At 69.9% G+C, this 43,499-nt stretch carries 37 protein-coding genes; 19 read left to right on the top strand and 18 right to left on the bottom strand.

The genetic code is table 11. From position 1 onward, the window contains the following. Window positions 1-241 precede the first annotated feature (241 nt). The 5 genes from AB0M02_RS34025 to AB0M02_RS34005 all read right to left on the bottom strand — a co-directional run bounded on the left by AB0M02_RS34025 (window position 242) and on the right by AB0M02_RS34005 (window position 4,963). Window positions 242-619 (bottom strand): YccF domain-containing protein, encoded by a 378-nt coding sequence (locus AB0M02_RS34025; protein ID WP_364234496.1) that lies wholly within the window; start codon window positions 617-619, stop codon window positions 242-244. Between the two features lie 87 nt (window positions 620-706). Beyond that, window positions 707-2,077, bottom strand: coding sequence for a glycoside hydrolase family 43 protein (locus AB0M02_RS34020; protein WP_364234494.1), 1,371 nt, complete (start codon window positions 2,075-2,077; stop codon window positions 707-709). After that, entirely contained in the window at window positions 2,074-2,925 is an 852-nt protein-coding gene (locus tag AB0M02_RS34015) for a family 43 glycosylhydrolase (protein ID WP_364234491.1), read from the bottom strand. Before AB0M02_RS34015 ends, AB0M02_RS34020 begins: the two co-directional genes overlap by 4 nt. Window positions 2,926-2,956: 31 nt before the next feature. Further along, window positions 2,957-3,949 (bottom strand): arabinan endo-1,5-alpha-L-arabinosidase, encoded by a 993-nt coding sequence (locus tag AB0M02_RS34010; protein ID WP_364234488.1) that lies wholly within the window; start codon window positions 3,947-3,949, stop codon window positions 2,957-2,959. A gap of 318 nt (window positions 3,950-4,267) precedes the next feature. Next, entirely contained in the window at window positions 4,268-4,963 is a 696-nt protein-coding gene (locus AB0M02_RS34005; protein WP_364234485.1) for a carbonic anhydrase, read from the bottom strand. A gap of 93 nt (window positions 4,964-5,056) precedes the next feature. Between AB0M02_RS34005 and AB0M02_RS34000 the strand changes: the two genes are divergently transcribed. From AB0M02_RS34000 to AB0M02_RS33985, 4 genes are read left to right on the top strand one after another with little or no spacing between them, the layout of a single operon-like run. Beyond that, complete coding sequence (locus tag AB0M02_RS34000) at window positions 5,057-6,154, top strand: Gfo/Idh/MocA family oxidoreductase (protein ID WP_364234482.1); 1,098 nt, start codon at window positions 5,057-5,059, stop codon at window positions 6,152-6,154. Next, window positions 6,151-7,044 (top strand): PmoA family protein, encoded by an 894-nt coding sequence (locus tag AB0M02_RS33995; protein WP_364234480.1) that lies wholly within the window; start codon window positions 6,151-6,153, stop codon window positions 7,042-7,044. Before AB0M02_RS34000 ends, AB0M02_RS33995 begins: the two co-directional genes overlap by 4 nt. Beyond that, entirely contained in the window at window positions 7,041-7,721 is a 681-nt protein-coding gene (locus AB0M02_RS33990; protein WP_364234478.1) for a cupin domain-containing protein, read from the top strand. The genes AB0M02_RS33995 and AB0M02_RS33990 overlap by 4 nt, the downstream gene beginning before the upstream one ends. Before the next feature lie 16 nt (window positions 7,722-7,737). Continuing rightward, complete coding sequence (locus AB0M02_RS33985) at window positions 7,738-9,018, top strand: EAL domain-containing protein (protein ID WP_364234476.1); 1,281 nt, start codon at window positions 7,738-7,740, stop codon at window positions 9,016-9,018. Between the two features lie 18 nt (window positions 9,019-9,036). On the opposite strand, the gene purU is transcribed toward AB0M02_RS33985, so the two are convergent. Beyond that, window positions 9,037-9,942 carry a formyltetrahydrofolate deformylase gene (gene purU / locus AB0M02_RS33980; protein WP_364234475.1) on the bottom strand — a complete coding sequence of 302 codons (906 nt, stop codon included), beginning with the start codon at window positions 9,940-9,942 and terminating at the stop codon, window positions 9,037-9,039. A gap of 140 nt (window positions 9,943-10,082) precedes the next feature. Further along, window positions 10,083-10,454, bottom strand: coding sequence for an HPF/RaiA family ribosome-associated protein (locus AB0M02_RS33975; RefSeq protein ID WP_364234473.1), 372 nt, complete (start codon window positions 10,452-10,454; stop codon window positions 10,083-10,085). Between the two features lie 142 nt (window positions 10,455-10,596). On the opposite strand from AB0M02_RS33975, the gene AB0M02_RS33970 reads away from it, so the two are divergent. Continuing rightward, window positions 10,597-11,574 (top strand): AraC family transcriptional regulator, encoded by a 978-nt coding sequence (locus AB0M02_RS33970; protein WP_364234470.1) that lies wholly within the window; start codon window positions 10,597-10,599, stop codon window positions 11,572-11,574. Here the strand turns inward: AB0M02_RS33970 and AB0M02_RS33965 are convergent. Next, on the bottom strand, window positions 11,571-12,980 hold the full coding sequence (locus AB0M02_RS33965) for an RICIN domain-containing protein (protein WP_364234467.1): 1,410 nt from the start codon (window positions 12,978-12,980) through the stop codon (window positions 11,571-11,573). The genes AB0M02_RS33970 and AB0M02_RS33965 overlap by 4 nt on opposite strands. Window positions 12,981-13,048: 68 nt before the next feature. Further along, window positions 13,049-14,818, bottom strand: coding sequence for a carbohydrate-binding module family 20 domain-containing protein (locus AB0M02_RS33960; protein WP_364234466.1), 1,770 nt, complete (start codon window positions 14,816-14,818; stop codon window positions 13,049-13,051). Window positions 14,819-14,970: 152 nt separating this feature from the next. Here AB0M02_RS33960 and AB0M02_RS33955 point away from each other — a divergent pair, with 152 nt between their 5' ends. Further along, window positions 14,971-15,453, top strand: a complete 483-nt coding sequence (locus tag AB0M02_RS33955) for a flavin reductase family protein (RefSeq protein ID WP_364234464.1) — start codon at window positions 14,971-14,973, stop codon at window positions 15,451-15,453. 64 nt (window positions 15,454-15,517) lie between these two features. Here AB0M02_RS33955 and AB0M02_RS33950 read toward each other — a convergent pair whose 3' ends face one another. From AB0M02_RS33950 to AB0M02_RS33910, 9 genes are all read right to left on the bottom strand, one after another. Next, a complete protein-coding gene (locus AB0M02_RS33950) occupies window positions 15,518-15,862 on the bottom strand; it encodes a TfoX/Sxy family protein (RefSeq protein ID WP_364234462.1) in 345 nt (114 codons plus the stop codon). 180 nt (window positions 15,863-16,042) lie between these two features. Then, window positions 16,043-16,624, bottom strand: a complete 582-nt coding sequence (locus tag AB0M02_RS33945) for a DUF5317 family protein (RefSeq protein WP_364234460.1) — start codon at window positions 16,622-16,624, stop codon at window positions 16,043-16,045. A gap of 38 nt (window positions 16,625-16,662) precedes the next feature. After that, complete coding sequence (gene iolB, locus AB0M02_RS33940; RefSeq protein WP_364234458.1) at window positions 16,663-17,487, bottom strand: 5-deoxy-glucuronate isomerase; 825 nt, start codon at window positions 17,485-17,487, stop codon at window positions 16,663-16,665. 14 nt (window positions 17,488-17,501) lie between these two features. Then, complete coding sequence (locus AB0M02_RS33935) at window positions 17,502-18,632, bottom strand: glycoside hydrolase family 88 protein (protein WP_364234456.1); 1,131 nt, start codon at window positions 18,630-18,632, stop codon at window positions 17,502-17,504. Continuing rightward, complete coding sequence (locus AB0M02_RS33930) at window positions 18,629-19,279, bottom strand: DUF624 domain-containing protein (RefSeq protein ID WP_364234453.1); 651 nt, start codon at window positions 19,277-19,279, stop codon at window positions 18,629-18,631. The genes AB0M02_RS33935 and AB0M02_RS33930 overlap by 4 nt, the downstream gene beginning before the upstream one ends. A 4-nt stretch (window positions 19,280-19,283) precedes the next feature. After that, a complete protein-coding gene (locus AB0M02_RS33925) occupies window positions 19,284-20,171 on the bottom strand; it encodes a carbohydrate ABC transporter permease (protein WP_364234452.1) in 888 nt (295 codons plus the stop codon). Beyond that, a complete protein-coding gene (locus tag AB0M02_RS33920; RefSeq protein WP_364234449.1) occupies window positions 20,168-21,076 on the bottom strand; it encodes a sugar ABC transporter permease in 909 nt (302 codons plus the stop codon). The genes AB0M02_RS33925 and AB0M02_RS33920 overlap by 4 nt, the downstream gene beginning before the upstream one ends. Then, the gene (locus tag AB0M02_RS33915) at window positions 21,073-22,374 is read right to left on the bottom strand and encodes an extracellular solute-binding protein (protein ID WP_364234446.1); all 1,302 of its coding nucleotides are present in this window, start codon (window positions 22,372-22,374) and stop codon (window positions 21,073-21,075) included. The genes AB0M02_RS33920 and AB0M02_RS33915 overlap by 4 nt, the downstream gene beginning before the upstream one ends. Before the next feature lie 3 nt (window positions 22,375-22,377). Continuing rightward, the gene (locus AB0M02_RS33910) at window positions 22,378-24,240 is read right to left on the bottom strand and encodes a DUF2264 domain-containing protein (protein WP_364234444.1); all 1,863 of its coding nucleotides are present in this window, start codon (window positions 24,238-24,240) and stop codon (window positions 22,378-22,380) included. Window positions 24,241-24,410: 170 nt separating this feature from the next. Between AB0M02_RS33910 and AB0M02_RS33905 the strand changes: the two genes are divergently transcribed. The 13 genes from AB0M02_RS33905 (at window position 24,411) to AB0M02_RS33845 (ending at window position 43,490) form a co-directional block, all read left to right on the top strand. Next, window positions 24,411-26,171: a heparinase II/III family protein gene (locus AB0M02_RS33905; RefSeq protein WP_364234442.1), complete on the top strand. Its 1,761-nt coding sequence runs from the start codon at window positions 24,411-24,413 to the stop codon at window positions 26,169-26,171. Further along, window positions 26,168-27,256 carry a substrate-binding domain-containing protein gene (locus tag AB0M02_RS33900; RefSeq protein WP_364234440.1) on the top strand — a complete coding sequence of 363 codons (1,089 nt, stop codon included), beginning with the start codon at window positions 26,168-26,170 and terminating at the stop codon, window positions 27,254-27,256. The genes AB0M02_RS33905 and AB0M02_RS33900 overlap by 4 nt, the downstream gene beginning before the upstream one ends. Window positions 27,257-27,449: 193 nt before the next feature. Beyond that, window positions 27,450-28,808 carry a cellulase family glycosylhydrolase gene (locus AB0M02_RS33895; protein ID WP_364234439.1) on the top strand — a complete coding sequence of 453 codons (1,359 nt, stop codon included), beginning with the start codon at window positions 27,450-27,452 and terminating at the stop codon, window positions 28,806-28,808. Window positions 28,809-28,956: 148 nt separating this feature from the next. Further along, window positions 28,957-31,107: a molybdopterin oxidoreductase family protein gene (locus AB0M02_RS33890; RefSeq protein ID WP_364234436.1), complete on the top strand. Its 2,151-nt coding sequence runs from the start codon at window positions 28,957-28,959 to the stop codon at window positions 31,105-31,107. A gap of 137 nt (window positions 31,108-31,244) precedes the next feature. Next, window positions 31,245-34,184 (top strand): M36 family metallopeptidase, encoded by a 2,940-nt coding sequence (locus AB0M02_RS33885; protein ID WP_364234435.1) that lies wholly within the window; start codon window positions 31,245-31,247, stop codon window positions 34,182-34,184. A gap of 146 nt (window positions 34,185-34,330) precedes the next feature. Continuing rightward, complete coding sequence (locus AB0M02_RS33880; protein WP_364234433.1) at window positions 34,331-36,259, top strand: bifunctional diguanylate cyclase/phosphodiesterase; 1,929 nt, start codon at window positions 34,331-34,333, stop codon at window positions 36,257-36,259. Between the two features lie 70 nt (window positions 36,260-36,329). Beyond that, a complete protein-coding gene (locus tag AB0M02_RS33875; RefSeq protein WP_364234432.1) occupies window positions 36,330-37,313 on the top strand; it encodes an ABC transporter substrate-binding protein in 984 nt (327 codons plus the stop codon). Then, the gene (locus AB0M02_RS33870) at window positions 37,310-38,098 is read left to right on the top strand and encodes a methyltransferase domain-containing protein (RefSeq protein WP_364234430.1); all 789 of its coding nucleotides are present in this window, start codon (window positions 37,310-37,312) and stop codon (window positions 38,096-38,098) included. Before AB0M02_RS33875 ends, AB0M02_RS33870 begins: the two co-directional genes overlap by 4 nt. Beyond that, window positions 38,095-38,853 (top strand): ABC transporter permease, encoded by a 759-nt coding sequence (locus AB0M02_RS33865; protein ID WP_364234428.1) that lies wholly within the window; start codon window positions 38,095-38,097, stop codon window positions 38,851-38,853. Before AB0M02_RS33870 ends, AB0M02_RS33865 begins: the two co-directional genes overlap by 4 nt. Beyond that, window positions 38,850-39,584, top strand: coding sequence for an ABC transporter ATP-binding protein (locus tag AB0M02_RS33860; RefSeq protein ID WP_364234504.1), 735 nt, complete (start codon window positions 38,850-38,852; stop codon window positions 39,582-39,584). The genes AB0M02_RS33865 and AB0M02_RS33860 overlap by 4 nt, the downstream gene beginning before the upstream one ends. Window positions 39,585-39,603: 19 nt before the next feature. Further along, window positions 39,604-40,617: an aldo/keto reductase gene (locus tag AB0M02_RS33855; protein ID WP_364234426.1), complete on the top strand. Its 1,014-nt coding sequence runs from the start codon at window positions 39,604-39,606 to the stop codon at window positions 40,615-40,617. A 183-nt stretch (window positions 40,618-40,800) separates the two neighbouring features. Beyond that, window positions 40,801-42,597 carry a family 16 glycoside hydrolase gene (locus tag AB0M02_RS33850; protein ID WP_364234423.1) on the top strand — a complete coding sequence of 599 codons (1,797 nt, stop codon included), beginning with the start codon at window positions 40,801-40,803 and terminating at the stop codon, window positions 42,595-42,597. Window positions 42,598-42,671: 74 nt separating this feature from the next. Then, complete coding sequence (locus AB0M02_RS33845; protein WP_364234420.1) at window positions 42,672-43,490, top strand: MerR family transcriptional regulator; 819 nt, start codon at window positions 42,672-42,674, stop codon at window positions 43,488-43,490. Window positions 43,491-43,499: the final 9 nt, after the last annotated feature.

Below are 43,499 nucleotides of genomic sequence, written 5' to 3'. Positions count from 1 at the left end.
TGCATAGCCCAGTCGACTTCGAACAGCTCCACACCCCGTCTGATCACGACCGTTGACCCCACACCATGGGTGTCCGGACTGCGGGGGGAAGGTCACCCAAACTCCACACGCGCGGGTTGTTGTTGCGTGTGGAGTTGGCGCCCTCTGCGCACGCGAACTCCACACGCGTCGTCGGTGCTGCCGTTGCGTGTGGAGTTCGGGTCTCGTGGGCGGCTGAACTCCACACGTGGGTTTGGAGGGGTCAGGGGAGGTCGACTATTTCGCGGCCGAGGGGCCAGAGGGCGGCGGGGACCAGTTTGAAGTTGGCGATGCCGAAGGGGATGCCGATGATGGTCACGCACTGGGCGATGCCGGCCAGGATGTGGGCCAGGGCGATCCACCAGCCGGCGAAGAGGAGCCAGAGGATGTTGGCGATGCCGGAGGGCACGTTGGCGCCGGGGCGGTCGACGATGGTGCGGCCGAACGGCCACGCGGCGTAGACGGCCAGGCGCAGGGAGGCCACGCCGAACGGGATCGTCACGATCAGCAGGAAGCAGATCAGGGCGGCCAGGCCGTAACCGAGGGCCAGGACGAAGCCGCTGCCGAAGATGAACCACAGGATGTTCAGGATCAGTCGCACATGTTCAGGATGACTTACTCGTGCCAGTGCGGGGTGCGGCGACGGGTCAGGGCGGCGTGGGGGACGGCGCGGCCCTGACCCGTCTGTTCAGTGGACGACTCGGAAGGTGGCGTCCTGCTTGTCGGTGGTGGAGGAGCTCGTGGTGATGGGGTCGACGCGCAGGACGTAACCGGAGTGCCGCAGGTAGCGGTCGGGGAAGTTGTGCGAGCGGAACGAGGTCCACGACGAGTCGGCGAACCCGGCGACCCTCGTGAAGGTGGCGTCGGCGGCGAACGTGCTGGTGCCGTCGTTGTTGGCGAGGACGATCGCGTAGTTGGAGTGCCGCAGGTAGCGGTTCGGGTAGTTGACCGAGCGGAACGAGACGCCGGACGAGTTGGCCAGGCCGGGGACCAGGGTCCACTGCTGATCCTGGTAGGGGTCGAACGGATACGTGTCGATCCGCCCCACGCTGTTCGAGTGCCGGATGTAGCGGTCCGGGAAGTTGTACGACTTGATCCGGTTCCAGGTGGGTGTGCCCCAGCGCGTGGTCAGCGCGGACATCTCAGCCGTGGTGATCGGCGTGATGCCGAGATGCTTCGAGTTCAGCGGCTGGGTGTAGAGGCGGTCGTTCAGCAGTGACCACGATCCACCGGCCACGTTCGTGGTCTGCCAGCAGAAGAACCGGCCGTTCGGGCTCCAGGTGTCGCCCCACATGTACCAGACGTCGGACGTGTTCGACTTGACGATCTGTGGTGCCTCGACGCCCCGGCCCGGACTTATTGATCCTGTATATACGTTGAAACTGCTCGGGTTGAATGTACTTGACCGTGCACCCAGTAAAGTGCTGTTCGTATTGTTCTTGTAGTACATGTAGTTGACCCCGCCGACCGTGACGAAGTTGCCGTCGATCGCGTCGTATCCCGGGTCGAAGAACGTCTGCGGAGCGGACGCCGTCACGAAGTCCGACGTCCAGTTGACCATCAGCACGTTGTGCCCGCCGACGACCGCGGAGTAGACGACGGCGTACTGGCCGCGCGCCGGATCCCACACCGCCTCCGGCGCCCACGCGTGTGTCGCGAGCGAGTGCACCTTGAGCAGGCGGTAACCGGTGAACGAGCGCAGGTCGGTGGAGTCCCAGACGTGCAGGTACTGGCTCTGGTACGCCCAGTCCGTGCCGTTGAGATCGGTTGCCAGTACCACGAACCCGCCCGTCTGCTTGCGCAGGATGAACGGGTCGCGCAGGCCGCCGCTGCCCAGCGTCGGCGTCGCCACCGGGTTGTTCTGGTTGAGCGGCGTCCAGTTGAGGCCGTCCGCGCTGACCGCCAGGTGCACGCGATAGCTGGCGCCCGACATCGTCGGCGACTCCTTGAAGTACGCCATCGCGTAACCGCCGTACGTGGCGGCCCGCGCGTCACCCGCACCCAGGAGCGCCCCGGCTGTGCCCGCGCCGACGGCTCCGAGCAGCGTCCGGCGCCTCATCGAGCGGTCGCCGTTCCGTGACGGCAGCCGGAGCAGCCGACCGCGCTGAGCCCGGTCCACGTGTTCAGGTCGGAGCTCGTCGCCGTCCACACCCCGCCGTTGGTGTACTTGTCGACGTAGATGCGCCAGCGCCCGTCGTCCAGCCTGACCAGCGACGGTCCCTCGTACCCCGAGCTCCAGAGCGTCCCCCGGTTGATCCAGCCCTCGTAGAGGTTGGCCGTGGTCGTCCAGTGCTCGATGTACTTGGTCGTCTCGTTCTTCGTGAACGCGTGCCAGGTGCTGCCGGACTTCACGACGTACGTGTCGATGTGGTTCGTGCCCAGCCCCCACATCTGCGACGGCCCGCTCCACGAGGTCAGCGCCGTGTTCTGCGCGGTGTAGACGTACGGGCGGAAGCACCACGCGCAGGCCGTCGACGCGACGCTGGTGATGATCCGGACGACGCCGTTCTCCACGTAGAACTCCGGCGCCCACGTGTAGTTGGCGCCCGAGATGCCGGCCGGCACGCTCGTGACGTTCGACCACGACGTCAGGTTGGTGCTGGTCGCGATGTTGAAGTACGTGGAGTTCGTGGTCCACGACTGGACCGTGTACGCGATGTAGTACCGGTTGTTGTACTTGAGGATGCTCGGATCCCGCAGGACTCCGGTCGGTTCCCGGAAGTTGGTGTCGCTGAGGACGCTGTAACTGGTGCCGCCGTTGGTGGACTGATAGATCCACAGTTCCTGGTCGGCGGCGCCGTCACCCTTGAAGGTCGAGTAGATCAGTGTGGTCGCGGCCCGCGCCGGCTGCGGGGCCACGAGGGCACCCAGCAGCACGGCGAGCAGCGCGATGAGAGAACGTTTCATCGCATCTCCGGTGAGCGTTAACAAGGACGGGTCAGTACACGAACGGCCAGCCGGCGGAGTCGTACCCGATCAGGTTGATGCCGAGGTAGGACGCCCCGCTGTTGGCGTAGTAGTGGTAGACGAGCACGTCGGCGTCGGTGTCGGTGAACACCGCCTGGTGCCCGGGTCCGTGGATGTTGCCGTGCGAGGCGAGCACCTGCGTGCCGCCACCGGAGGTCAGCGCGGTCCCGTTGCGGTCGGTGAACGGCCCGTTCGGGCTGGTCGAGCGGCCGACCATGATCCGGTACGTGCTGGATGCGCCCCGGCAGCAGTAGTCGAACGAGACCCACAGGTAGTAGTAGTTGCCGTGCCGGACCAGGGTGGGCGCCTCGATCGGGCCGCCGCCGCGACCGGCGACGCTGCGGATCGACGTGCCCTGGCGCAGGCCGGTGCTCGGGTTCAGCTGGATCTGCTTGAGCCCGCTCCAGAACGAGCCGAACTGCAGCCACCAGTTGCCGCTCGCGTCGACGAACAGGTTCGGGTCGATCGCGTTGTAGTCGTTCGAGCTGCTGGTGGAGATGACCAGGCCCTGGTTGGTCCACGAACCGGACGCGCCGGTGGTGCTGGTGGCCAGGAAGATCGCCGACCGGTTGGAGCCGAACGTGGAGGCCGAGTAGTACAGGTAGTAGCGCCCGTTGCGGTAGGTCAGGTCGGGCGCCCAGAGGTTGGCGCTGCCACCGGTGTACGTGGTCGTCCACGGTGCGCCGCCGGGGAAAGCGGCACCCGCGTTGCGGAACGCGGTGCGGTCGGTGGACGTCTTGAGCTGGATGTTGTTGCCGGTGACCGCGGCGAGGTAGGTGCCGGACGGCGTCTTGACGATCGTCGGGTCGTGCGCGCCGGTGTCGCCGGTGACCACGCCCGGGTTCGGGTAGGCGGCCGGGGGAACGGTCGGCGTCGCGGCGACGGCGGGCCGCATGGTGCCGGACCCGGCCTCGATCGCGGTCATTCCGGCCACGACGGCGAGGATCAGGACGACCAAGGTCAAAAGCGTTTGATGTACGACTTTCCGACTGCTCGTGGGCATGATGGTCCCCTTCGCGCCACTGGGGGGAGTGGCTTGACGTGGGATGGCGGCTCACGTCTCCCGGCGGTGGCGCGGTGCTCGCGAGCCGATGGCGGGGGCGGGTGCGCGAATGCCCCTCATCGCGCTCCCGTAGTGTGTTTCGTCTATGTTAACGATCACAACAACGCTGTCAAGAAAAAGGCCGGCGTTCCTGAGAACGCCGACCTCAAAACATTGCGTGTGGAGTTGCGGTCAGCGGGTGGGCCGAACTCCACACGCCGAACTTCACACGAGGGGTGGTCAGACGTGGATCAGCTGGACCAGACCGGTGTCCAGGTCGTAGCGGGCGCCGGCGACCAGGGTCTCGCCGTGCTCGACCTTCTCGCGGATGATGTCGCTCTGCTCCAGCAGCGCGGCGGCCTGAGCGCGGATGTTGGCGCGGACCGCGAGTTCGACGGCGTCCGGTGAGTTCACGAACGGGGTGACGATCGGGCGCAGGGCCTCGACGATGTCGGCGATGTGGCCGGGCGCGGTCCCGCCGGTGCGGATCACGTCGAGGGTCGCGGCGACCGCGCCGCAGCGCTCGTGGCCGAGGACCAGCACGAGCGGCGGGGCGAACTCCTCCAGGGCGTACTCGATGCTGCCCAGGTGCAGGTCGTCGACGATGTTCCCGGCGACCCGGTCGTCGAAGACGTCGCCGATGCCCTGGTCGAACACGATCTCGGGCGCGACCCGCGAGTCGGCGCAGCCCAGGACGATGACGAACGGGTGCTGGCCGGCGGCGACCTCGCGTACCCTCTCCGGGGTCTGGTGTGGATGACGTGCGTGACCGGCGGCAAAGCGCTTGTTGCCCGCCAGCAGGGCCTTGACCGCGGCATATGGTGTATCGGGTGTCGGGGCCGGTGCGGCCGAGGCCGAGCCGGCGAGAGCGAGTGAACCGGCCACAGCGCCGCCCGCGGTGAGCAGGGCGCGGCGGCGGAGGGATGACTCCAGCATCAGGGTCTCCAATGCGCGAAGGGACGCCGAAATCCTTCTCCTGTCCGGCCGGGCGGCCTAGAGATTTATCACGATCATGACAATGCTCACCTGATGACCGAACCTCGATACCGCGCCGCCGTCGTCGGGACCGGCGCCATCGCGGCGGCACACGCCCAGGCGATCCGGGACCACCGTGACCGCGTCACCCTGACCGCGGTCGCCGATGTCGACACCGAACGTGCCCGCACCTTCGCGGACGCCTGGAACGCGCCGGCCGTGTCGTCCAGCCTGGACGCGGTGCTGCGCTACCGCGTGGATCTGGTGCACCTGTGCACGCCGCCGTCGACGCACGCGCCGCTCGCCCTGCAGTGCCTGCGCGCCGGCGTGAACGTGCTGGTGGAGAAGCCACCGACGCTGTCGCTCGCGGAGCTCGACACGCTCGCCGAGGCGTCGCGGGAGACCGGGGCGTACGTGGCCACGGTCTTCCAGCACCGGTTCGGCGCGGGTGCGGTCCGGCTGCGGCGGATGGCGGCCGCCGGCGACCTCGGCCGGCCGCTGCTGGCGACCTGCGAGACACAGTGGTACCGCGACGGCGCCTACTTCGAGGTGCCGTGGCGGGGCCGGTGGGAGACCGAGGGCGGCGGGCCGACCATGGGACACGGCATCCACCAGTTCGACCTGCTGCTCTCCGTCCTCGGGCCGTGGGAGCAGCTCACCGCGGTGGCCGCCCGCCGCGCCCGCGACGTCGACACCGAGGACGTGTCGATGGCCCTGGTCACGTTCGCCGGCGGCACCCTGGCCTCGGTGGTCAACTCGGTGGTCTCGCCCCGGCAGACGTCCCGGCTGCGGTTCGACCACGAGTACGCGACCGTCGAACTGGACCACCTCTACGGATATCGCGACAGCGACTGGACCGTCACGCCCGCACCGGGGCACGACGACCTGGCCGCCCGCTGGACGGCCGGCCAGTCCGAGACCGAGAGCGGCCACGCCGGGCAGCTCGCCGCGGTGCTGGACGCGCTCGACGCCGGTGACCCGCCACCGGTCACCATCGAGGAGACGAGACGAACCATGGAATTCGTGGCCGCCCTGTACGCGTCGGCGTTCACCGGAGCACCGGTGCGCAGCGGCGAGATCGGCCCGGACAGCCCGTTCGCCGCCCGCATGGACGGGACCGGGGCGCCGTGGAACGCGGTGCGTGCCCGATGAGCCTCACCGTCGATCACCGGCTGGACCGCGAGGTCACCGTCTCCGTGGGGGAGGCCGCGCTTTTCACGTACGTCTACCGGCCGGACACCCCGCAGCTGGAGTCCCCGAAGCCGTACCTGCATCCGGTCCGCACCCGCGCGGGCGAGCTGGTCTCGCTGTTCCGCCCGCACGATCACGTCTGGCACAAGGGCATCGCGTGGTCGCTGCCGTACGTCGGCGAGCACAACTTCTGGGGCGGTCCCACCTATGTGCACGGCCGGTTCTACGTCCAGCTGGAGAACAACGGCAGCGCCGTCCACCGCCGGATGACCGAGCTGTCCGCCGGCAACGGCACCGCGCGGCTGGGCCACGAGCTGGACTGGACCTCCCAGCAGGGCGCGCCGGTGATCAGCGAGGAACGGTCGCTGACCGCGTCGCTGGCCGGCGAGGACGCCTGGGTGCTGGTCTTCGGGACACGGATGACCAACGTCTCCGGCGGCACGCTGACCTTCGCCTCGCCCACCACGAGAGGCCGGGAGAACGCCGGGTACGGCGGGTTGTTCTGGCGCGGGCCGCGCTCGTTCACCGGCGGCACAGTCGTGTCGCCGGACGGCACCGGCGCCGACGAGCTGCGCGGCAAGCGGGCCGAGTGGTTCGCCTTCCGCGGAAGGCACGACGGTACGGACACCGCCTCGACGGTCGTGATGGTCGACGACGCCGGGAACCCGCACCACCCGCCGCAGTGGTTCACCCGCAGCGAGGAGTTCGCGTGCCTCAACCCGGCACCGTTCTTCAGCGAGGAACTCGACCTCCCCGACGGTCACCGCCTCGCGTTCCGCTATGCGGTCGTCATCGCTGACGGTGAGTGCGATCCCCGTACCCTCGCTGATGTCGGAAAGGCCGCGCTGTGACCACCCACCCCTTCCCCGGCGGCACCTCGGTGACGCGCCTGACGGTCTATCCGGACCGCTGCGCCGCGGACGGCCTGGCCGGCGGAACCCCGCACATGCACCTGGCCTCGACCGAGGCCTACGTCGTGACCGGCGGCAGCGGGGAACTGCACACGCTGGACGGTTCCGGTCACCGGAGCACGCCGCTGGAGGTGGGCTCGGCCGTCTGGTTCACACCCGGCACGATCCACCGCGCGGTCAACAACGGCGATCTTCGGGTCGTCGTGGTGATGTCCAACGCCGGATTGCCCGAGGCCGGGGACGCGGTCATGACGTTCCCACCCGAGGTGATCGCCGACCCGGACCGGTACGCGAAGGCCGCCGCCCTGCCCGTCCCGCAGCGCCGCGAGCTCGCCGTCGACGGCTTCCTGCGGCTGAAGGCTGATCAGAAAGCGCTCGCGGAGTTCTACGACGGCGCGGTCGCGCTGGTCCGGCCGTCGGTCGCCGGCTGGCGGGAGCTGTGGCGCAGCACCGTGGCCGCGGAGACCGAGCGCACCGGCGCGGTGCTCGGCGCGCTGGCCTCGGGCGACGGCTCCCACCTGCGAGAGGCCGCGCTGCATTCGGCTCCGCAGAGTGACACCGACCGGCTGGGCATGTGCGGACGGTTGCGCACTCACGACGTCCGATTGATTCAATAGCGCCGGTTCGCTGCCGATGAGGGATGCCGTGCAGGACATCCACGACGTGCTCGACCGGCGTGCGGTCACCCCCGTCTTCCAGCCGCTGATCGACCTGGCCACCGGCGGTGTCCTCGGATACGAGGCGCTGAGCCGGGGCCCGGCCGGCACACCCTGGGAGTCGCCGGCAGCGCTGTTCGCGGCGGCCCGGGCGGCCGGGCGCGAGGCGGAACTCGACTGGATCTGCCGGGCGGTCGCCTATCGTGCGGCGCTCGCCGGCGGGTTCGGCCGGGACCTGACGCTGTTCGTCAACATGGAGCCGACCGCGTGGCGGGCACCCTGCCCGGCGGACCTGGTGCCGGTTGTCGACCAGGCCCGCAGCCGCCTGCGGGTGGTCACCGAGATGACCGAGCGGGCCATCGCCGAGGACCCGGCCGCGCTGCTCGAGGCCGCCGAGAACTGCCGGGAGGCCGGCTGGGGTGTGGCCCTCGACGACGTCGGCGCGGACCCGATGTCGCTGGCGCTCATGCCGTTCGTGCAGCCGGACGTGGTGAAGCTGGACATGGGACTGCTGCACGCGCCGGACGATCCGGGCACCGCTCGGGTGGTGGCGGCGGTGTACGCGTACGCGGAGTCGACCGGCGCGGTCGTACTGGCCGAGGGCATCGAGACGCCGCGGCATCTGGCGGTCGGGCGGACCATGGGCGCGACCGTCGGCCAGGGCTGGCATTTCGGGCGCCCCGGGCCGTTACCCGCCACGTTGCCGGCCGGCGCGGGGCTGTCGACTGCCGCCCCGTCGTGGCCGCTGCTTCCGCCGCCGTTGCACAGTGAACGGACCCCGTTCGAGATCGTCAGCGCGGTGCGCCCGGTCACCCGTACCACGAAGGCCGAGCTCATGCCGCTCAGCCGGCACCTGGAGGCGCTCGCCGGCAGCGACGTGGAACCGCCCGTGCTGCTGGCCTGCTTCCAGGAGGCACGGCACTTCACCGCGCGCACGGCGGCCCGCTTCCAGCGGGTCGCCACCCACAGCCCGATGGTCGCGGCGCTGGGCGTGGGCCTCACGGAAGAGCCGGCCCCCGGCGTACGCGGAGCGTGCCTCGGCGACGACCGGCTGCGCGGCGAGTGGAACGTCATCGTGGTCGGCCCGCACCGGGCGGCCGCGCTGGTGGCCCGCGACCTCGGCGACACCGGCCCGGACGGGGAGCGGACCTTCGAGTTCGCGCTGACCCACGACCGCGCCCTCGCGGTGGAGGCGGCCCGGTCACTCCTGCACCACGTCGCCCCGGTCCGGGTTCCCGCTCTGCTCGCAGCTCTCTGAAGGGTCGCCCGGACGCGCCTATTGGAAGACGATCGTGTGGTTGCCGTGGCGGATGACCCTGTCCTCGGCGTGCCAGAGGACCGCCCGGGACAGCACCGCCCGCTCCACGTCGGCGCCCCGGCGCTGCAGCTCGGTGACGGTGTGCGCGTGGTTCACCCGGACCACGTCCTGCTCGATGATCGGGCCCTCGTCCAGGTCCTCGGTGACGTAGTGCGCCGTCGCACCCACGAGCTTCACCCCGCGCTGCTTGGCCTTCGCATACGGCCCCGCGCCGATGAACGCCGGCAGGAAGCTGTGGTGGATGTTGATGATCGGCACGCCGACGCGCTCGATGAACTCACCGGAGAGGATCTGCATGTAGCGGGCCAGCACGATGAAGTCGACGTTCCCGGCCAGCAGCGTCAGATGCTGCGCCTCGGCCGCCGACTTGTCCGGGCCGGAGGACGGGACGTGGAAGAACGGGATCCCGAACGAGCGGACCTCGGCAGCGGTGTCCGCGTGGTTGGAGATCACCATGGCCACGTTGATCGGCAGTTCGCCTCGGCGGTGCCGCCAGAGCAGATCCAGCAGGCAATGGTCGGCTTTCGAAGCGAAAATCGCAACCCGCTTGGGTACGGAGAGAGCACGCAAGTTGTATTCCAGGTCGAACCCCTCGGACAGCTGAACCCGCAGGTCGTGCTCGATCTGCGGAAGGGCCGCCTCGAGACCGGCCTTGCTGAAGACCGTCCGCTGGAAGAACGCGCCGCCGTGCGGGTTGTCCGAGTGCTGGTCGAGCGACACGATGTTCGCCTCGTGCTTGCCGAGCACCGCGCTGATCGCCGCGACGAGTCCCGTCCGGTCCCGTCCGTGCACGATCAGGACGGCCTGGTCCGCGGTGGGGTCGGCCGGCGTGAGCGGTGCGGGGGCGTTCTGGGTCAGGGTCACGGTCGGTGCTTCCTTCCTGATGGTTTCGCCGGAGTGATCGTCCGTGGCGAGCGTGCACGATAGCCGACCGGGGGCCGCCGTTCCCATCAGGTTGAACAGAGTGCTGCCCCGGCGCGGTCGCCGGGGCAGCGTGCCCGGTCTCAGGGCTGTTCGGGCTGCGGTACCTCGCGCAGATGCCGGTTGTGCCGCGGTTCCTGCCGGGTCTTGGCGTCGTTCAGCCGCCGGCGCAGGTCGTCGCGGCAGTCCATGACCGCGGCGTGCAGGTCCTCCTCGGAGGACGTGGTGACGACCTTCTCGCGGCCGCTGATCCAGCACTCCAGGGTCACCTTCTGACCGCGGCCGGCGCGGTCCTTCACCGAGATCTCCAGCTCGGTGGTGTCGGCGTGGAAGGCGGCGAGCCGGGCGTCCAGGGTGGCGCACTGCTCGGCGATCCAGGCTCGGTCGCCCTGCGAGAATCCGGCGCCCACCCGCAGGCAGTCCTCGACGGTGGCGGGATTCGCGACAGCACTCATGAGACCTCCTCGATCCGCGAACGGGGACAACACCCGTCTTACCCGTACAGATGATCTCTGAACCGATCAGTTGACCTCGGAAGACGGAACCGGTGCGTTTGCGGTCCAGCCCCCTGTCACGCCGGTATAGCGTTCCTGCGAGATGAATCCGACGCCCGCTTCCGTGCCGATGCAGCGGGGCGAGGTGGAGACCGCCGACCTCGCCGTCGCGCACGACCTCGTCTGCCGCCGGTACGCGGAGCACACCGTCCGCCTCCGCGATCCCGCGGCCGATTTCCTGTTCCGGGTCCGTTCCGCCGCCACCACCGACATCGTGGTCGACGAGATCGTCTACCGAGCCTCGGTCGAGGTGACCTCCCAGCCGTTCCCGGACTTCGCGGTGATCGCCTTCCGCACCGGCCGCTACGCCGCCCAGCGCGACGGCGAGTGGCAGCGCTGCGGGCCCGGTGACGCCGTACTGCTCCCGGTCGACGCGCCGTTCGAGGTCACCTGGGACCGCATCGAGCTGTTGCTGACCCGGATCCCGCAGCCCGCGGTTCTGCGGATGGCCGCCCAGCTCGGTGTCGAGCCGGGCGACTTCCGTTTCCACGGGATGCGACCGGTCTCCGCGGAGCGCAGCCGGCACTGGCAGACGACACTCGCCTACCTGAGCCGGTCGTTCGCCGGCCCGCACCCGGCGGTCACCGCGCCGCTGGTGCACCAGAGCACGCTGGACCTGCTGGCAGCGGCCGCCCTCACGGTCTTCCCGAACACCACGATGACGGCCGGCCACCTGACCGGCCCGGGTCGCGCCGAGCCGAGAGCCGTCCGGCGAGCGGTGGCGTTCATCGACGGTCACGCCGGCGAGCCGGTCGCCCTCGAGGACATCGCGGCGGCCGCCGGGCTGGGTGTCCGGGGGCTGCAGGCCGCGTTCGCCCGGCACCTGGACACCACACCCACCGGCTACCTGCGACGGGTCCGGCTGGAACGCGCGCGCCGCGACCTGCAGGACGGCGACCGCGCCCTCGGCGACACGGTCGAGGCGATCGCCCGGCGCTGGGGCTTCCCCAACCCCGGGCGCTTCGCAGCCGAGTACCGCCGGACGTACGGCGAGTCACCCGGCCACACGCTGAGGGCCTAGAGGCCCAGCTTTCCGGTACCGGCCCCGGCGGTGACGACCGACTTGACGGTGGACGCCGCGTCCAGCGCGTAGGCGTACGGTATGGCCTTGACTGTGCCGTTTGTCTGCGGTGTCCCGGAGTTGACGAAGTGGTTGTTGCGCTGCACGAGATTGCCGTTGGGTGACGTGCCCTGCGCCAGCGTGGTCGGCCGCGAGACGTTCTCGAAGTAGTTGCCCTCGACGAGCACACCGGCCTCGGTGGTCGACGCGACGCCGTAACTGCTGACCCCGTCGTAGTAGTTGTTGTAGACGTGGACCGGGTTGCCGAAACGCACCCGCGGATGGCGCTGGTTGGTGCCGTCGAACCAGTTGTGGTGATACGTGACCCGCAACTTACCTCGATCGCCGGTGTTGGAGTCGTCCGAGCCGAGCAGCATCGTCTTGTCGTGACTGCGGGTGATGTTCCAGGAAACCGTCACGAAATCGGATCCGAGCCGAATGTCGACCAGCCCGTCGACAGCGCTGGAGAACGTGTTGTGGTCGATCCAGATGTGGTGCGAGCCGTCCTGAACGTTGATCGCGTCATCACTGGACCCGGAGAAGTTCAGGTTCTGAATGATCACGTTGCTGACCCCGGAGAGCGTCAACCCACCGCCCTTGATGCCGGAGCCAGATCCGACGCCCTGAATCGTCTTGTTCGAGGTGACCCTGTGCATGCCGTTCAGCGAGATCGTCCCGGAGACCTTGATGATCCGTGAACCGCTCGCCTGCAGTGCGCTGTCCAGCGCCGCCGCCGTCGTCACAGTCGTGGTCGACCCACCGGTACCACCGCTCACGCCACCGTCCTGTGCAGCCCAGCCGACGAGCCCGGTAGCAGGAGCCGGCGTGCTGCCACCCACAGCTGTGAACACCCACTGCTTGTTCGTGTTGGCGGTACATGTCTCCTGGATGATCGCCGCACCACTCGCCGTGGACGCGCCCTGATCCGACATGCACAGACCGCTGTTGACGTTGACGACTTGAAATGACTCGGATCCACTCAACACGAGCTTCCACTGTTGATTGGCTTGACTGGATACACATGTGTATTGCTGCAGTTGAGTGCCCGATGTAGTTGACCAGCCGGGAACGTCGACGCACTTGCCGCTGCTGACGTTCTGCAGCAGGTAGTTGGAGCCGGACGCGACCAGCTTGAACTGCTGCCAGGTCGCGTTCGCGGTGCAGCCCCACTGCTGGAGCAGGGCGCCGTTGTCCTTGGACGCACCGGGCACGTCGATGCACATGCCGCTCTTGATGACCTTGAGCTGGTACGTCACGCCGGCCGTGGGGAGCGTCGCGGCGTTCGAGGGGAGCATGGACCAACCGATCAGCGCGGTCGGTACGGCCAGCAGCGCGGCCGCACCGACCATCCACCGTTTCCTGGGCATCGAGGGGATCCTTTCTGATGGGGATGCCCTCGTAGATGCCGCGGGACCGGCGTGACAACAGAAAGTCGTCAGTTGCGCCAGGTATCGCTCAGGGTGACCCGACCGCTCGACGGAACCGTCGCGGTGCGGTTGGCACCGGGCTCCCAGGTCACCGAGCCGTCGGTGTTCTTGCGGATGTACTTGTACTCGAACGCTGTGCCCGCCGGCAGGTTCACCGTGCCGGTCCACACCGGGTAGGTGGCCGAGGAGAGGGCGACCGCACTCGCCGGCGCCCAGTTGCCCAGGGCCGCCTGGTTGCCGGTGACGAAGATGTTCTGCCCGAAGCTCGTGGTGGCGTTGACACCGAAGGTCGCGCCCGACGTCGCCGGGGCCGTGGTGGTGGGCGACGTCGTCGGCGTGACACCGCCGCTGGCGCCGACGTACAGCGCGATCGCGTCACCGGCCGGGACCGTGGCCGTGAACTGGCCGGACGAGTTGACCGTGTACGTCGTGCCGCTGCAGCCGCCGCCGCTGGTCGGGTCGCCGTGCTGCACGTCGCAGTAGGTGCCGGCGGGCAGTGAGGTCTGGAACGTCCGGGTCAGCGCGCTCCCCTCGTGGTTGATCGCCACGTAGCCGCGGCTGCCCCGGCCGAACGCGATCTGGTCGGCGCCGTTCGTCCACCAGTTGGTGACGGCCGTGCCGCGGGTCGCGTTGCGGAACCCGACCATGTTGCCGATCTGCCGCCACGAGTGCTGGCACTTCCAGCCGTCGGCGTAGCACGCGTTCACGGTGCCGCCGTTGGGCGGGCCGGCGTCGTGGTCGCTGAACTCGTACCCGGAGTTGACGTCCGGCGCGCCGTACGGCCAGGCCAGCGTGAAGACCTGGGCGAGCGTGTACGCCGACCCGTTCTTGTAGTTGAGCGTGTCACCGACCCGCTCGGTGTCGTGGTTGTCCACGAAGACCGCAGCCTGGTTGCTCGGCAGGTAACCCCAGGCGGTGCCGAAGTTGCTCAGGTACGCCAGGTTCTCGTTGAGGAACACCCGCTTGAGGTCACGGGCGAACCGGAACTCCTGGACGTCGCCGGTGCCGGTGTACTCGGTCGGCTGGACCGCCTCGCCGGCACCGAAGATGACCTCCTGCTTCCAGTACGCCCCGGTGTTGCTCAGCTTCGACTTGATCCCGGACAGGTCGCCGGCGGACATGTGCTTGGCGGCGTCGATCCGGAACCCGTCGACGCCGAGCGAGGCCAGGTCGTTCATGTACCCGGCGATCTTGCCGCGGACGTAGTCGCTGCCGGTGTTCAGGTCGGACAGGTTGACCAGCTCGCAGTCCTGCACGTTGGACCGGTTGGTGTAGTCGCTGATCGCCGTACGGCAGGAGTGGAAGTCCTGGTCCGAGTAGAGGCCCGGGTAGTTGTACTTGGAGTACGACGTGCCGCCGGTGCCGGTGCCGGAACCCGCGCTCATGTGGTTGATCACGGTGTCGACGACGACCTTCACACCGGCGGCGTGGCAGGTGCTCACCATGCTGCTGAACGCGGCGCGGTTACCCAGGCGCCCGGAGATGCTGTACGAGACGGGCTGGTACGACGTCCACCACTGGCTGCCCTGGATGTGCTCCTGGGGCGGGGAGACCTGGACGTATCCGTACCCGAGCGGGCCCAGCCGGTTCGTGCACTCGCGGGCGACGGAGGCGAAGCTCCACTCGAACATCACGGCGGTGACGTCCTTCTCGCCGGGGGGCGCGGCGAAGGCGTCCGGGCCGTTGATCACCGAGGCGATGCCGAAGCCGCCGAGACCGACGGCGAGGGTGGTGGCGGCCAGGGCGGAGGCGAGGCGGCTACGTCGGGGTCTTCTCATGTCGAGCTCCTGCTGGGGATGAGGCCGGGGATTCCTTGCAGCAACAAGCTTGAAACTTTCTGAAAATACTTGCGACAAACATAGATACGCCTCGGTAGTCAGTCAAGGGCGCGGTTGACCTCAAGCGAGGTTCAAGTTCTAGGGTCGGCCCCGTGATCAGCGACATCGACATCGGCCTCGGGGAACGCTTCAAGACGGCCTTCCGCCGCTATCCCACCGGCGTCGCGATCATCTCGGCGGCCGGTCCGGTCGGCCTCACCGCGTCCAGCGTGGCCTCGGTGTCGGTGGAGCCGGCGGCGCTCTCGTTCTCGGTGATGGGCTCACCGTCGGCGCGGGCCGTCACCGAGGCACCGGGCCTGGTCGTCAACCTGCTCGGCCCCGGTCACACCCGCCTGGCGCACGACTTCTCCCGGCCCGGCTCACCGCGTTTCACCCCCGAGCAGGGCTGGGAGTTCCTGCCGACCGGCGAGCCGTTCCTGCCGGGTGCGCTCGCCTGCCTGCTCTGCGTCCCGCTGCACCTGGTCCCGGTCGGCGGCTCCACCGTGGTGGTCGCCGAGGTCCGCCAGGTGCGTCTCGGGGACCAGCGAAAAGGACATCTCGTCTACCACGACCGGCGGTTCGTCGAAAGGACATAGCGCCGGGCAGCGGCTCGACGGGATGGGGCCTGTCCGGTCCTGATCGAAAGACGCACCGTCGGGATCACCGCCGGGCGTCCTTGGCCGGTAGCGACCGCGCGTACGTGACGCCCCGGGTCACCCACGACTCCAGTTGGTCGTCGGTCTCCAGAGCGGTCGCGTCGACGCGCAACCAGCCGTTCATCTTCCGCCCACGCATCTCGAAGCGTGCGGCACCGGGCCGCTCGACGAGAGCCGCCGTCTCCGCGGGATCGACCCGCAGCAGCATGCCGCCCTGGCTGCTCGCACTCGCCGCCAGATGGCCGTTGATCAGAAACGCCAGCCCGCCGAACATCCGCTTCTCAGTCAGGCCCGGCTCGCTGTGCACGATCTCCCGGATTCGCTCGGCGAGGTCCTCGTCGTAAGCCACGACAGGCAGTGTCCCACCGATCCGTTCAGCGAAGGGGACCCAGTGGCCGGGAGGACGGCCGCGCCGCCTCCCGGCCCGGCGGGTCAGCCGCCGTGCAGCTTCGGCGCGCCGACGGTGTAGAGCAGGGTCGCGACGGACGCGACGACGTAGACGGCGCCCACCACGCGAGGCCATTTGCGCTTAGTGTTCAACCGGTTCACCCCCTTCCACTGGTTCGGACGGTGACCGGCGCCGCCGCGCGGAGCGCATCGCGCCCGCGATGGCTAGGGCGACGCCGGTGCCGATGAGGATGTCGCCGGGGCTGATCACGGCACGCAGGGCCGGCACCGGTACGACATCGGCGAGCAGAGTTAGGCGGCTGTCCGGGCCGGCCGGCACGTTCTTCGGCGTCTCCCGCGGGGTGGACGCCCCGGCCGCCGCCGCGGCGGTGGGGGAGTACGGCATCCGGCCGTTCGCCAGGATGGCCGCGCCGTTGAGCAGCACGCCCAGGGCGATCGCCGCGCCGGCCACGCGCAGCACGGGTTCCCGCTGGCGCAGGTTCACCATGAGCCAGACCAGGACCAGGGCGAACACGATCGCGAGCATCGGTATCCCGGCGGGTGACCAGCGCTGGCAGATCTGCGCGGCCACCGCGACCCAGAGCAGCCACAGGGCGCGGGGCCGCAGCGCGGCGAGACCGGCGAGGCGGCCGCTCAGGGCGTACCCGCTCGCGACGCCCGCGAGGACCGGGACCGAGAACAGGGCGACCAGGGCGTACGGCACGGCTCAGCGTAGCGACTGGACCGTCCACATGCGAGGGATCACAGGCCCAGTTCCCGCAGGCCGGGCACGCGCTGGCCCACCCACTTGAGGCCGGTGTCCTCGTGCGCGCCCTGGGTCCGCTGCGTCCCGGCCAGGAACCACAGGTAGTAGGTGGTGTATCCGGGCGCGCTCACCACGGTGTGATAGCCCTCCGGCATCATGTGCATGCCGTGGTCGCGAACGGTGAAGTTCTCCTCGTACCCTTCATCGGTATAAAGGCGGCAAATCCCGAATCCGCCCTCGGGTGCCACCCGGAAGTAGTACATCTCCTCGTGCGCGGCCTCGGCCGGCAGGTTGTCGTTCTTGTGCCGGTGCGGGGGATAGGTGCTCCAGTTCCCCGACGGCGTGTAGGTCTCCCCGACGATCAACCGTCGCGCCGGTAGCGACGGTTGCCCGACTTCCGTCAGAATTTGATGATAAGTCCTGCCGAAGTTCGCCGCTCCCCACCGGCCCTCAGCCACCGACGACGGTGGAATCACGTATGGCGCAACCTCAAGATCACTGGGTGCGCTGGGCAGAGCGATTTCCACATCACCGACAGCCGAAACGGTGAACGACGACCCCGCCGGAATGTAGACCGAGTGCGGCTTGCCCGAGAAGACGTCGGCCCGCCCGCCCACATCGGTGAATGCGGAGTCCCCGACCTGGAAGGACGCCTTACCCCCGAGCACCACCGCGAGGATCTCCCGATCCCCCGACGAGCCCGACCACGACTCCCCGTCCGCGAGCCGCAACAGCTGGAAGTCGAGCAGCGAACAGGGGTTGAAGGGCAGCTCGTTGAGGCCGGGGGTGCCGGGCAGGTTGCAGTGATACCGGTAATCCATGAGAGGTGACTCCTTCACCGAGAAAACCAGGGAGCGGTCCAGGACGGAACGGCGACGCGGGTGAGGGCCTCGAGGTAGAAGTAGTCACCCCAGAGGTTCCCCTCGTCCACACCCACGCCCTTCGGCTTGTCATAGACGCCGTGCCGCAGCAGCGAGCCGGACTCCGCCGCGTAGCCGGCGATCAGCGACGCGAGGATCGAGCCGGCCGCGGTCCGGTAGGCGGGGTCCCCCGACTGCGACGCGAGTTCGAGCAGCCCGCACACCGCGATGGCCGCCGCCGAGCTGTCCCGCTCCTCGCCGCTGCCGTCGCCGAACTCCAGATCCCAGTACGGCACCCGGTCGGACGGCAGACGGTCGAGGAAGTACGCCGCGCACCGCCGGGCTGCGGTCAGGAGCGACTCGTCCCCGGTCCAGCGGTGGTTGAGCGCGAACCCGTAGATGCCCCACGCCTGCCCGCGCGCCCAGCAGGAGTCGTCGGCGCTGCCCTGCTCGGTCTCGCCGCGCAGCGGCTCGCCGGTCGACGGGTCCCAGTAGAACGTGTGGAACGTGGTGCCGTCCGGTCGCAGGATGTGGTCGCGCAGCTGGGCGGTGTGCCGGCGGGCGGTGTCCGCGTACCGGGGGTCGCCGGAGGTGCGGCTCGCCCAGAACAGCAGCGGGGTGTTCATCAGGCTGTCGATGATGGTCCGGCCGCGCTGCCGCGGGTCGGAGAGGGCACCCCAGGCCTGGATGATCCCGGCCGGCTCGAGCACTCGGGAGAGCAGATGGTCGGCGGCGGCCAGGGCGGCCTCGCGCGCCTCAGCGAGCCCGGAGCGCTGCCAGGGCACGACGCAGGACAGGGTGTAGAGGAAACCCAGGTCGTGGGTGTCCAGGTCGACGCGGTTCCGCACTCGGTCGGCGAAGCTCGCCACGTGCGCCTCGGCCGCCCGGCGGTAGACGTCGGATCCGGTCAGGTCGTGGGCGAGCCAGAGCATGCCGGGCCAGAAACTGGTGGTCCAGCCCACGTTGCCACCCTCGCGCGGCCGGTATCGCCCGTGCACGGTGGTGTCGTCCGGGTAGTGGTCGCCGAACGCGGCGAGGTTCGCGTCGATCGTGCGTAGGGCAGCAGCTGCGGCGCCACCCAGAACTTCGGTGTCGGTAACCGTCATGCAGTTCCTTTCGCAAAGGTGTGCCGGCTGTTGGCCCACACCACATAGAGCAGGGGACCGGCGGCGAGACCGAAACCGATCGCCGGCCGGCTCACCACGAGCGCCTGCAGCAGCGCCAGCACGGCGAGGGAGGTCACGGTCAGGTGCCACCGGCGGACCGCCAGGTAGGCGCAGGCCCGCGCGGCGTCGCGCAGCCGCACTCCCGGTCGTTCCACGAGCAGCGCCAGGACCAGCAGCGTGGTCGCGGCGGCCAGCACGATCAGGACGGCCAGCACCGGGATCGCGACCGCGCCGGCTGCCCGGCCCCAGAGCGCGGCGATGTCGACGCCGAGCACGACGATCAGCGCGGTCGCGGCGGCGGTCACCCCGGTGGCGCGCCGCCAGGTGCCGCGCCAGGCGCGGGCGAAGGTGCCGGCCACCGTCGTGGAGGCGTCGTCGGTCCAGCGGGCCAGCACGGTGAAGACCGCGCAGAGCGCCGGCCCGGCCATCGGCGCGAGCAGGGCGAGCAGCGGCCAGGTCCGTGCCGGGTCGGTCAGCAGGACCACCGCCAGGAGCGGGGCCAGCGAGGCGGTCAGCATCAGGTTCGTCATCAGGAAGACGTACGCCGAACCGAGTACGGCGTTGAACGTGTCGAATCGGATCCGCATCGCCTCAGCCCTTCAGTCCCGTGGTGGCGACTCCCTCGACGAAGTACCGCTGGCCGAGCAGGAAGATCACCACGATCGGCAGGACCGACAGCACCGAGCCCGTCATGATCAGCGCATGCTCGGCGTTGTACTGGTTGATGAACGACTTCAATCCGAGCTGGATGGTCCACAGGTCCGGGCTGCGCAGGTAGAGCAGCGGGCCGAGGTAGTCGTTCCACGTCGTGACGAGCGTGATCAGGGTGAGGCTGGCGAGCGCCGGCACCGAGAGCGGCAGCATGATCCGTCGGTAGATGCCGTACTCGCTCATCCCGTCGATGCGCGCCGCGTCGATCAGTTCGTCCGGGACCGACTCGTAGTACTGCTTCATCAGGAAGACGCCGATCGGCCCGAACGCCTGCAGCGCGATGATCGACCAGAGCGTGTCGGTGAGGTGGAACTTCGACATCATCACGAACTGCGGGATCATGTAGGACTGCCACGGCACGGCCAGGGTGCCGATGTAGGCCAGGAACAGCACGTCGCGGCCCGGGAAACGGACCTTGGCGAATCCGTACGCGGCGAAGCTCCCGGTGAAGACCTGCAGCAGGGTGACCGCCGCCGAGAGCAGCACGGTGTTGCGCAGCCAGGTCGTCATGTCGGACTTCGCCCAGATGTCGGCGTAGTTGCTCCACACCGGCTCGTCCGGCCACCATTTGATCGGGATCGTGAAGACGTCGTTGTTCGTCTTCAGTGACGACATGATCATCCAGTAGAACGGCAGCAGCACGGCGACCGCCGCCACGGCCAGTGCCAGATATCCGAGGACCCGCCAGACGCCCCTGGTGCGGCGGCGTGGCCCGGCGCCGAGTTCTTCGATCACGCCCGGTGGCGCGGGCTGCAACAGCGTACTCATGCCGTATCCCTGCGTTTGTTGACCAGAAACTGCACGATCGTCACCAGGAAGCAGATGGCGAACAGCACGATGGAGACCGCGGACGCGTAGCCGTACTGGTTCTCCTCGAAGCCCTTCTGGAAGATGTACTGCGACAGCACGAGCGTCGACTGGCCCGGCCCGCCGTCGGTCATCACCAGGATCAGGTCGAAGATCTTGAAGCTGTTGATGGTCAGCAGCACGGTGATGAAGAACGTGGTCGGCCGCAGTCCCGGCAGGGTCACCGCGCGAAACCGCTGCCAGGGTCCGGCGCCGTCCACGGTCGCGGCCTCGTACAACTCGGCCCGGATGGTCTGCAGCCCGGCGAGGAACAGCAGCATGTAGTAGCCCATGTCGCGCCACGTGCCGACGATGATGACCGCGGGCATCGACCAGTCCGCCGAGGTGGTCCAGCCCGGCGGGTTGTCGACGCCGATCGCCCGCAGGATCTCGTTGACCGGCCCGTACCCGGGGCTGAACAGCATGTTCCAGATCTGCGCGATCGCCACGATCGACGTGATGTACGGGAAGAACGCCACCGTCCGGAAGAACGCCACCCCGCGCAGCTTGCGGTTGAGCAGCAGCGCGAGGCTCAGCGAGACGGCGATCGTGAGCGGGATGTGGAACACCGCGTAGTAGAAGGTGTTGCGCAGCGCCGTCCAGAAGCTGGAGTCGTTCCACAGCTGGCGGAAGTTGGCCGTACCGCTCCAGGTGCTGCCGCCGAAGATGTTCCACTCGGTGAACGAGTAGTAGAACAGCAGCACGACCGGCACCAGCGTGAGGATCGCGAAGCCGGCGAAGTTCGGCAGCAGGAAACTCCACCCCACCGCGGTGTTGCGCCACACCAGCCGGCCGCGACGGCGGCCGGCCACGTGCGACGTCGTCATTTGCCGATGACCTCGTTCTTGGCCCGGTCCTGCGCCTCGGTGATCGCGGCGTCGATCGGCTTGCTGCCGGAGAGCACCGCGCTGTGCAGGTCGTTGAGGATGTTCTGCAGCGGCGCGGTGTACTTGCCCACCGGGTTCTCCGGCTTGGTGTCGTGGCTGGCGAAGGTGAACTTCGACAGGTCGTCGGTCGGCACCCCGGAGATCGTGAAGAAGCTGTCCTTGACCGCGGTGGTGTCGGCCGGCGTGATCGCGATGGCGGCGAGGGCCTTGGCCGCCTCCGGCCCGGCCGCGTACGCCAGGAACTGCTTGGCCGTCTCGACCTTGCCCTCGCCGATCGCGGGGTTGATGCCGAGGCCGGTCGGGTCGGCGAAGGTCACCGGCGTCGCCGACGTGCCGGTCGTGGCCTTCGTCTGCTGCGGCGCCGGGGCGATGCCCCACTCGAACTTGTCGGCGTCGCCCTTCTCCTGCTGGCTGCGCAGCGTCGCCATGTACCAGGTGCCCATCACCATCATCGCGGCCTGCTGCTTGCCGAACTGCGCCTGGTAGGTGAGCTTGTTCGTGGTCGCGTCACCGAAGCTGACCTGCGCGCCGGCCGTCTGCAGGTCCACGGACCGTTCGTAGTACGGCTTCAGGAACGCGAAGTCGGCGCTGGTCAGGTCGGCGCCGCTGCTCTGCGCCAGCGCGAAGCCCTGCACGGTCGACTGCCAGGTGTGCTGGTACGCCCCGACCGCCTTGGAGCCCTTCGCCTTCAGCTTCGTGGTCACGTCCTTGGCCGCGGTCACGTAGTCGTCCCAGGTCCACGACCCGTCCGGCGGCTTCACCCCGGCCTGGGCGAACAGCGCCTTGTTCCAGTACAGGACCCAGGAGTCCTGGCGGTACGGGATCGCGTACGTCTTCCCCTCCACCTGGTAGGTCGGCAACCCGGCCACCGTGCTGCCGAGCTTGCCCGCCACGTCCGACACGTCCAGCAGCTGCTTGCCGGTCTGGTACGTGTAGAAGTTCTTCAGCGTCTTCTGCACGTAGATGTCGGGTGCCTTGCCGGCCGCCAGGTCGGCGATCATCTGGGTGTCGTAGTTGGCGGCGTCGTACTCCTTGAGCTCGATGGTCACGTCCGGGTTCACCGCGCGGAACCCGTCGACCAGCGTCTTGAACTCCGGTGTGGTGGCCAGGCTCCAGCCTGCGAGCGTGAGCGTGTTCGACCCGGAGCCGCTGCCGGAGTCCCCGTCGCCGCTGCAGCCGGTCAGAACCAATGAGATCGCCGTGGCGGCGCCGAGGGCCGCCGCGATCGAGCGTTTCATCCTCTACTCCTTAAGAAATGTGTCGATGCTGGTGCGGGTGTCGATGCCGTCGGGCCACGTGACCAGGGCGTCCGTCCCGTCGATCGAGCAGGCGGGAGCGGCTGTCGCGGCAGGTTCGCCGGTGAGCTCGGCGAGCGCGGCGACCCAGGTTCCGGGGCGGACCGGGAAGTCGAGCCAGGGCACGCGGACGGGTGAGCCGAGCGGCCCGCCGTCGGCGTAGGAGCTGTGACCCTCGGTGTGTCCGGGGGACAGGGCGACGAGCCGTGAGGTCAGCCGGTCGCCGGTGACGGGCCAGCCGGTGAGGCGCAGCCGGACCGCCGCCGGGCCGGCGGTGACCCGGGCGAGCCGGACCTCCCACGGACCGCGGACCAGGGAGATCACGGTGAGCCGGCCGGCCGTCTCCGAGGAGCCGGTGCGGCCGTTGCCGTGGCCGGTCTGCTCCGGGCCCGCCTCGACCCACCGGGCCGGCCCGGCCGAGGCGGCGACGCCCACCGGGACAGGTCCGGGATCGATCCGTACGCCGAGCGCGCGCATGCCGGTCCGGTGTGTCTGCCGGCCGGTCTCGTCGATCAGGGTCACGGACATGTCCACCGGCGCCGTCCAGCCCGGCTCAGCGAGGACCGGCGCGGTGGCGGTGGAGTAGCCCAGCCGGGCGTAGAGCGGGGAGTCGGCGCTGGTGGCGCCGTCCGTGGCGTGGTCGGTCCCGTGGTTGAGGACGCGGACCACGCCGTCGTCGCGCGTACCGGAGAGGATCCATCCCGGTGCGCGCACCGCGCGCAGGACGTCGCCGGTCTCCACCGGCAGCGGCTCCTCCGGCGTGGTCCACACCGGGTGGCCGGCGGGCAGCGCGATGCCGAGCAGGCCCTTGGCCGCCCAGTACGGCGAGCCGGGCCCCGAGTACGACTGGGCGAGCCGGGGCCACCGGCCGTGCCAGCCGAGCGTGAGCAGGCCGTCCTCGTCCGGCGCGCCGTTGGAAGCGAAGTGCTCCACGATCCGGGCGGCGGCGTGGCGCAGCCGGCCCGGCGGGATCGAGGGCACGCCGGCGATCGCGCCCGCCCAGAACGGCGCGGCCGCCGCGAACCGATAGGTCAGACTGCGGCCCTGCAGCAGCGGCGATCCGTCCGCGCCGACCAGTGCCTCGGCGTCGAGCAGGAACCGGTCCAGTGCGGCGACGTCGCGCTCGCGGCGCCCGGCGGCGAGGTCCGCCGCACCCGCCATCCGCGCCCACAGCGTGGGGTAGAGGTGCAACGCCCAGCCGGCGTAGTGGTCGTAGGCGCGCTCCGGCCCGTCCGACAGCCAGCCGCCGGCCCGGCGGAACGTGTCGTGGGTGGCCAGGTCCTCGGCCATCTCGACGGGCGAGTGCGGTCCGCCGGCCGAGCGCAGGAACGTCTGCACGACCAGCCGGAACCAGACCCAGTTGATCTGCGGATAGGTGCCGTCGCCGACCGCGGGGGACAGGTAGTCCACGACGCGCCGCTGCACCGCCGACTCGAGCCGGTCCCAGATCCAGGGCCGGGTCAGGTCCAGGATCAGCGCGATCGAGGCGGCTTCCACCTTGGCCTGCCCGTGCTCGTCGAGGCGCACCCAGCGCTCCGGCGAGTCCGGGTCGGTGCCGGTGGCGATGCCCCGCGCGTACCACTCGGCGAGGCCGGTGGTGTCCCGCGGTGAGCCGGCGATGCGGAAGCCGGCGAGCAGGAACGTGCGGGCGAAGCCCTCGAGTCCGTCGACGTCGCGGCCGTAACCGCCGGGCGGTCCGGGTGGCGTGATCCGGGCGTGGCCGGGGGAGGCATGACGTCGTGCGGCGGTGAGCATCAGGTCGGCCAGCCGGAGCCAGTCGTCGCGGCTTTTCAAGGCATTTGGGGGCACGCGTCACGCTCCGAGTGGGTGAACGGCTCCGGTTTCGGGAACGTTAACGCTCACAAACGAACATGTCAACGGTTGTCTATTAAACGTCGTGACCTGGCAATTCGCTGCGACTGCTTGCTCGGTGCCTGAACGAACGATCTAATACGATCAGAAACGTTCAGAGGAGGATCATGGGGCTGCCGGTGCCCGCGGCGAGCGATCGACGCGTGTGGGACGACGTGGACGAGCCGACGATCCGCGGGCTCCTGGCGCGTGGCGAGGCGACCCTGGGCGAGCCGTGGCCGCTCCCGCTGGCCTCCGGTTACGCGCGCTTCCACCGCGACGGCGACCGGGACTCGTACGAGCAGATCCTCTGGGCGCGGCAGGAGCGGCTGACCCGTGCGGCGGTGCTCGCGGCGGCCACCCTCGACCCTCGCTGGATCGACGAGGCCGCCGACGGGGTGATCCTGCTCTGCGAGCAGAGCTCCTGGTGCTGGCCGGCGCACGACGAGACGTTCCGGCGGCACGGTGCGGTCGTGCCCACCGTCACCGACCCGTGGGTCGACCTCGGCGCCGGAGACGTGGCCGCCCTGCTCGCCTGGACCGACCACCTGCTCGGCGACCAGTTCGACGAGCGGATGCCGGGGGTGCGCGCCCGGATCCGGCACGAGGTCCAGCTGCGCGTCCTGCGGCCGTTCCAGCAGCGCCGGGACTGGCGCTGGCTCGGCCTGGACGGCCCGGTGGGCAACTGGACCGCGTGGATCCACGGCGACATCCTGACCGCGGCGCTGCAGCTCGAGCCGGATCCCGGCCTGATCGGCGCGGCCGTGGCGGGCCTGCGCCGGTTCGCGGCGGGTCTGCCGGCCGACGGCGCGATCGACGAGGGGTACCACTACTGGTGGTTCGGCGCCTGCCGGCTCCTCGAAGCGCTCGAGCTGATCGGCGAGGATCCCCCGCCGACCGAGACCGTGGCGTTCCCGCACCGGATGCAGCTGGGCGACCCGTGGCACCTCAACCACGCGGACGGCCCGGCCCGGCCCCTTCCGGACATGCCGTGGGCGGCGCTGCACCGGGCCGCCCGCCGGGCGGGGGATTTCGAAGCACAGGCGTACGCCGCCGCGCACCGCCGCCCGCAGGACGGCGTGGCACACGAGTCGGACGGGGTGGGCCGGGTGATCCGCGCGCTCACCGACCCGCAGTGGGTGGCCGCGCGGCCGGGACCGGCGCCGCTGCCCCGCGACGTGTGGCTGCCGTCCACACAGGTGCGCATCGCCCGGCCGCGGGCCGGCAGCGCGGCCGGGCTCACCCTGGCGATCAAGGGCGGGCACAACGACGAGCACCACAACCACAACGACGTGGGCAGCTTCGTGGTGGCACTGGGCGGGGTGCCGGTGGTCGTCGATCCGGGGCGGCCCACCTACACCGCGCAGACGTTCGGGCCGGACCGCTACTCGATCTGGACGATGCGCAGCGGCTGGCACAACGTGCCCACCATCGGCGGGGCGGAGCAGGAACCCGGCCGGGAGTTCGCCGCGCGGGCCGTGGCGGCGGGGGACGACGGCCTCCTCCTCGACATCGCGGGCGCTTATCCCCGTACCCATGTGAAGTCATGGGTGAGAGACGCCCGGCTGGACCGGACCGCCGGCCGCATCACCCTCCGTGATGCCTGGGAAATCACGCCCGCCGCAGGCGAGGCACCCACGCTGATTCATCTCGTGCTGGCCGGCGACGTCACCGCCGGGCCGGGCCGCGCCGAGGTGATCGCCCTCGACGGCGCCGGCGTCCTGATGCTCACCTGGGAACCCGCCGTGCCGTGCCGCACCGTGGTCCGCGAGCTGGACGACCCGCAGCTGAGCGGTGTGTGGGGCGAGCGGCTGACCCGGCTGGACATCGACGTCACCGGCCTCGGCACGGTCGGTAGTCTCGAGCTGACCTGTGAGGAGCGGCGGTGAGCGCAACGGAACGCGGGCCGCTGCAGGCCGAGCGCCAGGCCCGCCTGCTCGAGGCACTGCAGCGCGACGGCGTGCTGCGCGTCTCCGACCTGACCGAGACGCTGCAGTCCTCGGCCGTGACCATCCGCCGCGACATCGCCCAGCTGGCCGCCGAGGGACTGGTCCGCCGGGTGCACGGCGGCGTCACCCTGCCCGGCGCCGAGGTGGTCCCCTCCACCGGCCGCGCGCTGGGCATGCTGGTGCCGTCGCTGGACTACTACTGGCCGCACGTCGCCCGCGGCGCCGAGGAGGCGGCCCGTGAGCTGGACATGCGGGTGGTGCTGCGCGGCTCGTCCTACGACACCGTGAACGACCGGCCGCAGCTGGAGCGCCTGCTGGACCAGCAGGACACGGACGCCCTGATCGTGACGCCCCGGATGGACGCGCCCACCGCGCAGGACACCGTCGAGTGGCTGGCCGGCATCGGCATCCCGGTGGTCCTGCTGGAGCGGACCGCGACCGCCGGGCCGCACCACGCCGCCCTGGAGTCGGTGGTGACCGACCACGCGCTCGGCGCCGCCATGGCGGTGCGCCATCTCGCCTCGCTCGGCCACCGCCGGGTCGGCCTGGTGCTCGCCGAGCACAGCCCGACCGGGCCGCACGTGCGCCGCGGCTGGATGGAGGCGGTCGACGAGTGCGGGCTGGACGCGGCGACGGTCGACGCGCGGGTGCCCGACGCGCGGCAGCCGTCCTGCGCCGCCGCCCTGGACGCGGTCCTGGACCAGGCGCTGGCCGGCGGCGTCACGGCGCTGCTGGTGCACGCCGACCCGGAGGCGATCGCGCTGGTCCAGCGGTGCGAGGAGCGGCATCTGACGATCCCCGGTGACCTGTCGGTGATCGCGTACGACGACGAGGTGGCCGGGATGTTCAGCCCGCCGCTGACCGCGGTCCGGCCGCCCCGGCGCTCGATCGGCCGCGCGGCGGTCCGGCTCGTCGCGGACCGGCTCGCCGACCCGGACCGGCCCGCTCATCGGATCGTGATCAGCCCGGCGCTGCGGGTCCGGGGATCGTCGGCGGCGCCGGGTAAGGGTCTTTTCAGCGCGTAACGCCGTTTTCTCCGAAGACTTGCCAAATGCCGCACCATCAATGATCATGGATGGTGACGCGCCCGTCCCGGTTCCCCCGTGCCAGGACGGGCGCGTCCTTTTGTTTCGTTGCGTATTCATGAACGACGTGAGTCAATGTCCTCTGAACCTTCCTGGGAGCGCTCCCACTCATCCCCAGTCCAGAGGTAGGGTCATGAAACGCCGTCTCGCCACACTCGGCGCCGCGCTCGTCGCGGCCGCCGCCTCCGTCCTGTTCCACGTCGCCCCCGCGTACGCCGCCACCGGCCTGCACGTCTCCGGCACCGACATCGTCGAGGCCAACGGCCAGAAGTTCGTGATGCGCGGCATCAACCACATGCACACCTGGTACACCGGGCAGACCCAGTCGTTCGCCGACATCAAGGCCAAGGGCGCCAACACCCTGCGGGTGGTGCTCAGCGGCGGCCGGTGGACCGCGAACTCCGCCGCCGACGTCAGCAACGTGATCAGCCTGTGCAAGGCGAACAAGATGATCTGCGTGCTGGAGAACCACGACACCACCGGGTACGGCGAGGACGCGGCGGCGTACAGCCTCGACCAGGCCGTCAACTACTGGGTGTCGCTGAAGAGCGTGCTGGTCGGCCAGGAGGACTACGTCGTCATCAACATCGGCAACGAGCCGATCGGCAACACCAACGCCGGCCAGTGGACCGCGGCCACCGTCGCGGCCATCCAGAAGATGCGCACCAACGGCTTCGAGCACCTGCTGATGGTCGACGCGCCGAACTGGGGCCAGGACTGGCAGTACACGATGCGGGACAACGGGCAGACCGTGCTGGACGCCGACACCCGCAAGAACACGGTGCTGTCGATCCACATGTACGCCGTCTTCAACACCGCGTCGTCGATCACCGCGTACCTCGACCACTTCAAGTCGAGGGGCTGGCCCCTCGTCATCGGCGAGTTCGGCTGGCGGTTCGACTCCAGCCAGGTCGACCACGAGACGATCCTGTCCGAGGCGGTCAAGCGCGACCTCGGTTACCTCGGCTGGTCGTGGGGCGGCAACACAGACCCGATCCTCGACATGGTGACCAACTTCAACGCGAGCGCGCTGACCACCTGGGGCGACCGGATCTTCAACGGTGCCAACGGGATCAAGTCCACCGCCAAGGAGGCCACGATCTTCGGCGGCCCGGTCTCCCCGTCGCCCTCGTCGCCGTCCCCGTCCTCGCCGTCGCCGTCTTCGCCCTCCCCGTCGCCGTCGAACCCGGCCGGTGGGTGCACGGCCACCTACGCGATCACCGGGCAGTGGCAGGGCGGCTTCCAGGGCGAGGTCAAGGTGACGGCCGGCAGTGCGGCGATCAACGGCTGGACGGTGAACTGGACCTACGCCAACGGGCAGACCGTCACCAGTCACTGGAGCTCGACGATCACCAGCAGCGGCAGTGCCGTGACGGCTCGCAACGCCGCCTGGAACGGCCGCCTGTCGGCCGGGGGCACGACGTCGTTCGGGTTCCTCGGATCGTGGACCGGCACCAACAGCGTCCCGGCGGTCACCTGCGCCGCCGCCTGACCTGTCGCCCGTTCTCTCCGCACCTGCTCGCCCTTGTTGAGAGGGGTGTCCACCTGGGCAGGGGCGGGGAGAACGGGCGCGACCGGTTGGCGGGAGCCGCGGGGTTTGACAGGATACCCGCGAGTAACCGGACCGGGAGGCGGCGCCCATGCGGACGGCTTATCGGACGTGCCCGCTCTGCGAAGCGGCGTGCGGCCTGGAACTGACGGTGACCGACACCGAGATCGTCGCGGCGCGCGGTGACCGTGAGCACGTGTTCAGCCACGGCTTCGTGTGCCCGAAAGGCGCCACGTTCGGGCAGCTCACGTCCGATCCCGACCGGCTGCGGCGGCCGCTGGTCCGACGCGACGGCGAGTACGTCGAGGTGTCCTGGGACGAGGCGTTCCGGGTGGTCGAGGCCGGGCTGCGGCCCTTCCTCGGCGACCGCGACGCGATCGGGATGTACCTGGGCAACCCCAACGCGCACACCATGTCGGGTGGTCTCTATCTGACCCCGTTGCTCAAGACCGTCGGCACCCGCAACATCTTCTCGGCCAGCACGGTCGACCAGATGCCCAAGCACGTCTCCTGCGGCTACCTGTTCGGCAATCCACTGATCATCGGAGTCCCCGATCTGGACCGGACCGACTTCCTGCTGATGCTCGGGGCGAACCCGTGGGAGTCGAACGGCAGCCTGGCCACGGCCGCGGACTTCCCGGGGCGGCTCAAGGCGATCCAGGCGCGCGGCGGTCGCTTCGTGGTCGTCGACCCGCGGCGCACGCGGACCGCGGAGCACGCCGACGAGCACCTGTTCATCCGGCCGGGGACGGACGCGTTCCTGTTGTTCGCGATCGTGCACACACTCTTCGAGGAGGGCCTGGCCGATCTGGGCGACGTCGCCGGGCACGTGACCGGTGTCGAGCAGGTGCGGGAGCTGGCCGCGTCCTTCCCGCCCGAGGCCGTGTCGGACAAAACGGATATTTCACCTGCGGTGATCCGCCGGCTCGCGCGGGAGCTCGCCGCGGCGCCCACCGCGGCGGTCTACGGCCGGATCGGCACCTGCACTGTCGAGTTCGGCACGCTGACCAGCTGGCTCGTCGATGTGATCAACGTGCTCACCGGCAACCTGGACCGGCCGGGCGGCGTGATGTTCCCGCTCGCACCGCACCTGCGGCCGAATCCGCGGCCGGGTGGCAAGGGGTTCACCACCGGGCGCTGGCGCAGCCGGGTCCGCGGCCTGCCGGAGGTCAAGGGCGAGCTGCCGGTCGCGACGCTCGCCGACGAGATCGAGACGCCGGGCGACGGGCAGGTCCGCGCTCTGATCACGATCGCCGGCAACCCGGTGCTGTCGGCGCCCAACAGCGGCCGGCTCGACCGGGCGCTGACCGGGCTCGACTTCATGGTGAGCGTCGATCCGTACCTGAACGAGACCACGCGGCACGCGGACGTCGTGCTGCCGCCGGCGGATCCGGCGCGCAAGGGGCACTACGATTTCTCGTTCCTCGCGCTGTCGGTGCGCAACTTCGCGGCGTACTCACCGCCGGTGCTGCCGCCGGATCCGGGCGGCATGGACGAGTGCGACGTGCTGGCCCGGCTCATCCTGATCGCCTCCGGGCAGGGCGCCGATGCCGGCCCGGCGCTCGTACACGACATGCTGCTCGATCAGGCGCTGACCAGAAGCGGTCTCCCGGCCGGTGAGGTCGACGCGGACGGCCCGGCCGAGCGGTTGCTCGACGTGGCCCTGCGAGCCGGCGCCTACGGCCTCTCCGTGCGGCAGCTGCTCGCCAACCCGCACGGGATCGACCTCGGGCCGCTGCGGCCGCGCATCCCGGAGGTGCTGAAGACGCCGAGTGGCACGGTCGAGCTGTGCGTGCCGGCGATCGTCGCGGAGGCCGGGCGCCTGCGCGGCGCGCTGGACCGCGACCGCGAGCCACTGGTCCTGATCGGGCGCCGGCACCTGCGGTCCAACAACAGCTGGATGCACAACGTGCCGGCGCTGGTGAAGGGCCGTGACCGCTGCACGCTGCAGGTCCACCCGCACGACGCGGAACGGCTGGCGCTCACCGACGGCGACGACGCTCAGGTCACGTCGCGTGCCGGCGGGCTGGCGGCGCGGGTCGAGGTGACCGACCGGGTGATGCCGGGGGTGGTGAGCCTGCCGCACGGCTGGGGCCACGACCTGCCGGGCATCCGGACGGCGGTGGCGGCCGCGCACCCGGGCGTCAACTCCAATGTGCTGACCGACGACCTGGTCATCGATCCGCTGTCCGGCAACAGCGTGCTCAACGGCATCCCGGTCGAGATCAAGGCCGTCCTCTAGCTCGTCGCCGGCCCGCGCGGGATCGATGGATGTGTAATTGATCACCTTCTATTCTGGACGTTCGGCCCATGTCGAGATCCGCCGTCCGTGCGATCGGATCGGGGAGACCGGTAATGGCCGTCCAAAAAGGAGGTACCGTGCGCACACCATCCCGTGCGTTGGCGGGCACCACCGCAACAGTCGTCGCAGCTGTGCTCGTTCTCGCCGCAGGATCCGGTGGGAACGCGGCCCCAGCGAGCCCAGCCAGGGCTCCGGAGAGCGTCAAGGTACACGGTGACGAGAACCATCAGAAGATCAAGGACAACCGGCGCGGGCGTCTCGCGCCGACCTCTGACCAGCGCGCCCAGGCAGCCGAGGTCAACGCCGACGCGCGCTGGAACGCGCTCGGCACCCCGGCCGCGCTGACCGCGCAGACCGAGCCTCTGGCCAGCGGGCTGCCCGCGGAGCCGGTGGCGGCGGCGAAGGCGTACGTCGCGGCCAACCGCGAGGTGCTCGGCCTGAGCGAGCAGGGCGCGGCCGCGCTCGAAGTGCTGACCTCGGCGCCGCTCGGGGAGGGCGCCGCTGTCATCCTGCGGCAGCGCTTCGGCGACCTGCCCGCAGGCGTCGACGGCCTGCTCTCGGTGGGCGTGCGTGACGGCAAGGTGTGGTACGTGAGCTCGTCGCTCTCGCGGGACGCCGGCGCACCGGCGCCCGCCACGATCACCGCGGCCGACGCCGAGCGGATCGCCAGGAGCGACGCCGGCATCCCGGACGGGACGGTGCTGAACACCAAGCTGGTGGCGGTGCCGACGGCCGACCAGGGCCCGCGCGCGGCGTACCAGGTGACCCTCGGCGACGACCTGTCCGGCGCGGAGCCGGTCGCGTTCACCACGCACGTGGACGCGCGCGACGGCGCGGTCCTGGTCCGTGAGGAGATCGTCGACTCGCACAGCGACGACAGCCCGGACTGGGAGGTCTTCCCGAACTCACCGCTGACCAGCAACTCCTCGCGTGACACCCGCAAGACGTGGTGCTTCACGCCGGAGCGCGGCTGCGACGAGGTCGTCGGCGGCCCGGCGTCCCCGCTCGCGTGGGACGTGGACCCGGCGACCGGCCTGTCCACGCAGACCACCAAGGGCAACAACTCGTTCGCGGTGCACAACTGGAACTCCAGTGACGCGTTCACCGTCGGCACCGAGCTGGCCACCCCGCGCCCGGACCGCAGCTACAACTACCCCTGGACCAACCAGTGGTACGAGGAGAGCTGCTCGCCGACCACGTTCGACTCCCCGCAGCGCAACGACATCGACGCCGCGCGGGCGAACCTGTTCGCCATGCACAACCGGATGCACGACTGGTCGTACCTGCTGGGCTTCACCGAGGCGACCTGGAACATGCAGGACGACAACCTGCGCCCCGGCGGCCTCGCCGACGACCCGGAGCAGGGCAACGCGCAGGCCGGTGGCATCAGCGGTGGCCCGCCCACCTTCGCCGCCCGTAACAACGCCAACCAGATCACGCCGCCGGACGGCGACGCGCCGATCACGAACATGTACCTGTGGCAGCCGATCGCCGGCGCCTTCTACGGCCCCTGCGTGGACGGCGACTACGACATGTCGGTGATCGCGCACGAGTACACCCACGCCATCACCAACCGCATGATCGCCGGCCCGGACGGCGGCCTCAGCTCGCCGCAGGGCATGAGCGAGAGCTGGTCCGACCTGCTCTCCGTGGAGTACCTCGCCGAGCACGGCTACGCGGCGCCGGGCAGCCGGGGCTTCACCATCGGCGAGTACGTGACCGGCGACGACGGTGCCGGCATCCGCAACTACAACATGACCCGCAGCCCGCTCAACTACAGCTCGGTCGACTACGACTTCGTCGGCCTGCAGGTGCACGCCTCGGGTGAGCTGTGGAGCGCGACCAACTACGACATCCGCAACGCGTTCATCAAGCGGTACGGCTACGGCAGCGCCAAGCTGCAGAAGTCCTGCGCCGTCGGCAAGACCCCGGTCACCTCGTGCCCGGGTAACCGCCGCTGGATCCAGCTCGTCTTCGACTCGTTCCTGCTGCTGGCCAACAGCGCCAACAGCCAGGTCGACGCCCGGGACGCGCTGATCGGCGCCGACCTCGTCCGGTTCGGCGGGAAGAACGCGGACATCCTGTGGAACGCCTTCGCCAAGCGCGGCCTCGGTGAGACCGCGGTCAGCGTCGGCGCCGGTGACGTGAACCCGACCCCGGGCTTCACCTCGCCGTACGCCAAGGAGGCCACGGTCACGTTCCGGCCGGTCGACGAGAACGGCCAGGCCGTGCCGAACGCGAAGCTGTACGTCGGCGACTACCAGGCCCGCGCGGTCGCGGTCGCCGACACCGACCCGGCGACACCGCTGACCGACCAGGTCAGCCTGATCGCCGGCTCGTACGGGTTCATCGCCCAGGCACCCGGCCACGGTCACGCCCGGGTGGGCAGCACCTCGCTGTGGCCCGGCAAGTCCAAGACCCTGACCGTCAAACTGCCGCGCAACCTCGCCTCGACGGTGAGCGGCGCGACGGCCACGGGTGACGGCGTCAACCTGGCCCGGATCACCGACGACGACGAGGCCACCAACTGGGCGTCCCTGGCCAGCCCGGTGGCCGGCAAGCAGGTCACCGTTGATCTGGCCGGCGAGGCGCAGAAGATCCGGCGGGTGCAGGTGAGCGCGCAGCTGCGCACGCCGATCGCCGCCGGTGACCCGGACCTCGGCACGCAGAGCCGCTTCTCCGCCCTGCGCCAGTTCAAGGTCCTGGCCTGTACCGCGTCGGCGACCGTCGCCTGCGCGGACGCGGCCGACTTCCGGACCGTGTTCACCAGCCGGCCCGACGCGTTCCCGTCGGGGCAGCCGCGGCCGCGGGTGAACGACCTGAAGATCAAGTCGTTCGACATCCCGCCGACGACCGCGACCCACCTGCGCATCGAGGTGGTCACCAACCAGTGCACCGGCGCACCCGCTTACGCCGGTGAGCAGGACAACGACCCGCGGGCGATCAGCGACTGCACCACCGGCAGCCCGCAGGCCAACAACGTCCGGATCGCCGAGTTCCAGGCGTTCGGCCGGTAATCTTCTCCACCCCGGGGCGGGCCGTCCGGCCCGCCCCGGGCCGTTTCCGCTCCCGAGCTGCACCAATGCCGCACGTCAACCGCTTCTCTCCGGCGCCGATCATGGCGGCCGGAAAGCAATTGCGGCGGACTGGCGGGGGAGGGGCAGTGGGATGGACCCGGAAGGGCCGGCGCTGGTCGTCGGCATGGGTGGCCGGCACGCTGTCCGTCATGCTGGCCGCCCTGTCCTGCTACGCGGCGTTCGGCGGATGGCGGCAGACCGGCATCCTGCAGCGTGTGGCGGCCGACGCCAATCGCACCGACTCCTACCAGCAGGTGGCCTTCCTGGCCGGCTGGGAGACCGCCCTGCTGCAGGCCTCGCAGGGTGAGCCACGCGCCGGCGAGCGCGGGCAGGTCATCCAGGTGGGTGTCTGGGTGCGCGCGGCGATGCAGAAGATGGTCTCGTCCGACAACGATCACGAGTACGCGGCGTACTGGATCGCCGAGCGCCGCCGTGGGCTGCAGCCGGCCATCGACCGGTACCTGGCCGAACTGGACCGTGGCGACGTGGCGGCGGCGCGGATCACGCTGCAGACCTGGATCGAGCCCGAGTCCGCGATCATCATGAACGATCTGCGGGCCGAGATGAACCACCACCTCGCCGAGCACGCCAAGTACCAGGCGGCCGCCGAGCGTGAGTCCCGTCTGCTCTGGTGGGGCGGTCTGCTGACCTTCTCGGTGAGCCTGCTCGTGCTCGCGCTGTTCCTCTGGTCGACCCGCTCGCACCGCCGTCTCGTGGAGACGATGGCGGCCACCGACGCGCTGACCGGGCTGCCGAACCGGACCGCGTTCAGCACCCGGACCCAGCTCGCCCTGGCCGAGCAGGACCGGCACGGCTCCCTCACCACCGTGCTCACGGTGAACCTGGACGGGTTCCGCGACGTCAACGAGCAGCTCGGGCACCGGATCGGCGACCTGCTGCTGGTGCAGGCCGGTCAGCGGCTGCGCGCCTCGGTACGCGAACAGGACGTGGTCGCGCGCATCGGCGGTGACGAGTTCGCCGTTCTGGTGCGCGACGCCGAGGCGGGCCTGGGCGAGAACCTCGCGGCCCGGCTCACCGACTCCTTCGACCAGCCGTTCCTGATCGACGAGGTCACCGTGGACCTGGAGGTCAGCATCGGCGCCGCCACCGCGCGGCCCGGCGAGGACGTGACCACCCTGTTGCAGCACGCCGACATGGCGATGCGCGAGGCCAAGGAGCACCGCCTCGGGTTCCACCGGTTCACCGGCGACCACGGCCAGGACACCGCGGCCCGGCTCACGCTGCTCGGCGACCTGCGGCGGGCCCTGGACAACGGCGACGAGATCACCCTGCACTACCAGCCGAAGATCGCGATGGACACCGGTGCGGTGGCCGGCGTCGAGGCCCTCGCCCGCTGGAACCACCCGGTCAAGGGCCCGATCTCGCCGGGCGACTTCATCCCGGTCCTGGAGACGACCAGCCTGATCCACCGGTTCACCGACCGGGTGCTCAGCGTGGCGCTGCGCCAGGCGCGGGAGTGGCTCGACGGCGGGCACCGGGTGCCGGTGGCCGTCAACATCTCCACCCGCAGCCTGCTCGACGCCAGCTTCCCGGAGCGGGTCGCGGCCCTGCTGGAGGAGACCGGCGTGCCCGGCGACCAGCTGTGCATCGAGGTCACCGAGCACAGCGTGATGAGCGACCCGGCCACCGCCATCGAGGCGATGCGGCGGATCCGCTCGCTCGGCGTGAAGACGTCGATCGACGACTACGGCACCGGCTACTCGTCGATGACCTACCTTAAGCTGCTGCCGCTGGACGAGCTCAAGGTCGACCGGTCGTTCGTGCAGGACATGACGAACGACCGCAGCGACCACGCGCTCGTCGAGTCGACTGTGGAGCTGGGCCGCAACCTCGGGCTGACGGTGGTCGCCGAGGGTGTCGAGGACAGCGCCACCGCGGAGGCGCTGCGGGAGCTGGGCTGCGACGTGGCGCAGGGATACCTGTTCGCGAAGCCGCTGCCGGCCGAGGCGGTCACCGAGCGGCTCAATCAGCACCACACGGTTTCTCCCGCCTGAACCCCGCCGATCATGTCCATTGAGGCGTATCGTTTCGGTGGATTTGCGGTCGACGCGGGGGATCATGGCGATGAAGCGGATCTATGCCATTGCTCTGTCATTAGTCCTGTTGATCTCGGCTTGTGGTGACTCCTCCCCGGAGGGCGGGCCCGAGCAGAAGGACAAAGTCACCTATCTCACGGCGTTCGGTGCGGTCGGGCGCGACGCCTTCGCCTGGGTCGCCCAGGAGAAGGGGTATTTCGCCGACGCCGGCATCGACGTCACCATCCAGCTGGGCGCCGCCACCGGTGAGAACCTCAAGGTGCTCGCCGCCGGCAAGGCGCAGTTCGGCCACCTCGACCTGACCGGCACCTGGATCACCGAGGGCAAGGGCCAGAACCTCGACATGCGTGCATTCGCCGCGGTGCACCAGCAGACACTCGTCTCGATTATCACCCTCGAGGGCTCCGGCATCACGAAACCCGAGGACCTGGAGGGTCGCAGGCTGGGTGCGGCGACCGGCTCGGTGAACCAGTTGCTGTTCCCGGCGTACGCGAAACTCGCCGGCATCGACGCCTCGAAGGTCGAATGGGTCAACGCCGCGCCGCCGCAGCTGCCGGCCCTGCTCGCCAGCGGCCGGGTGGACGCGCTCAGCACGTTCCTGATCGGCGCCCGCGGCATCGAGAAGGCGGCCGGCGGGCGCAAGACGGTGGTCCTGCCCTACAGCGAGTACCTGCCCGACCTGTTCGGCAACGGCCTGATCGCGACCACCGCGATGACCGAGGGCAACCCGGACCTGACCAAGAGGTTCCGCGACGCCGCCCTCAAGGGCCTGCAGTACACACTGGACCATCCGGACGAGGCCGCGCAGATCCTGAAGAAGGCGCAGCCCGCCGCCGACGTCACGGCCGCGGTCGGTGAGATCACGCTGATGGCGCCGTACGTGAAGCCCTCCGGCGTCATCGACCGGGACCGGGTCACCAAGGAACTCGCCATCCTCGAGGGCGAGGGACTCATCAAGCCCGGCCTCACCCCGGACGCCGTGGTCGACTTCAGCCTGGTGCCGGCCGGATGAGGGCGACGTACTCCTTCGACAACGACGACCCGGCGGCCGAACAGCGCCACCACATCCTGGCCGCGATGCTCGACCCGTTCACGGTGGCCCGCCTCGGTGCCGCCGGCGACCTCACCGGCAAGCGATGCCTGGAACTCGGCGCCGGCGGAGGCAGCGTGGCCCGATGGCTGGCGGACCGGGCCGGGCCAGGCGGGCGGGTGCTGGCCACCGATCTCAACCCGCGGCACCTGCCGGTCAACCAGGGGTACGCGGTGCTGCGCCACGACCTCACGACGGAGGCCGTCCCGGACCCGCCCTGGGACCTGATCCACGCGCGGCTCGTCCTGGCACACCTGCCCGGCCGCGCCGAGATCGTCCAGCGGCTCGCGGGCGCACTGGCACCGGACGGGATCCTGCTGCTGGAGGAGTGGGTCTCGGCGTACCCCGATGTGGTTCTCGCCGCACCGGACCCGGCCGCCGCCGCTCTGGTCGAGCGTTACCACCGCATCGTCGTCGGCCGGCTCCTGCCGGCCAACGGCGCCGACCCCGCCTGGGGCGGCAAGGCACACGCCGCCATGCTCGCCGCCGGCCTCACCGGCGTGCACACCGAGATCCGCGCCGACTCCTGGCCCGGCGGCACCGCCGGCGCCCGGCTGATCGCGGTGAACCTGGAACAGGTCGGCGCCGGGCTGCGCGCGGCCGGGCTCACCGACGCCGAGCTGGACCGGCTCCGCCTGCTCTCCGCCGATCCGCGGCTGGTGATCCGCGGCCACTTCACCTACTCCACGATGGGCCGCCGCCCGTGACCCGGGCGCGGTCGTGGGGCCTGCCCGTGCTGGGCGTGACCGCCGCGATCGCGCTCTGGTGGGCGGGCACCGCGGTCTTCGGCATCCGCTCGTTCTTCCTGCCGTCGCCGCCGGACATCGTCGCCGCCTTCCGGCAGCAGCCCGACTACCTGCTGCGCGAGACCGGCGCCACGCTGACCGCGACCGTCACCGGCTTCGCCATCGCGGTCGTCACCGGCCTGCTGCTGGCCGTGGTGCTGACCGCCTGGCGTGCCCTGGAACGCGCCACCCTGCCGGTGCTGGTCGCGCTCAACTCGGTGCCGAAGGTGGCGGTCGCCCCGCTGCTGGTGGTCTGGCTCGGCTTCGGCGCCCGCCCGAAGATCGTCCTGGTGGTGCTGATCTGCTTCTTCCCGGTCGTCGTCGCCACCATGGCCGGGCTCACGTCGACACCGGCCGAGCTGGGCGAACTGAGCCGCTCGCTGTCGGCGAGCTTCTGGCAGGCGTACGTCAAGATCCGCCTGCCGTGGGCGATGCCGCAGGTGTTCGTCGGCCTGAAGGTGGCCATCTCGCTCGCCGTGATCGGCGCCGTGGTCGCCGAGATCAGCAACCCCACCGGCGGCCTCGGCTCGGTCATCGTCCTGTCCGGGATGTCCTTCGACACCCCGCTCGCCTTCGCCGCGATCGCCCTGCTCGCGGTGCTGAGCACGACCCTGTTCTACCTGGTGGTGGCCCTGGAGCGCTGGCTGGTGCCGTGGGCGAGGGCGATCAGCGGATGATCACGCTGAGCCGGGTGTCCCGCTCCTTCGGCGCGGTCGCGGCGCTGGAGGAGATCGACCTGAGCATCGCCGAGGGCGAGTTCGTCGCGGTGATCGGACGGTCCGGCTGCGGCAAGTCCACACTGCTGCGCCTGATCGCGGGCCTGCTCCCGGCAACCGCCGGCACGGTGACCGTCGAGGGCACGCCGGTGACCGCGCCCCGGCGGTCGATCGCGCTGATGCAGCAGCAGCCGGCCCTGCTGCCGTGGCGCACCGCCCTGGACAACGTCATGCTCCCGGTGGAGATCGCCAAACTGCCGCGCCCGCCGCATCGCACCCGAGCGGCGGAACTGCTCGACGCGGCCGGCCTGGCCGGATTCCACGACCGTCATCCGTACGAGCTGTCTGGCGGCATGCAGCAGCGCGTCGCCCTGTGCCGTGCGCTGATCCAGCAGCCCCGGGTGCTGCTGATGGACGAACCGTTCTCGGCCCTCGACGCCCTCACCCGCGAGGACCTGGCCGCCCAGCTGCAGGACCTGCACCTGGCCCGGCCGGCGACCACGGTGTTCGTGACCCACTCCATCCAGGAGGCGGTCCTGCTGGCGGACCGGGTCGTGGTGCTGACACCCCGGCCGGGGCGGGTCCGCAAGGTCCTCGACGTGGACATCGCGCGGCCGCGGTCGCTGGGCCACAGCGCGGCCCTGCCGGCGGTGGCCGAGTGCGTCGCCCACCTCCACGACCTGCTCGCCTGAGGTGGTGCAGGATTGCGGTATGGAACATCGATTTCTGGGAGCAAGTGGACTACGGGTCAGCGAACTCTGTCTGGGAGCCATGACGTTCGGCAGGGAGGCTGACGAGGCGGCGTCGCACCGGTTGCTCGACCGGTTCGCCGAGGCGGGCGGGGATTTCATCGACACTGCGGATGTGTACGCGGGGGGCGCGTCCGAGGAGATCATCGGCAACTGGCTGGCGGGCCGTGCGCATTCGCGGGACGACGTGGTGATCGCGACCAAGTTCTTCTGGGACACCGGGCGCGGCGGGGCGAACTCGATCGGTGCCGGGCGCAAGCACATCCTCGGCGCGGTCGAGGACAGCCTGCGCCGGCTGCGCACCGACTACATCGACCTCTACCAGCTGCACTGTTTCGACGAGTCGGCCCCGATCGAGGAGACGCTGTCCACGCTCGACGGACTCGTCCGGTCCGGCAAGGTGCGGCACCTGGGCGTCAGCAACTACGCGAGCTGGCAGCTGCAGAAGTCGGTGGACGTCGCCCGGTTCCGCGGGTGGGAGCCGTTCGTGGCGATGCAGCCGCTCTACAACCTGATCGACCGGGAGGTGGAGCTGGAACTCGTGCCGGTCGCGCTCAACGAGGGCGTCGGGATCATCCCGTGGTCGCCGATGCGCGGTGGCTGGCTGACCGGCAAGTACCGGCGGGGGATGACGTCGGCGCCGGCGGACACCCGGTGGGAGGGCGACAAGCAGCCGTGGCTGGGGGACTGGCAGAACAGCGTCGACGAGCGGACCTGGACGGTCACCGACACGCTGATCGCGGTGGCCGAGGAGTTGGGGCGCAGCCCGGCCCAGGTGGCGCTGCGGTGGCTGATGCAGCGGCCGGGGGTCACGGCGCCGATCGTCGGGGCGCGGACGATCGCTCAGCTGGACGACAACCTGGGTGCGGCGGGGTGGGCGCTGGATGACAAGACGATGGAGCGGCTGACGGCCGCGGGGGAGCTGCCTCTGCCGTACCCGCACGGTTATCTGGCACGGTCGCCGCGCCGGGCCTGACCTCGGGATCGTCGTTCCTGCAACAAACCTGCAAATGGATTTTATTGACGGTCGGAGATGGCCGGTGGCAGATTCCAACACGGAACAACCGTCCCCGGACCCCGCCGGATCCCCATTCAGTAATGGACGCTGTCATTTCGCGTCCTTACCGGCGGAATCCATTCCCGACAGGAGAATCTCTTCATGGCACCAACTCCCCGTGCCCGCCGGCTGCGCCGGCTGGCCGGTGCCGGTGGGATCGCGACGCTGGTCACCGCAGCTCTCGTAGCCACGGTGACCAGCGCCGAGGCGGCCACCGCGTTCACCGCGGACTTCGAATCAGGCAGCACCAGCGGATGGTCGAAATCGGGCGGCACCTGGAGTGTCGTGGCGGACGGCACCCAAACGTTGCGGCAGACCAACGCGAGTAGTGAGAACGCCCGGAACTTCGCGGGTGACGCCTCCTGGACCGATTACACGCTGTCGGCTCGGGTGAAGCCGCTGTCGTTCTCCTCGGGCGGGTTCGTGGGGCTGCTGGCGCGGGCCAGGAGTTCCACGACGTTCTACCGGCTGGCGTTGTTGCCGGGGAACCAGGCGCAACTGCAAGCGGTGAACAGTGGCAATGTGTCGGTTTTGGGCAGTTTGTCTCGTACAATTGCAGCTGGTTCTTGGTATTCGTTGAGCCTCAGCGTCAGTGGAACGACGATCAGCGCGTCGATCGACGGGACGAGTGTCGGATCTGGCAGCAGTTCGGTGGCTGCTGCGGGACGAATCGGACTTCAGACCGCATATGCATCGGCGGGATTCGACGACGTCGTGGTGACGACCGGCGGGACCACGCCGCCCACCTCGTCCCCCACGTCGTCCCCGTCCTCCTCGCCCTCCGCGTCGCCGTCGACCTCCACTCCGCCCGTCTCCGGTGCCCTCTATGTGGCACCCAACGGTTCCGCCTCCGCGGCCGGCACCCAGGCCGCGCCGACGACGCTCGCCTCGGCCATCACCCGGATCGCGGCCGGCGGGACGATCTACATGCGGGGCGGCACCTACAGCTCGGCGTCGACGATCACGATCGCTCCGGGCAACAACGGCTCCTCGGGCGCGCTCAAGAAGATCGTCGCCTACCCGGGTGAGACGCCGATCCTGAACTTCTCCGCGCAGGCCGAGGACACCACCGCGCGCGGTCTCGCGATCAACGGCAATTACTGGCACGTCTCCGGCCTCGTCGTCGAGCGCGCCGGTGACAACGGCGTCTTCATCGGCGGCAGCAACAACATCATTGAGCGTACGGTGACCCGCTACAACCGTGACAGCGGCCTGCAGATCTCGCGGATCGCCTCGGACACGCCGAACTCGCAGTGGCCGGCGAACAACCTGGTGCTCTCGTCGGAGTCGCACGACAACGCGGACTCCGACGGTGAGGACGCGGACGGGTTCGCGGCCAAGCTGACCGTCGGTGCGGGCAACGTGTTCCGCTACGCCGTGTCGCACAACAACATCGACGACGGGTGGGACCTCTACACCAAGACGGACACCGGGCCGATCGGTGTGGTCACGATCGAGGACTCGATCGCGTACAACAACGGGACCCTGAGCAACGGCGGTCAGGCCGGCGCGGGTGACCGCAACGGGTACAAGCTGGGCGGCGAGGACATCGGGGTCAACCACATCGTGCGGCGCAGTATCGCGTTCAAGAACGGTAAGCACGGGTTCACGTACAACAGCAACCCCGGCAGCATGACGATCTCAAACAACCTGTCGATCGACAACACCGAGCGCAACTTCAACTTCGACGCCGGCTCGTCGACCTTCCGCAACAACACGTCCTGCCGCAGCGGCAGCGGCACCAACGACCGGATCATCGGCAACTCGGACAGCTCCAACCAGTTCTGGTCCGGCTCCAACGGTTCCCGGTGCGCCTCATACACCGGCGCCCTGGCCTGGTCCTTCGCCTCCGACGGCAAACTGGTCGTCACCCTCGGCGGGCGGGTCGTCTCGCTCTGAGGCAGGTTGTCCCTCCTTCCTTGACCCTCCCCCAAGGGGAGACAGAATGCTGGTGGCCAAGGAAGGAGGGACCCATGACCGACCTGATCCCGATCGGCCGTTTCAGCAGGATGACCCGGCTGTCGATCAAAGCGCTGCGCTTCTACGACGAGCAGGGCCTGCTGACTCCCGAGCGAGTCGACCCGGCCTCGGGCTACCGTTTCTACGGCCGTCTCCAGGCCAACCGGGCCGAGGCCATCCGCATCCTGCGCGCGACCGGCATGCCCATCGACGAGATCCGCGACATCCTCACCGAGGACGACCCGGACATCACCGGCAAACGCCTGGCCGTGCACCGCGAGCGCCTGCTGGAACGACTGGCCGAGCAGGAACGGATGCTGCGGTTCCTCGAACGACTCATCGCACGAGGAGGGACCGTCATGCCCTACGAGGTCACCGTCAAACAGGTCGAGCCCCAGCACGCGGCCACCGTCACCCTGCACACCAGCCTGGCCGCCATCGGCGCCGACATCCAGCAGGGTTTCGGCACCCTGATCCAGGCCATCACCACCGCCGGCACGCACCCGTCCGGCCCGCCGTTCGTCGTCTACCACGACGTCATCGACGAACAGACCGCCGGCGACGTCGAGATCTGCATCCCCGTCCCACCGGCCACCCGCTTCCCCGAGGGCCCGGTCCGAGCGGTCACGGTCCCCGGCTCCCAGGCCGCCGCCACCATTCATCGCGGGCCATATGCCGAGATCTCACCCGCCTATCACTACGTCTCGGGGTGGATCGAGGAGCAGGGGCACAAGCACGCGGGGCCGCCTCGCGAGGTCTATCTCAACGACCCGCGGTCGGTTGCGCAGGAGGAACTGCTCACGGAGGTGCAGTTCCCTATTGCGGGTAGGTAGGGCGTTCCC

The sequence above is a fragment of the Actinoplanes sp. NPDC051861 genome (assembly GCF_040681145.1).
Taxonomy (GTDB): Bacteria; Actinomycetota; Actinomycetes; order Mycobacteriales; family Micromonosporaceae; genus Actinoplanes.
Note: the sequence above shows the minus strand (reverse complement) of the source record. Positions and strands in the feature narration are given on the sequence as shown.

Coding starts and splice junctions, on each gene's coding strand:
- AB0M02_RS34020 (WP_364234494.1), bottom strand. CDS start 2,077: ATGAGGCGCCGGACGCTGCTCGGAGCCGTCGGCGCGGGCACAGCCGGG.
- AB0M02_RS34015 (WP_364234491.1), bottom strand. CDS start 2,925: ATGAAACGTTCTCTCATCGCGCTGCTCGCCGTGCTGCTGGGTGCCCTC.
- AB0M02_RS34005 (WP_364234485.1), bottom strand. CDS start 4,963: ATGCTGGAGTCATCCCTCCGCCGCCGCGCCCTGCTCACCGCGGGCGGC.
- AB0M02_RS34000 (WP_364234482.1), top strand. CDS start 5,057: ATGACCGAACCTCGATACCGCGCCGCCGTCGTCGGGACCGGCGCCATC.
- AB0M02_RS33995 (WP_364234480.1), top strand. CDS start 6,151: ATGAGCCTCACCGTCGATCACCGGCTGGACCGCGAGGTCACCGTCTCC.
- AB0M02_RS33985 (WP_364234476.1), top strand. CDS start 7,738: ATGAGGGATGCCGTGCAGGACATCCACGACGTGCTCGACCGGCGTGCG.
- AB0M02_RS33975 (WP_364234473.1), bottom strand. CDS start 10,454: ATGAGTGCTGTCGCGAATCCCGCCACCGTCGAGGACTGCCTGCGGGTG.
- AB0M02_RS33970 (WP_364234470.1), top strand. CDS start 10,597: ATGAATCCGACGCCCGCTTCCGTGCCGATGCAGCGGGGCGAGGTGGAG.
- AB0M02_RS33965 (WP_364234467.1), bottom strand. CDS start 12,980: ATGCCCAGGAAACGGTGGATGGTCGGTGCGGCCGCGCTGCTGGCCGTA.
- AB0M02_RS33960 (WP_364234466.1), bottom strand. CDS start 14,818: ATGAGAAGACCCCGACGTAGCCGCCTCGCCTCCGCCCTGGCCGCCACC.
- iolB (WP_364234458.1), bottom strand. CDS start 17,487: ATGGATTACCGGTATCACTGCAACCTGCCCGGCACCCCCGGCCTCAAC.
- AB0M02_RS33935 (WP_364234456.1), bottom strand. CDS start 18,632: ATGACGGTTACCGACACCGAAGTTCTGGGTGGCGCCGCAGCTGCTGCC.
- AB0M02_RS33930 (WP_364234453.1), bottom strand. CDS start 19,279: ATGCGGATCCGATTCGACACGTTCAACGCCGTACTCGGTTCGGCGTAC.
- AB0M02_RS33925 (WP_364234452.1), bottom strand. CDS start 20,171: ATGAGTACGCTGTTGCAGCCCGCGCCACCGGGCGTGATCGAAGAACTC.
- AB0M02_RS33920 (WP_364234449.1), bottom strand. CDS start 21,076: ATGACGACGTCGCACGTGGCCGGCCGCCGTCGCGGCCGGCTGGTGTGG.
- AB0M02_RS33915 (WP_364234446.1), bottom strand. CDS start 22,374: ATGAAACGCTCGATCGCGGCGGCCCTCGGCGCCGCCACGGCGATCTCA.
- AB0M02_RS33905 (WP_364234442.1), top strand. CDS start 24,411: ATGGGGCTGCCGGTGCCCGCGGCGAGCGATCGACGCGTGTGGGACGAC.
- AB0M02_RS33895 (WP_364234439.1), top strand. CDS start 27,450: ATGAAACGCCGTCTCGCCACACTCGGCGCCGCGCTCGTCGCGGCCGCC.
- AB0M02_RS33890 (WP_364234436.1), top strand. CDS start 28,957: ATGCGGACGGCTTATCGGACGTGCCCGCTCTGCGAAGCGGCGTGCGGC.
- AB0M02_RS33875 (WP_364234432.1), top strand. CDS start 36,330: ATGAAGCGGATCTATGCCATTGCTCTGTCATTAGTCCTGTTGATCTCG.
- AB0M02_RS33870 (WP_364234430.1), top strand. CDS start 37,310: ATGAGGGCGACGTACTCCTTCGACAACGACGACCCGGCGGCCGAACAG.
- AB0M02_RS33860 (WP_364234504.1), top strand. CDS start 38,850: ATGATCACGCTGAGCCGGGTGTCCCGCTCCTTCGGCGCGGTCGCGGCG.
- AB0M02_RS33855 (WP_364234426.1), top strand. CDS start 39,604: ATGGAACATCGATTTCTGGGAGCAAGTGGACTACGGGTCAGCGAACTC.
- AB0M02_RS33850 (WP_364234423.1), top strand. CDS start 40,801: ATGGCACCAACTCCCCGTGCCCGCCGGCTGCGCCGGCTGGCCGGTGCC.
- AB0M02_RS33845 (WP_364234420.1), top strand. CDS start 42,672: ATGACCGACCTGATCCCGATCGGCCGTTTCAGCAGGATGACCCGGCTG.